We start from the raw sequence: 46,047 nt of genomic DNA on the forward strand, positions 1-46,047 counted from the left end.
CTGGACAATTACGATCTCGCCGGCCAAAAGACGGGGTTGTTCAGACCTTCCCTAATTGATTAATTTTGCACCAAGAATTGCAATTTTTGTGAACCTAATGATGTAATTTACACACTATTTTACATGCTTGCACTCGACATCTGGCTGTTCTCAGCAACTTATCTCGGTATTTTTTGGCGAAATGTGGTCTCGTAGTCACATCGTCTGCATAGCGCTTAGCGCACGCGATGCGCGTCGATCGAAAGTTGCATACAGCAAGCAAGCTCTTCAGTGGGTAAACGCTCAGTGTGCCCGCTCCCAGTTCGGCCCCACGCCGACCTCGGCCACCAGCGGCACCTTGAGCGCGGCCACGCTCGCCATCAGGCGCGGCAGCTCGACCTGCACCCAGTCGACCTCGCCGTCGGGCACCTCCAGCACCAGTTCGTCGTGCACCTGCAGGATCATGCGGCTGGCGCGCTGCTGGCCGTCGATGGCCTGCTGCACGGCAACCATGCTCTTCTTGATCAGGTCCGCCGCCGTGCCCTGCATCGGCGCGTTGATGGCGGCGCGCTCGGCACCGGCGCGGCGCGGCCCGTTGGGTGAGTTGATCTCGGGCAGGTACAGGCGGCGGCCGAACACGGTCTCGACGTAGCCCTGCTTGCGCGCCAGCTCGCGCGTTTCGTCCATGTAGCGCTTGACGCCGGGATAGCGCTCGAAATAACGCTGGATGTAGTTCTTCGCCGCCGTGCCGTCGATGCCCAGGTTGCGCGCCAGGCCGTAGCTGCTCATGCCGTAGATGAGGCCGAAGTTGATCACCTTGGCGTAGCGCCGCTGCTCGCTGCTGACCTGATCCGGCGCCACGCCGAACACTTCGCTGGCGGTGGCGCGGTGCACGTCCATGCCGTCGTGGAAGGCCTTCAGCAGCGCCGCGTCGTCCGACAGGTGGGCCATGATGCGCAGCTCGATCTGGCTGTAGTCGCAGCTGACGACGACGTGGCCGGGCGGCGCGATGAAGGCCTCGCGGATGCGCCGCCCCTCGGGCGTGCGCACCGGGATGTTCTGCAGGTTCGGGTCGTTGCTGGCCAGCCGGCCGGTGACGGCCACGGCCTGGGCGAAGTGGGTATGCACGCGGCCCTGCGCGTCGACCAGCTGCGGCAGCTTGTCGGTGTAGGTGCCCTTGAGCTTGGACAGGCCCCGGTGCTCGAGGATGCGCGCCGGCAGCGGATAGTCCTCGGCCAGCTTCTCCAGCACCTCCTCGTCGGTGCTGGGCCGGCCGGTGGCGGTCTTCTTGACCACCGGCAGGCCCAGCTTGTCGAAGAAGATCTCGCCGATCTGCTTGGGCGAGCCCAGGTTGAAGGGCTGGCCCGCCAGCTCGTGCGCCTCGTGCTCCAGGGCCACGATGCGCTGGCCCAGCTCCTCGCTCTGGCGGCGCAACAGGGCGGTGTCGAGCAGCACGCCATGGCGCTCGATGCGATACAGCACCTCGCTGCAGGCGATCTCCAGCTCGTAGATGCCGCGCAGGCGCTCGTTGGCCTGCAGCTTCGGCCAGAGCACGCGGTGCACGGCCAGCGTCTGGTCCGAATCCTCGCAGGAATAGCGCGCCGCCTGCTCCACCGGCACCTGGGAGAACGGAATCTGGTGCGCGCCCTTGCCGCACAGATCCTCGTACTGGATGCCGCCGCGGCCCAGGTGCCGCTCGGCCAGGCTCGCCAGGTTGTGCGGCCGGTGCACCTCGAGCACGTAGCTCTGCAGCATGGTGTCGTGCACGTAGCCGGCGACCTCGACGCCATGGTTGGCCAGCACGTGGCGGTCGTACTTGATGTGCTGGCCGAGCTTCCGGCACGCCGGGTTCCCGAACCAGGGCTTCAGGCGCGCCAGCACCTCGTCCAGTGGCAGCTGGTGCGGCGCGTCGGGGCCGTCGTGCGCCAGCGGAATATAGGCGGCCTCCAGCGGTTCCACGCTGAATGACAGGCCGACGATGCGCGCCTCGGCCTGGTCGATCGAGGTGGTCTCGGTGTCGAAGGCCGTCAGCTCCGCCGCCTCGATGCGCGCCAGCCAGCGCTCGAACGCGCGCCAGTCCTGGATCACCTCGTAGCGCACGGCGCCCGCGTCGCCGTCGCCCGCCGCGTCCTCGCCCGCCGGATCACCCGCGTCGGTGGCCCGCGCCGCGCGCAGCGCCCGCGCCAGCGTGCGGAAGCCATAGCGCTCGTAGAAGGCCGCGAGCTCCCCCGCCTGCTCGGGCTGGACCGCCACCGCATCCAGTGCCGGCAAGCCATCGACGTACCCGGCGAGGTCGCAATCGGTGCGAATCTGCAGCAGCTTGCGCCCGGTGGGCAGCCAGTCGAGCGCGGCGCGCAGGTTCTGGCCAGCGGCGCCCTTGATCGCGTCGGCATGCGCCACGATGGCATCCAGCGACCCGTATTCGGCCAGCCATTTGGCGGCGGTCTTCGGGCCCACCTTGTCCACCCCCGGCACGTTGTCGATGGCGTCGCCGACCAGGGTCTGGTAGTCCAGCATCTGCGCCGCCGCGACACCGAACTCGGCCTGCACGCCGGCCAGATCGCGGCGCTTGCCACTCATGGTGTCGATGATGTGGATGCGGTCGGTGACGAGCTGGGCGAGGTCCTTGTCGCCGCTGGAGATGACGACCTCCAGTCCCTGGTCCGCCGCCGCCTGCGCCAGCGTGCCGATGACGTCATCGGCCTCGATGCCGGGCACGGCCAGCACCTTCCAGCCCAGCAGGCCAACCACTTCGTGGATCGGCCCGATCTGACTGCGCAGGTCATCGGGCATCGGGGCACGGCTCGCCTTGTAGTCCGGGTAGATCTCGTCCCGGAAGGTCGGCCCCGGCGCATCGAACACACAGACCGCGTAGGGCGCGTCCGGGTACTCCTTGCGCAGCGCGTTCAGCATGTTGACCATGCCGCGGATCGCGCCCGTGGGCTGGCTGTTGCGGTCGGCCGGATCGGCGCGCAGGTCCGGCATGGCATGAAACGCCCGGTACAGGTAGCTGGAGCCGTCGACCAGCAGCAGGCGCGGCGCATCGGCACGAGAGGCATCGCTCATGCCGGCATTGTGCACGGGCGACCCGCCGCGGCGCCAGCCGTGCCCTGCGCCCGAAGCCGTCGGGCGCGCACCGGGCCGCCTACAATCGGGCGCATGCACACCCTTTGCCGGATGCTTCCCGTCCTGTTGCTCGCTGCGGCCACCGGCACGCAGGCCCAGACCGCTCCGGTGGCAGCCGACGCGCCGGTCGCGCACGATCGGCAGAACCAGCGCATCGAGCGCATCCAGGTGGAAGACAGCGGCAGCCGCATCGATGAATTGCGCGCTGGCGGCCAGACCCAGCGCATCACGGTGCAGCCCAAGACGGCAGTGCCGGCGTACGATGTGCAGCCGGTGGGAGCGGCGCGCCCGTCACCGAACGAAGCGGGGCCGGGCAGCGCCGGCCCGCGCACCTGGAAGATCCTGCAGTTCTGATTCCCGCATGGCGGTCTACACGGAAGTCTCCGCGGATGAGGCCGGGGCCTTGCTGCGAGCCCTCGGCCTGGGCGAACTGACCAGGCTGCGCGGCATCGAGGGCGGCATCGAAAACACCAACTACTTCGCCAGCACGACCGAAGGCGAATGGGTGCTGACGCTGTTCGAGCGCCTGACGCACGCCCAGCTGCCGTTCTACCTGCACCTCATGAAGCATCTGGCCGAACACGGCGTGCCGGTGCCCGACCCGCAGGCCAAGCCCGAGGGCATGCCCGTGGGTCCGCAGGAGGACGACCTGCTGCACACCCTGCATGGCAAGCCCGCCACCGTGGTGAACCGCCTGCGCGGCAAGAGCGAGCTGAATCCCGGTCCGGCGCACTGCGCCGCCGTCGGCGAGATGCTGGCACGCGCCCACCTGGCGGCGCGCGACTACGAACGCCGCCAGCCCAACCTGCGCGGCCTGGCCTGGTGGAACGAGGTGGCCCCGGTGGTGCTGCCGCACCTGGACGAGGCGCAGGCCACGCTGCTGCGCAGCGAGCTGGCCTACCAGAACCACGTCGCCGCCAGCAGCACCTACGCCGCCCTGCCACGCAGCGCCGTGCACGCCGACCTGTTTCGCGACAACGTGATGTTCGAGGGCACGGCCGAGCAGCCGGTGCTGACCGGGTTCTTCGATTTCTACTTCGCCGGCGTCGACACCTGGCTGTTCGACCTGGCCGTGGCGCTGAACGACTGGGCCATCGACCTGGCGAGCGGCGCCATGCATGCCGCGCGCACGCAGGCCCTGCTGGATGCCTACCAGGCCGTGCGCCCGCTCACCGGCGCCGAGCGCCGCCTGCTGCCGGCCATGCTGCGTGCCGGGGCGCTGCGCTTCTGGATCTCGCGCCTGTGGGACTACCACCTGCCGCGCACCGCCCACCTGCTGACCCCGCACGACCCGCGCCACTTCGAGCGCGTGCTGCGCCGGCGCGTGGACCAACCCCTGACGGCATGAAGCTGAACATCGTCCCCGCCAGCACCGGCGCCCAGTGGGTGCTGGCCAGCGTGCGCACCTTCTTCAAGCGGCCGGTGGCACTGATCGGACTGTTCCTGATGTTCGTCGCGACGCTGTCGCTGGTCGCCATCATTCCACTGGTGGGCATGTTCATCGCGCTGGCGCTGGTGCCGGCCTTCACGGTCGGCCTGATGGCGGGCACGCGCGAGGCCGAGGCCGGACGCTTCCCGTTCCCCAACACCTTGTTCGTCGCCCTGCGCCAGGGGCGGGACGAGACACGGGCCATGCTGCTGCTGGGCGCGCTGTACGCACTGGCCGTGCTGGCCGTGCTGGGCATCACCGCCCTGATCGACGGCGGCAGCCTGGCCCAGATCTACCTGGGCCAGATCAGCCTGTCGCAGGAACTGGCGGACGACCCGCGCCTGCGCACCGCGCTGTGGGTCAGCACCCTGCTCTACCTGCCGATCTCGCTTGCCTTCTGGCACGCGCCGGCACTGGTGCACTGGCACGCCGTGCCGCCGGTCAAGAGCCTTTTCTTCAGCTTCGTGGCGGTGCTGCGCAACGCGCGCGCCTTCCTGCTGTATGGCGCGCTGTGGCTGATGCTGTCGTTCGGCGCCGGCATGGCGCTGCTGCTGTTCATGCTGCTGAACAGTTCCAGCGCCGGCGCCACGGTGGTCGCCACCGCCATGTTCCCGCTGTCGCTGGTGCTGGCGGCGATCTTCTTCACCTCGCTCTGGTTCACCTTCCGCGATTCCTTTGCGGAGGGTGACGACACCCCGCCGCCCGCCGGCCCGCAGGCATGACCACACCCTGGGTGGCCGAGGCCGTGCGGCGCATCGAGCGCGACTTCCAGCGCTCGGCCGACACGCACCTGTTCCCGATCGAGCTGCCGGCGCTGGCGGGCGTGCAGATCTACCTGAAGGACGAATCGACGCATCCCACCGGCAGCCTCAAGCACCGGCTGGCGCGCTCGCTGTTCCTGTACGGCCTGTGCAACGGCTGGATCCGCGAGGGCACGACGGTGATCGAGTCGTCATCCGGCAGCACGGCGGTGTCGGAGGCCTATTTCGCCCGCCTGCTGGGCCTGCCCTTCGTCGCCGTGATGCCGCGCAGCACCTCGGCCGCCAAGGTGGCGCAGATCGCCTTCTACGGCGGGCGCAGCCACTTCGTCGAGCGCGGCGACCAGGTCTACGGCGAAGCGGCGCGGCTGGCGCGCGAATGCGGCGGCCACTACATGGACCAGTTCACGCACGCCGAGCGCGCCACCGACTGGCGCGGCAACAACAACATCGCCGAATCGATCTTCACCCAGATGCGCGCCGAGCCGCATCCGGTGCCGCGCTGGATCGTGGTCGGTGCCGGCACCGGCGGCACCTCGGCCACCATCGGGCGCTACCTGCGCTACCAGGGCCACGCCAGCGAGCTCTGCGTGGTCGATCCCGAGCACTCGGTCTTCTTCGACTACTGGAACGACCGCACGCGGCCCGAGGTGACGACCGACCGGCCCTCGCGCATCGAGGGCATCGGCCGCCCGCGCGTCGAGCCGTCCTTCGTCCCGGGCGTGATCGACCGCATGCTGCGCGTGCCCGACGCCGCCAGCTTTGCCGCCCTGCGCGTGCTCGAGCAGCGCCTCGGGCGGCGCTTCGGCGGCTCCACCGGCACCGACTTCTGCGGCGCGCTGCAGCTCGCCAGCGAGATGCGTGCACGCGGCGAGGCTGGCTCCATCGTCACCCTGGCCTGCGACGGTGGCGAGCGCTACCTCGACACCTGCTACGACGATGCCTGGCTGCGCGCCCAGGGGCACGACATCGCGCCCTGGGTGCGGCGCCTGGAAGCCGCCTGCGACAGCGGCGCCTGGGCGCCGGGTTGATTCATCTCAGTCATCCATGGCGCTGCGCGCCACCCGCATCGCAGGAGACAACTCGGTTCCAATGGCCGCGGAGCAGGCCAGTCGCGGGCACCCGTGGCCGGGGTCCCCCTGGACACCGGGTGCGTCCCCCTGGGGGAAGAAGCGCAGCGACATAGGGGGGTCATCTTTCACTCGACCACCGTCAGCTTCGCCACCGCCAGCGCCAGCCACTTGGTGCCGTGGCGACGGAACTGCACCTGGGCGCGAGCCTCGTCGCCGCTGCCCTCGACCCCCAGCACCTGGCCCTCGCCGAACTTGTTGTGGAACACCGTCAAGCCCTTGCGGATGACGGCGCCGGACGAAACCGGGGCTTCTTCGTGCGACACGCTGCGCACCGCGTCCAGCCAGCTCGTGCGTGGCGTCGCCGGCACCGGCGCGATCGAGGCAAAGCCGCCGCGCTGCGGCGTGATCCACTTCAGCACCTCCTCGGGCAGTTCGTCCAGGAAGCGGCTGCGCAGGTTGTAGCGCGTCTGGCCGTGCAGCAGGCGGGTCTGCGCGTGACTCAGGTACAGGCGCCGGCGCGCACGCGTGATGGCGACATACATCAGGCGCCGCTCCTCCTCCAGCCCGCCCTGGTCGCTGAGCGCATTCTCGTGCGGGAACAGGCCCTCCTCCAGCCCGGTGATGAAGACGGCGTCGAACTCCAGCCCCTTGCTGGCGTGCACCGTCATCAGCTGCACCGCGTCCTCGCCAGCCTGGGCCTGGTTGTCGCCGGCCTCCAGCGCGGCGTGGGTCAGGAAGGCAGCCAAGGGCGACAGAGTTTCGCCGGTGTCGGTATGTACTATTGGTTGCTCAATCCATTGAGTGTTGATTTGAGGCCGGATTGCCGCAACCGCAGCGCGAGAACGCCTTTCCGCTGCTTTCCTGCCCCGTAGCCCAACACGTCGCTTTTCCAGAAATTCATTCCTAATCAGCGCAGCCAAACCCGCAACGTCGTTCTTGAGAAGCTCCACTTTCTCTTTGGACAGCTTCTCTTCCGATTCATATCTTGCGCTGTAAGCTTCGGGAAAGGTCCTTGCAAAGCACGCGGAGCCAAATCGCAGTACTCGATCACCAGTCTCCACGATATGCACTTTGCTATGAACATAGCGGGTGCATTCAGGACATTCGCACTTCACCTTGTCGCTTTTCTCTACGCTCACAATCGCCAAAAGCGGCGATGTTCCAAGCTCCGCTGTCAATTCGCGATCTAAAGCCTCATCAGAATCTTCTATCTCGTCATCCGATGACGATGGCAGTTGAATCAGCCCCTGGCTGGCCGGACTCTGCGTCAGCGGCTGGCCCAGTTCGTCCACCGGCAGCGCCACCGCGTCGCGACCAAAGCCCTCCTGCGTGACGAAGCTCTCGGCGGCGTTGACCAGCTCGCCCAGGTTCTCGACCCGGTCCTGGCCCTCCTTCTCGTGCCGGTAATGCTCCACCAGGCCGCTGCCCTGCAGCACCAGCTCGATGATCTCGCGCAGCGTCTTCCCCGCGGTCTGCTCGCGCATCACATCCACCAGCGCGACGAAGGCGCCCAGGTTGGCCCCGGCGCGTCCGCTCAGGGAGCTGACGGCGTCGTGCAGCGAGCAGCCGGCCGCGCGCGCCGCATCCTGCAACTGTTCGACGCTGCGCGCACCGATGCCGCGCGGCGGGAAGTTGGCGACGCGCAGGAAGCTGGTGTCGTCGTGCGGGTTCTCCAGCAGGCGCAGGTAGGCCAGCGCGTGCTTGACCTCGGCGCGCTCGAAGAAGCGCAGCCCGCCGTAGACGCGGTACGGCACGCCGGCGTTGAACAGCTGCGTCTCCAGCACCCGGCTTTGCGCGTTGCTGCGATACAGCACGGCGATCTCGCGCCTCTCGTACCCCTCCTGCGCGACGAGCTGGCTCAGCTCCTCGACCACCCACTCGGCCTCGGCAAAGTCGGTCGGCGCCTCGACCACGCGGACCGGCTCGCCGGCGCCCTGGTCGGTGCGCAGGTTCTTGCCCAGCCGCTGCTGGTTGTGGCGGATCAGCGCGTTGGCGGCATCCAGGATGTTGCTGTGGCTGCGGTAGTTCTGCTCCAGCTTGATCTGGTGCCGCACCCCGAACTCGCGCACGAAATCGGCCATGTTGCCCACGCGCGCGCCGCGAAACGCATAGATGCTCTGGTCGTCGTCGCCCACGGCCAGGATGGCGCCGCCCCCGCCCTCCTCCGGCAGGCCGGCGATGAGCTTGATCCAGGCGTACTGCAGGCGGTTCGTGTCCTGGAACTCGTCGATCAGGATGTGGCGAAAGCGCCGCCGGTAGTGCGCACGCACGGCGTCGTGGTCGCGCAGCAGCTCGTAGCTGCGCAGCATCAGTTCGCCGAAATCGACCACGCCCTCGCGCTGGCACTGCGCGTCATAGAGCTGGTAGAGCTCGACCTTGCGCCGCGTCTCGCTGTCGCGCGCCTCCACGTCACGCGGACGCAGGCCGTCCTCCTTGCAGCCGGCGATGAACCACTGCAACTGGCGCGGCGGGTAGCGGTCGGCGTCGACATCAAACTCCTTGCACAGGCGCTTGATCGCCGACAGCTGGTCCTGCGTGTCCAGGATCTGGAACGCCTGCGGCAGCCCGACGAGTTGGTGGTGCGCGCGCAGGAAGCGGTTGGCCAGGCCGTGGAAGGTGCCGATCCACATGCCGCGCACGCTCAAGGGCAGCATGGCCGACAGGCGCGTCAGCATCTCCCTGGCCGCCTTGTTGGTGAAGGTGACGGCCAGCAGGCCGCCCGGCGAGACCTGCCCGGTCTGCAGCAGCCAGGCGATGCGCGTGGTCAGCACCCGCGTCTTGCCGGATCCGGCACCGGCCAGGATCAGCGCGTGCTCGGGCGGCAGGGTGACGGCGGCCTTCTGTTCGGGGTTGAGGCCGGCCAGCAGGGGCAGGTCGAGGGCTGGCGCGGCCGGGTCGGAAGTCATCCGGCAATTGTAGGAAGCCGCGCCCCGGTCGCGCCTCCTGGTCGGCCTATCCGCGCAGGAGGTGCTTCTGGATCTTGCCGCTGGGGGTGTGCGGCAAGGCATCGCGGAACTCGTAGATGCGCGGGATCTTGTAGCGCGCCAGGCGCGGTTCGAGGAAGGCCCTGAGCGCCGCATCATCCAGCGAGCTGCCGGGCCTGGCGACGACGAACGCGGTCACGGTCTCGCCCCAGTCCGGGTGCGGGCGGCCGATGACGGCAACCTGCATCACGTCCGGATGACCCGACAGCGCGTCCTCGACTTCCTTGGAATACACGTTCTCGCCGCCGGTGACGATCATGTCCTTGCTGCGGTCGGCGATGTACATGTAGCCGTCTTCGTCGATGCGCGCCAGGTCGCCGCTGCGGTACCAGCCGTCGGGCGTGAACGCCTGCTCGGTGGCCTCGGGGTTGTCCAGGTAGCCCTGCATCATGGCGGCGGTGCGCAGGTGGATCTCGCCGACCTCGCCCGGGCCGCACAGGCTGCCGTCGTCGCGCCGCAGTTCGAGCAGCACGCCGGCGGTGCCGCAGCGGCCGATCGAGCCCGCCTTGTCGATCGCCTCCTCGGGGTAGAGCACGGTGCCCATGGGGCCGGACTCGGTCATGCCGTAGACCTGCATGATGCGGTCGGTCCGGTAGCCGGCCACCAGCCGGCGCGTGTTCTCGGCGCTCAGCGGCCCGCCGCCGCAGGTCCACAGGCGCATCGCACTCAGGTCATGACGCGCCAGGTCGGGCACCGCCTGCAACGGTGCCAGGAATGCGATTGGCGCGCCGAAGGTGAAGGTGATGCGATCCTGCGCCAGCGTCTCGATGAAGGCCTGCGGGGCGTATTCGCGCAGCAGCACGTTGGCGCCCCCCATCAGCAGCGTGCTCAGGAACCAGTTGTTGAGCGGCGACGAATGCCAGATCGGCATCGCCGTCAGGTTGCGGTCGGCGGGCGTCATCGAGACCGCGGCGGCGCAGCAGATGGCGGTGTGGAAGAGGTTGGCGTGGCTGTGCAGGCAACCCTTGGGCCGGCCGGTGGTGCCCGAGGTGTAGAGTACCTCGGCCAGCGTTGCGCCATCCGGCACCTCGCCGCCGGCGTCGTGCGGCGTCGCGCGTGCGAGCAGCTCATCGAACGATTCCATGCCGTCGGCGCTGCCCGCGGTGGCGAGCCAGCGCGTGTCACCCGCCACGCGCCGTGCCACCGGGGCCAGCGCGGCGTCCAGCACGCACAGCCGGGCGCCGCTGTGGCCCAGGATGTACTCCACTTCGGGCGCCTGCAGCTTGTGGTTGACCGGCACCACCGCGGCCTTCAGCCGCCAGGCGCCAAACAGCGCGAACACGAAGCCGGGCGTGTTGTAGTTGAACAGTGCCACGCGGTCGCCGGCGCCGACGCCGCAGTCGCGCAGCACGCTGGCGGCGTGGCGCGTGGCGTCGGCCAGCTCGGCGTAGTTCCAGTCGCGCCCCTCGGCGCGCAGTGCCAGCCGGTCGGCACGCGTGCGCGCCTGCTGATCCAGCACGGATACGAAATCGATCATGGCATGTCTCCTCGTGTCGGCGACCAGGCGCCAGGCCGCTGCGCCTGCAAAGCGCTCCGGACCGGCAGTCAATCGGCCCACACGCCCTGCAGCAGGGCAGCCGGATCCTCGGTGCCGCAATCGGCGCCCAGCACCGCACCCCAGTCCGGGCCGAAGCGGCTGGCAATGAAGGCGCCCGCGGCCTGGCTGCTGGCGTGGCGCAGCATCAGGCAACCCTGCACCGTCAGCACCAGGCGCTGGGCAAAGCGCCGCGCCTGCGGCTCGAGCGCCTCGGGCCGTCCCAGTGCCGCGCGCAGCCAGTCGACCTGGGCCGCCAGCAGCGGCTCCTGCGACGCCGTCTCCTGCAAGTTCTCCAGCAGCCGGGCGGCGTCCTCGGGCTGGCGCGAGACGGCGCGCAGCACGTCCAGGCACATCACGTTGCCCGAGCCTTCCCAGATCGAGTTGACCGGCGCCTGGCGAAACAGCCGCCCCATCGGCCCGGTCTCGACGTAGCCGTTGCCGCCGAACACCTCCATCGCCTCGCCGGTGAAGGCGACCGAGCGCTTGCAGTTCCAGAACTTGGCGGCCGGCGTGACGATGCGCCGCCAGGCAGTGTCGAGTGCGTCGTCCAGGCCGTAGCGTCCGGCCAGGTCCAGCGCCAGCAGCAGCGCCGCCTCGACCTCGAGCGCCATGTCGGCCAGCAGCGCCGTCATCGCCGGCTGCTCGGCCAGCACCTTGCCGAAGGCGTGGCGACCGCGCGCGTAGTGCAGCGCCTGCACCAGCGCCTGGCGCATGATGCCGGCGCCGGCCAGGGCGCAATCCAGCCGCGTGTGGCTCGCCATCTCGATGGTGGTGGCGATGCCGCGCCCGAGTTCGCCCACGCGCACGCCCCAGGCGTCGTGGAACTCGACCTCGCTGCTGCTGTTGGAGCGGTCGCCCACCTTGTCCTTCAGGCGCAGGATGTTCACGCCATTCTTGCTGCCATCCGGGCGCCAGCGCGGCACGAAGAAGCAGGTCTGGCCGCCCTCCTCGGCGCGCGCCAGCACCAGGTGGCCGTCGCACATCGGCGCCGAGAAGAACCACTTGTGGCCGTTGATGCGGTACTCATCGCCCCAGGCGCCGTGGCCGGCCGGCTCGGCGGTCGTGGTGTTGGTGCGCAGGTCGCTGCCGCCCTGCTTCTCGGTCATGCCCATGCCGACGCTGATCGAGCGTTTGCCCGCCAGCGGCACGTCGCGTGCGTCGTAGTCGGTCGAGGCCAGCAGCGGCTCGAGCACGCCCCACAACTCCGGGTTGCGGCGCAGCAGCGGGATGCTGGCCTTGGTCATGGTGCTCGGGCAGGTCGAGCCGGCCTCGACCTGGCAGTGCATGTAGATGGTCGCGCCGTAGGCCACCCAGGCCGAGGGGCGCGCATCGAACTGCGGCAGGTTGCAGATGCCGTTGCGCCGCGCCAGCGCCATCATCTGGTGCCAGGCGGGATGGAAGCGCACTTCGTCGATACGCTCGCCCTGGGCCGAATAGGCATTCAGCTCGGGCGCGTGGCGGTTTGCCTCCTCGCCCGCGCGCAGCGTGTCCGCCGCGCCGTATTCGGCGCCCTGGCGCGCCAGCTCGGCGTCGCGCCACCGGGCGCCGCCGCGTTCGACCGCGCGGCGCAGCACCGGATCGCTGGTGTAGAGGTTGTAGTCCTCGAGCGTGGGGACCTGGTTGTTCGGATGGATGCCGATCATGATGCACTCCTGCTGTGGCCCGCCGGATGGCGGGCGCGGGGGATTTCCCGGCCGACCCCGGCGCGCGTCCTGCGTCGCACAATCGAGAGGTCAGCCCGTCCGAAAATTCTAGGCAGCCCAGGCTGCAGGCGTGTTCGGATTCGACCTGCCATGAAACCATTGCCCCGGCCCACTCGCACCAGCGCCCGCAAGCGCCCGCCTCCCGGGCCGCCGGGGCCGCGCCGGCGTCCGCAGCAGGCCCGCGCGCGGCACACGGCGCGGGCGCTGCGCGAGGCCTTTGTTCGCGTTCTGGTGGAGCGCGGCTACGCCGGAGTGACCGTGCGCGAGGTCACCCTGGTGGCCGGCACCGCGCTTGGCAGCTTCTACGACTACTACGCCAGCATGGATGACCTGGCGCGCGTCAGCCTGCACCTGCGCAGCAAGGCGCTGCTGCTGGCCCTGCGCGGCGCGGCTGGGCGCCACGCCGGCATGCCGCTGGCGCAGATCGTGGTGGCGGTGGTCGACGCGATGCTGGCGCGCCACCGCGAGCGGCCGCGCGAATGGGCCGCGCACTACCTGCTGGAACGTCATTTCTCCAGCCTGGAAGCCTATCTGGAGATGTACGAACGCTTCGTCGACGCCTGGGCCGAGGCGATCGGCGCCGCCACCGACTGGCCGGCACACCAGCCACCGCGCGAGGCGGCACGCGTGGCCCAGGCCATCCTGTACGGCCTGTTCGCGAACCAGCACCTGACGCACCCCGACGGACCCGACAACGCGGCGCTGCGGCGCATGGCAAGCGAGGCCATCGGCGCCTACCTGCACGCAGCGCGCCGCTGAGCCGGCGTGCGCCGGCCGGACCGCAAACCCCCTACAATCGGGCACCGGGCCCAAGATTTCTTGGCCCGGTTTTTTGTGCCCGCACGACGCGGCGCGCGAGGACCGGCGGCCAGGCCAAGCGCCCTCTCTCCCACTGCCTGATTGGAGCTTGGAACGCCATGCAAATCTTCGACTACGACCAGATCCTGCTGCTGCCGCGCAAGTGCCGCGTGAAAAGCCGCAGCGAATGCGACACCAGCGTCGAATTCGGCCCGCGCCGCTTCAAGCTGCCGGTGGTGCCTGCCAACATGAAGACCGTGGTCGACGAGCCGCTGTGCGCCTGGCTGGCACAGAACGGCTACTTCTACGTGATGCACCGCTTCGACCTGGACAACCTCCAGTTCGTGCGCGACATGCGGGCGCGCGGCCTCTATGCCAGCATCTCGCTGGGCGTGCAGCCGGCCGACTACGCCACCGTCGACCAGCTCGCTGCCGAAGGCCTGGTGCCCGAGTACATCACGCTCGACATCGCGCACGGCCACGCCGACTCGGTGCGCGACATGATCGGCCACATCAAGGGCAAGCTGCCGGCCAGCTTCGTCATCGCCGGCAACGTCGCCACGCCCGAAGCCGTGATCGACCTGGAGAACTGGGGCGCCGACGCCACCAAGGTCGGCGTCGGGCCGGGCAAGGTCTGCATCACCAAGCTCAAGACCGGCTTTGGCACCGGCGGCTGGCAGCTCTCGGCGCTCAAGTGGTGCGCGCGCGTGGCCACCAGGCCGATCGTCGCCGACGGCGGCATCCGCAGCCATGGCGACATCGCCAAGAGCGTGCGCTTCGGCGCCTCGATGGTGATGATCGGCTCGCTGTTCGCCGGCCACGTCGAATCGCCCGGGCGCACCGTGGAGGTCGACGGCGAACTCTACAAGGAGTATTACGGATCCGCCAGCGACTTCAACAAGGGCGAGTACCGCCACGTCGAGGGCAAGCGCATCCTCGAGCCGATCAAGGGCAAGCTGGCCGACACCCTGATCGAGATGGAGCAGGACGTCCAAAGCTCGATCAGCTACGCGGGCGGGCGCACGCTGATGGACGTGCGCAAGGTCAACTACGTGATCCTGGGCGGCGAGAACTCGGGCGAGCACCTGCTGATGTAGGGCTGCGGCACGGCAGCCCTTCAGCGCATCAGCTCGCGTGCCAGTCGGTTCAGCCGGCGGCCCGGCCTGGCCAGCGCGTCGAGAATGCTGAAGTAATTGAGACCCGGCAGCGCGGCCGCCAGCGGCACGCGCTCGCGGCCCCAGGCCTGGCGGATCAGCTGGTTCTGGCGCAGGTACTCGCCGCTCTCGTCGCCGCCCACCACGGCAAGCAGCCGGCCGTGCGCGGGCGCCGGCAGACGTGCCGGGCTGGCCTCCTGCACCTGGCGCGGCGTCAGGCGCAGCGCCTCCTGCAGGCTCGGCGTGTGCATCAGCGGCTCCAGGTCGTACAGCCCCGAGATGCCCAGCGCGCCGCCCACCACGCGCGGCGGCAAGGCCGGGTCGAAGACGTTCCACGCGCAGGCCAGCATCATCGCTGCGAGTTGCCCGCCGGCGGAATGGCCGATCACCACGATGCGACGCGCATCGCCACCATAGCGCCGCGCGTGGCGCCAGCTCCAGGCCACGGCGCTCGCCATCTGCAGGGTGATGCCCGGAATGCTCGCCTTCGGCGCCAGCGCGTGGTTGGGCAGCACCACCATCGCCCCCGAATCGCGCAGCGCGGGCACCAGAAAACTGTGCTGCGACTTGTCCATGGCCTTCCAATGGCCGCCATGGATGAACACCACCACCGGTGCGCCCGGCTGCGGCGCCGCGAACACGTCCAGCGTCTCGTCCGGCCCGCCGCCGTAAGGCACGTCGATCTCGCACGGCAGCGCCGCGCGCACGCGCGCCGATTCGGCAGCCCAGCGCTCGAGGTAGTCCGCATGATCGGGCACGCGCAGGCGGTTGTTGTACATGCGCTCGAGCCACTGGACGTCGGGCTCCTCCTGGCGGTGGTGCGAGCGGGCGAACAAGGCGGGGTCGGGCATGATGGGCGCCATTGTCGCAAACCGGCGGCGTCCCGGCGCGCGCCGACCGCAGGCAGAATCGGACCCTCGGCGCGCGCACCGCGCCCCGCGGCGGCGCGCCGCGCCACCGGGTCGGATCGGCGTGCGCGCCGGACCCGACCACCGCTCAGGAGCACACCATGAGACTCACCGTCCTCGGCACCGGCCACATGGGTTTCCCGATGGCACGCCGCCTGCTGGATGCCGGCCACGACGTGCACGTGTGGAACCGCACGCAGGCCAAGGCAGCGCCACTGGCGCAGCACGGCGCCACCGTGCACCCCGCAGTCGCTGCTGCCGCCGCCGCGGGCGAGCTCGTCATCAGCCTGCTGGAAAACGGCCCCGTGGTGGCCGACGTGCTGTTCGAACAGGGCGCCGCGGCCGCCATGCGGCCCGGCACGCTGTTCGTCGACATGGCCTCGATCAAGCCGGCCGAAGCGCGCGCGCATGCCGAGCGCCTGGCAGACCAGAACGTCAGTCACCTCGACGCGCCGGTCTCGGGCGGCACGGTGGGCGCCGAGGCCGGCACGCTCGCCATCATGGCGGGCGGCGACGCCGCCGACTTCGAGCGCGCGCGGCCCGTGTTCCAGGTGCTCGGCCGCGCCACCCACGTCGGCCCGCACGGTGCCGGGCAACTGGCCAAGCTGGCCAACCAGATGATCGTCGGCATCACCATCGGCGCGGTCGCCGAGGCGCTGCTGCTGTGCCAGCGCGGCGGCGCCGACCCGGCGAAGGTGCGCGAGGCGATCGGCGGCGGTTTTGCCGAAAGCCGCATCCTGCAGCTGCACGGCGAGCGCATGCTGCAACGCGATTTCGCCCCACGCGGCAGCATGACGGTACAGCTCAAGGACCTGCGCAATGCGCTCGAAACCGCCCGCGCCATGGACTTCGATGCCCCCATCACGGAGGCGCTGGAGCGCCTCTACGCCGATGGCGTGGCGCACGGCGACGCCGGCCTCGATCAATCGGGCCTGTTCGTCGAACTGGCGCGGCGCAACGGCATGCGCTGAGCGCCCCGCGCGCGACGCATGCTCATGCGAACCCGCTTTCGAATGACAAATGACGGATGACTTCGCCGCGCCTCAACGACGGAGCGGCCATGCATCATGACGGCATGAGCCGCTGTCACGGGTCATGGGTTTGACCCGTGAGCTGTGGTCGACCGCGTGTGACCGTCTCGAAATCCGCAGGAGCACCGACTTCGTCCACGTCGATCCCGGTCACCGGTTCGGTGAGCGCGTCATGCAGCCGCCAGCACTGCCCCGACCTCTCGGGACGGGAATGCCCCTCGCATTCCTTGCGCACCGGAGTGCGCAACGCCTTCACGCCGTGCCCGGCACGCGCATCACGGCACTGGCGAGCGCAAGCAACGGCACCCGGGTGCCTGCGAAGCCGCCTCAGTACACGACCACCTTGTCGCCCACCTTGACCTGCTCGTACAGCCACTTGGCGACCTGGTAGTCGCGCAGCTGGCTGCAGCCGTGCGATCCGCCAGCGTAGCCCCGGTCCGCGAAGTCCTGCGAGAAGTGCACCGCCACGTTGCCCTGGTAGAAGAAGGCATAGGGCATGGGAAAGCGCTCGCCGAAGATGCGCGAGACGGTGTCGCTGTTGCGGTACCAGACGCGGAACTCGCCCTCCGGGCTGTCCCAGCCCGGCATGGCAAAGCGCGCCTCGCGCGTGAAGCGCACCTGGCCATCGACCACGTAGGACATGCGGCGCTGCTGCTTGGAAATGCACACCACCTTGCCGGTGGTGCAACGCGGGTCCAGCTCCTGCGCCAGCGTGCTGCTGGGCGGCGCGTCGAACAGGTCGGCGTAGCGCGGGTTGTGCGTGCGCCGGATCAGCCGCTGCCAGCTGCGCTCGTCCATCACCTCGCTGGCCGGCAAGCCGCCGCGCGCGCGCCAGGCCACGATGGCCGCGCGCGTGGCGGCGTTCAGCTCGCCATCCAGCGCGCCCTGGTAGAGCCGCAGCTGCCGCAGCCGGTGCTGCAGCTCCTTGACATAGCCTGGCTGGTTCGGCGCCGTGAACCAGGGGCCGATGTCGGTGTTCGCCAGTTCGGCCTCGGTCGGGTCGTGCGAGCGCAGACGCAGCGCATCCCAGGTCGTCTGGTCCACCACTCCGGTGGCCGCCAGTCCCAGGCTGCGCTGGAACTTCCGCACCGCGTCCCGCGTCGGTGCGTCGAACCGGTCGCGCACGTCGTACTCGGCCAGGAACTTCGCCTGCCGCAACCGCACCTGCAACTCACGCACCACGGGCGCCTGCAGACCCGGGCGCAACGGCCGAGCCAGCGGCGCCGGCGTGCTGAAGGGGCGCGCCACGCCATCTGCGGATCGCGCGGCGGCGGTCGCTGACCCTGCTGGCGCCGCGGTCGTGTTTGCCAGTGCGACCGTCAGCGGCGCCGCCTCGGCCAGCGGGCCCGCACCCAGAGCCGCCAGCAGCGCCGCCCCGAGGCCGGAACGCAGGCAAATCATCAAAGGTCGCGTCATGATGGAAAAAATTATCCGGCAATTCGAGCCGCGGTTCGACCCGGCGGCGAGCACGCCGTCGTGATAAAAGCTACAGGCTCCACAAGAACCACCAAACCACCCGATGAGCCTCCATCAGCAATTGCAACAGCGCGCCGCCACCGGCCGCCCCATCCGCGTCGGCCTGATCGGCGCCGGCAAGTTCGGCGCCATGTACCTGGCCCAGGTGCCCCGCACGCCCGGCGTGCACCTGGCCGCCATCGCCGACCTGTCTCCGGACAACGCACGCGCCAGCCTGGCGCGCGTCGGCTGGCCGGCCGAGCGCGCCAGCGCCGCCTCGATCGATGCCGCGCTGCGCGCCGGCACGACCCATGTCGGCGACGACTGGCAGGCCCTGGTGCGGCATCCGGCGATCGACGTCGTGGTCGAATGCACCGGTCACCCCATCGCCGCCGTCGACCACTGCCTGGCGGCCTTCGAGCAGCGCAAGCACGTCGTCAACGTCACAGTCGAGGCCGACGCCTTCTGCGGCCCGTTGCTGGCGCGCCGCGCGGCTGCGGCCGGCGTCGTCTATTCGCTCGCCTTCGGCGACCAGCCGGCCCTGATCTGCGACCTCGTCGACTGGGCGCGCACCTGCGGCTTCCCGGTGGTGGCGGCCGGCCGCGGCCACAAGTGGCTGCCGCACTTCTGCGAGTCCACGCCCGAGACCGTCTGGGGTTACTACGGCCTGACGCCCGAGCAGGCGCAGCGCGGCGGCCTGAACCCGAAGATGTTCAACAGCTTCCTCGACGGCAGCAAGCCCGCGATCGAGAGCACCGCCGTGGCCAACGCCACCGGCCTGGCCGTGCCCGCCGCGGGCCTGCAGTATCCGCCCGGGAGCATCGCCGACATCCCCAACCTGACGCGCCCGCGCAGCCAGGGCGGCGTGCTCGAGCACAGCGGCATGGTCGAGGTGATCTCCTGCCTGCGCCCCGACGGCACGCCGATCGACTACGACATCCGCATGGGCGTGTGGGTCACGGTCGAGGCCGAGACCGACTACATCAAGCACTGCTTCGAGGAATACAACGTCCACACCGACGACTCGGGCCGTTACTTCACGCTCTACAAGCGCTGGCACCTGATCGGCCTGGAAGTGGGCTTCAGCGTCGCCAGCGTCGTGCTGCGCGGCGAGGCCACCGGCGCGGCGCAGGGCTGGCACGCCGACGTCGTCGCCACCGCCAAGCGCGACCTGCGGCCCGGCGAACTGCTCGACGGCGAAGGCGGCTACACCGTCTGGGGCAAGCTGCAACCCGCCGCCCGCTCGCTCGCCCAAGGCGGCCTGCCGCTCGGCCTGGCGCACGACGTGCGGGTCGTGCGCCCGGTCGCCAGGGGCCAGATGCTGTGCTGGGACGACGTCGCCATCGATGCCGGCACGCGCGCCTTCCAGGTCCGCAAGGCGCTCGAAACCCAGCTCGCCCCGGCTGGCTGATTTCGCGTTAAAATACCACGCTTGCGTTGGGGGGGTAGCTCAGCTGGGAGAGCGCCGCGTTCGCAATGCGGAGGTCGGGAGTTCGATCCTCCTCCTCTCCACCACGAATTCAACGCCCAACCGGAAACGGTTGGGCGTTTTTGTTCGTGCGCGCGTTTCCGGGGCGCCGGATGCATGTGGAAGAATCCAAGGGCCGAAGCGGAATCGAAAGACTGGCCTCCCTTGTTGTCACTTGACCACGCCTCCCTCGCAACGCTGCGTGACCGTCACCCGGCCTGGCGGCTGCTGGCGTCACCGCATGCCCCGTTGATAGCGAGCTTCCTGCAACGGACGTTCGTGGCGACGAACGTGCGGCTGATGAGCGAAGCCGATCTCGCAGAGGCACTGGAGGATGAGCTGTTCGTCCTGCGTGAGCAGATGGGGCCGGACGCCTATCCCAGGAGCGCGCAAGAGTATCTCAACGACTGGGCCGCACCCGACAGGGGCTGGCTGCGCAAGTTCTACAAGCCGGGCACGGACGAGGCGCAGTTCGACCTGACACCGGCCACCGAGAAGGCTATCGCCTGGCTGGCCTCGCTCACCGAACGGCCGTTCGTCGGCACCGAGTCGCGCCTGCTCACGCTGTTCGCGTTGTTGGAGCAGATCAGCGCCGGCACCGAGGCCGACCCGATCAAGCGAGTCGCCGACCTGCGCAAGAAGCGCGGCGAGCTGGACGCCGAAATCGCCCGCGTGCTGGCGGGCGACGTGCCGCTGTTGGATGACACGGCGGTCAAGGACCGGTTCCAGCAATTTCAGCAACTGGCGCGCGAGCTGCTGGCCGACTTCCGCGAGGTGGAGCAGAACTTCCGCCTGCTTGACCGCAAGGTGCGCGAGAAGATCGCGCTGTGGCAAGGCGCCAAGGGCGCGCTGCTCGACGAGATCATGGGTGAGCGCGATGCCATCGGGGACTCCGACCAGGGCCGCAGCTTCCGCGCCTTCTGGGACTTCCTCATGTCCAGTCGGCGTCAGGAGGAACTCTCCCAGCGGTTGGGCCAGGTGTTGACACTGCCCGCCGTCGCTCAGCTTTCGCCCGACCCGCGCACGCGCCGCGTGCACCATGACTGGCTGGAAGCCGGCGAACACACGCAGCGCACCGTGGCGCAGCTGTCGCAGCAGTTGCGCCGCTTCCTCGATGACCGGGCCTTTCTGGAGAATCGCCGGATCCTGGACCTGCTGCGCGGCATCGAAGGTAACGCGCTCGGCATTCGCGACGCCACGCCCAGCGGCACGGTGATGCACATCGACGCCATGGGCGCGGATATCGAACTGCCTCTGGAGCGTCCCCTGTTCACGCCGAATGTGAAGCCACGCCTGACCGATCTGGCACTGGTGGCCGATGAGGACGACATCGACACCACGCGCTTGTTCGACCAGATCGTGGTGGACAAGGCGCGCCTGCGGTCGGCCGTTCAACGCGTACTGCGTCGCCAGCCGCAGATCACGCTGCGCGAATTGCTGGAAGCCGAGCCCCTGCGTCAGGGTCTGGCCGAGCTGGTCGCCTATCTGGAGTTGGCCCACGCAACAGACCGCAGCATCACGCTCGGGGACTTTCACGCCCTCATCGACGAAACCGCAGAAGAGCCGATCCGTTGGGAAGCCCGTAATGCAGCGGGCGATGCTGTGATGCGCAAGGCCCGCTTGCCTCGCGTGATCTTCACCCGCTGAAAGCTCGGGGCCCGGGAAGAGAAGAACATGAGCGATGCGCTGCACGAGAACGAGCCGCCCGAAGCCACGCCCAGCGCGCTGCCGGCCGTGCCCGAGCTGTCGCAGCTGATGGTGCACTTGCTCAAGGGCGTGGTTTATCGCGACGATGACGAGAGGCTGTGGGCCAGCCTGCTGCGCCTGCAGACGCGAGTCAGGGAACAGGCCGCCGTTCTGCTGCTCGACCTCGTGCTGGACGAGGCCGAGGGCCACGCCTTCCTCAAAAGCTTCCCGGATCCGGATGAGTCCGAAGGAACGCCCCGCCTGCCGCGGCTCGTTGTACGCCGGCCGCTTTCCTACCCGGTGAGCCTGATGCTGGCGCTGCTGCGCAAGCGCATGGCCGAATTCGACGCCGGTGGTGGCGACACACGGCTGGTGCTTTCCCGCGACGAGATCGCCGAGCTGATGCGCGTTTTTCTGCCCGATGGCACGAACGAGGCTCGGCTGATCGACCAGGTGGACGCGACCATCACCAAGGTGGTCGATCTGGGCTTTCTGCGCCGGCTCAAGCCCGCTGCCGGCAGTGCGTCGGACCAAGGGCACTACGAGGTGCGGCGCATCCTGAAGGCCTTCGTGGACGCACAGTGGCTGGCCGAGCTCGATGCGCGACTGGAGGTCTACCGCGCGGCGCTGGCGGGCGGTGCTGGCGAGGGAGGCTCGGATGCGTGAAGAGCCGATGGACTCGCCGACCCTGGGCCTTGACTTCGTTGCCGACGATAGCCGAGTTGGCTTTCGGCTGCAGCGGCTGGAGGTGCTGAACTGGGGCACCTTCGACAAGCGGGTCTGGCGCTACGAGCTCGCCGGGCGCAACGGCCTGCTCACGGGCGACATCGGTTCGGGCAAGTCCACGCTGGTCGATGCCATCACGACCTTGCTCGTGCCGGCGCATCGCGTGGCCTACAACAAGGCGGCCGGGGCGGATTCACGCGAGCGCTCCCTGCGCTCCTACGTGCTCGGCCACTACAAGAGCGAGCGCAACGAGGTCACGGGCAGCACCCGGCCTGTGGCGCTGCGCGATGCGTCGAGCTACTCGGTCATCCTCGGCGTCTTCCGCAACGAGGGCTACGACCAGGCCTTGACGCTGGCCCAGGTCTTCTGGCTGAAGGACCCGCAAGGCCAGCCGGCTCGCCTGTTCGTGGCCGCCGAGCGGGCGCTCGCCATCACCGACGACTTCAGCGGCTTCGGCAGCGATATCCCTGCGCTGCGCAAGAAGCTGCGCGGCGCGGGCTGCGAGTTGTTCGACCGCTTTCCGACCTACGGCGCCTGGTTCCGCCGTCGCTTCGGCATTGAGCACGAGCAAGCCCTGGAGCTCTTCCACCAGACCGTCTCGATGAAGTCGGTGGGTAACCTCACCGACTTTGTGCGCAGCCACATGCTGGAGCCCTTCGACGTGGGCAGCCGCATCGAGGCCCTGATCCGCCACTTCGACGACCTGGACCGCGCGCATCAGGCCGTGCTCAAGGCCAAGCGGCAGGTGGACTTGCTGACACCCCTGGTCGAGGACGGCCAGCGCCACCAGCTGCTTGCGGCCGAGATCCAGGGCTGGCGGGATGCGCGCGACCAGTTGCGGCCGTATTTCGCCCGGCTCAAGGGCGAGCTGCTGGCGCGGCGGCTGGCCTTGCTGGCCCAGGATGCTGCCCGGCTCGATGCGCAGATCGAGCGCCTGGATGCGCAGCGCGAGACCGAGCGCGTGGAAGTCGGCCGCCTGGAGCGGGCCCTGCGGGACAACGGCGGCGATCGCCTGGAGGAGCTGGCAGCGGAAATTCGCCGTCTGGAACAGGACAAGGATCAGCGCCAGAAGAAGTCGGACCGCTTCCAGGCGCTGCTGGCCCGCATCGAGGAGGCGGCGCCGACCGATGAAGTCGGCTTTCTCGCCCGACAGCAGAGCATTGCCCAGCGCGCGGAAGGCTTGCGCGAGCGCATTGCCGACCTGGACAACCGCGAGCGCGAGGAGGACTTTGCTTTCCGCAAGGGTCGTGAAGAGCACGCCACCCTGTCCGAGGAGATCGACAGTCTGCAGCGGCGCAGGAGCAACATCGACACCGCCCAGATCCGCATCCGCGATGCGCTGTGTTCGGCGCTGGCGATCGGTGAGGACGAACTGCCTTTCGCGGGCGAGCTCATCCAGGTGCGCGAGGACGAGCGCGATTGGGAAGGTGCCGCCGAGCGGCTGCTGCGCGGCTTCGGCCTTGCGCTCCTGGTCCCGGAGGCGCACTACAAGGCCGTGGTGGACTGGGTGGACCGACAGCATCTGGGCGCGCGGCTGGTGTACTTCCATGTGCGCCCACGGAAGGCAGCACATGGCGCCGCGCTGCATCCGCAGTCGCTGGTGAGCAAGCTCCTCATCAAGCCGGATTCGCCGCACTGCGAATGGCTGGGGCAGGAGCTTCGGAGCCGTTTCGACGTCGCCTGCTGCGACACCGGGGAGCAGTTTCGCCGCGAGGCCCGTGCCATCACGCGCGCCGGCCAGATCAAGGACCCGAGCGGGCGCCACGAGAAGGACGACCGCAGCCGCATCGATGACCGCGGACGCTACGTGCTCGGTTGGAGCAATGCCGACAAGCTACGGGTCCTGCGCGATCAGCGGGAGCGTCTGGAGGCAGGACTTGCGACGCTGGGGCAGCGCATCGGCGAAATCCAGCAGGCGCGCAACGAACTGCGGGGCCGGCTGGATGCGCTCGGCAAGCTGGAAGAGTTCACGTCCTTTGCGGACATCGACTGGATGAGCCTGGCTCGCCGCGTCGCTGCACTAGCGGAGGAGCGCGCTCGGCTGGAAGCCGCATCCGACACCCTGCAAGAGTTGGGGCGCCAGCTCAAAGCGGCGCAAGACCGGATCGCGGATACAGAACGCAAGCGCGACCAGGCCCGAGACAAACGTGCCGAGGTCGCAACCAAGCATGCGGATGCGCAGGGACTGCAGAGTCGGACGGTCGGCATCTGGGACGACGCGCCGCTGACCGAACCGCAGATCGAGCGCCTGGACGCCTGGCGCGCGCAGGCGCTGGGCGAGCATCAGCTGTCGGTCGAGTCCTGCGACAACCGCGAGCAGGAGCTGCGCCAATGGCTGCAGCAGCGCATCGACGCAGAGGACAAGCGTCTGGCCCGCCTGACCGAGCGCATCGTCAATGCCATGCGCGGCTTCAAGGAGGAGTTCAAGGCCGAGACGGTCGAGATGGACGTGAGCCTGGCGGCGCTGCCGGAGTACGAGCGGATGCTCGCCGGATTGAAGAGCGATGACCTGCCGCGATTCGAGGCGCGCTTCAAGGAGCTGCTGAATGTCAACACCATCAACGAGATCGCCAACTTCAACGCCCAGCTCGCCCGCGAGCGGGAGACGATCAGGGAGCGCGTCGACTTCATCAACCAGTCGCTCCAGGCCATCGACTACAACCCGGGCCGCTACATCAAGCTGGTGGCGCTGCCCAGCCCGGATGCGGAAATCCGCGACTTCCAGCAGGATCTGCGGGCGTGCACCGAAGGTGCGATGACGGGCTCGGCCGACGAACAGTATTCGGAGGCCAAGTTCCTGCAGGTCAAGACCATCATCGACCGCTTCCGCGGCCGCGAAGGACTGTCGGACGCCGACCGGCGCTGGACCGCCAAGGTCACCGACGTGCGCAACTGGTTCCTGTTCTCGGCCAGCGAGCGCTGGCGCGCCGATGGGGCCGAGCACGAGCACTACTCGGACTCGGGCGGGAAGTCGGGCGGTCAGAAGGAGAAGCTGGCCTACACCGTGCTGGCCGCGAGCCTGGCCTACCAGTTCGGGCTGGAGTGGGGCGCCGTGCGCTCGCGGTCGTTCCGCTTCGTCGTGATCGACGAGGCCTTCGGGCGCGGTTCGGACGAATCGGCGCAGTATGGGCTGCGCCTGTTCCAGCAGCTCAACCTGCAGTTGCTGATCGTCACGCCGCTGCAGAAGATCCACATCATCGAGCCCTTCGTGGCCAGCGTTGGCTACGTGCACAACGAGGGCGGTCGGGACTCGCGGTTGCGCTGCCTGTCGATCGAGGAGTACCGGACGCACAAGGCCGAAGGAGCGGCGGCAGGGCCGGCAGCGGGCGCAGCGGACGGGATGGCCGCCACAGGCGCGGCGGAAGGCGACGCGGCACCATGAGCTGGACCGCGCCGGAAGATCTCCGCGCTCAGGTCCAACGCCTGTGGGACCGGGGCGAGCTGCTGCGCGCGACGGTCACCGACGCCATCGCGTGGCCCCTGCGCCTGAGCTTGAAGACGCCCGGCGCTTCGGATCTGTCCGATCGCTTCGAGGCCGTGCGCAACTGGGTGAGGGCGATCACCGAAACCCCGCAGGTTCGGATCGAATGGCGGGAGTGGAACCACCGCGTCCAGGGGACGCAGCGTCTTCCTGACGCCGTCTGGCTCGACAGTCTGCAGGAGGCCCTGGCCTTCATCGGCAAGGCTCGTCAGGCGCAACGATTTGCAGACTTGTGGCGCCAGACGGCCGCTGCGCAACCCTCGTTGCTGGCGTGGCTGTCCCGGCGGCCGATCCGGGCGCTGGAGCTGGCCGACCGTTGGGAACGCCTGATGGCCGTCGTTGCCTGGCTGCAAGCACATCCGCGCCCAGGCGTTTACCTGCGCCAGGTGGACGCGCCCGGGGTGGACAGCAAGTTCATCGAAGCCCACCGAGGCGTCTTGGCCGAGTTGCTGGATCTGGGCCTGCCGCCTGAGGTCATCGAGAGGGGAGCGACCGGCGTTGCGCAATTCACTCGCCGATTCGGTTTCCGGGACAAGCCCTTGCGAATCCGGTTCCGTCTGCTCGATCCGTCGCTGCCCAGCCTACCAGGCTGCCAGGCCTTGCCGGGTGTGCTGGCCGACATCACGCTGGACGCCATCAGCTTCGCGGCGCTAGCCTTGGCCGTCGACCGGGTCTTCATCACCGAGAACGAGACCAACTTCCTGGCCTTCCCGGCCGTGGCCGAAGCCGTCGTCGTCTTCGGCGCTGGCTATGGTTGGGAGGCGCTGGCGCGTGCCGCGTGGCTGGATCGATGCCAGCTGCTCTACTGGGGCGACATCGACACTCACGGATTCGCCATCCTGAACCAACTGCGTGGTTACTTCCCGAGCGCAGTGTCCTTCCTCATGGACCGGGAGACGCTGCTTGCCCATCGCCCCCATTGGGGCGAGGAACCCGAACCCGCACGCCACCCCCTGTCCCGCCTGACGACCGAGGAGGCGGCTGTGTATGATGACCTCAGGTTTGATCTCCACCAGCCCAGGCTGCGACTGGAACAGGAGCGCATAGGCTTTGGCTGGCTCTGCGATCGACTGGCTCGCATCCCGTCGGGAACCCGCATAGTGCCGTCCCCTTCCTCGTAAGCTCGGGAGGCGCTTCTCTGCTGGGCGGATTGCCTCCCACCACCAATTTAACACGCAATCAGAAACGGTTGGCCGTTTCCTCTTGCGCTGGGCATGGCCCTCGCGCCCTCACGCAGCTTGCCGGCCTCAGGCCCGCTGCGCCGGCGTCGGATAAAACATCGCGCCCAGCAGGCTGCGGTCGAAGGGCTCCCAGGCACCCTCAGGCTGCGCCAGGCGGTCGGCGACGGCGTACAGGACCGCGGGATTGAAGCCCAGCCCCAGGTGGCTCGCCGCGACCTCGATGTTCTCGGTCTGCGGGCCTTCCCTTTCCAGGCTGGTTTGCCAGGCGACGACACCGTCGGTGCGGCTGTAGATCGAGGTGGTGGGCACCGGCGGCGTGCGGGCGACCAGCTCCCAGCGCTCGCTGTGCTCGGCTTTCAGGCCGCTGACGGCCTCGTAGACGCGCCACGCATTGGAGGCATGCGGATCACCCGAAATCGGGCTGCCCAGGGTGATCACGTCCCGCACCTCGTCCGACTGCGTGCTGGCCAGCATGCGCGCATAGGCGCCGCCCAGGCTCCAGCCGATGACGCTGACCTTGCGCCCGCTCTTGTCCGCCAGGCGCTTGAGCTGGTCCGACATGCGCTTCTCGACGCCGGCCCGCGGGCCCAGGTTGCGCCCCTGGCCCCAGCCGTGCACGTCGTAGCCGCGGTACTTGATGTAGCGGCGCAGCAGGCCGGTAGAGTCGTCGCCCGCCAGCAGGCCCGGCAGGACCAGCACCGCATGCCCGTCGCCACGCGGCACCAGGCGCAGCAAGGGCCACAGGGTGACGCTGGCCGCGGCTTCCCAGATCGCACGCCCCTCGGCCCACAGCAGGAGGCGAGAGGGGGGTGCAATGGGTTGGTCGTAGGTCACGGTGGTCATGGTGCTCCTTTCATGTGCGTGGGCGACGCTCGCCCGCAGCTTAGCTCAGATACTTGCTCCTGAGGTAATCGATGTAGGCCCTGGATTCCGCCGAAACATAGGGGGAAACCAGGGTCAGGGTGTAGAAGGCGGCCAGGCCCGGATCGGCCTCGCGCCCCTCGCGCCCGGGAATCAGGCGCTCGAACGACAGCCAGCAGGTGATGGTGAACACCATCTGCAGGGTCAGGATATGGCTCTGCTCGTCGCTGACCTCGAGCACGCCGGCCGCGGCCAGCCGCTGGACCAGGGCCTGCGTTGCCACCAGGTCGGCCGCCGTCAGCGCCTGCGCGCGCTGGCCCAGGCTGGGATATTCCCGCGCCAGGAAGGCCATGTCGCGATAGATGAAGCGGTACTCGGCGATGGTCTCGAAGCGCAGGTGCAGGGCGAGCCAGAAATCGTCGATCGCGGCGATGCCCGAGGCCGCGCCGTTCAGGGCCTCGAGCCGCTGCTCGAAGCGCCGGAACAGCCAGCCGACGATCTGTTCCTTCGTCTTGAAGTGGTAGTGCAGGTTGCCGGGGCTCATCTCGAGCTCGGCCGCGATCTTGTGCGTGGAGACGGCCGGCAGGCCGTCGGCGTTGAACAGCAGCAGGCAGGCCTGCAGGATGCGCTCGCGGGTGCTGCCAGCGGCCATGCGCGCGGGGCGATCGTGACCCACTCAACGTCCGGAGCGCCCACCACTGCGCGACGTGGACTTGGCCGGTGCCGACTTGCGCTGGGCGCGGCGCAGGGCCTCGAGTTCCGACCGCAGCTGCTGCACCTCGTCCAGCAGCGCCAGCACCGCCTCGGGCTCGGGCCAGCCCAGGTGGCGCAGCGCGCTCGCGACACGCTGGTCGAACACGTCCTCGAACTTGCGGAAGCCGAAGCTGTCGAGCGCGCCAAAACCCAGCCCCGGCATGCCGGCCTGCGGCGGGGAGGCGGGCGGCGGCACCAGGCCGAGGAGGTTTTCCAGCCGGAAGGCCTTCAGGCCGGCGTGCAACAGATCCTCGGGCCGGCGGGCGGAGGCCTGCACGTCCGCACCGCCCCGGGCGGTCTTGGCCCGACTGGCCGCGGCGGGCGCCGCCTTCCTGGCGGCCGCGCGCTTGCGGGCCGGCTGGGCAGGGGATGGAGGTTTACGTGCCATGCATCGCTCCAGCGAACCCGACCAATGATAACGGGGGCCTGAGCCCCCGTGCTGCGTGCAGTCGCCCAGGCGTCAGGCGGCCTTGCGCGAGCGGCGCACCGGGCGCGCGACCACGTCTTGGACTTTCGCCTCGCCCTCGGCCTGCTCTTCCACGCGCGCCTCGATGCGCTGCGCGCCAGCCAGCAGCTGGTCGGCGAGCTGCGCCGAGAACTGGGCCGCCGGCATGTGCAGGGCAATCACGCCGTCGACGAAGGAGCGCACGGCCTGCGAGTCGATCATCATCAGTTGCTGGGTCGCGGCATCGATGCCGCTGGTGGCGGCCACGGCCACGCGGTCCATCACCAGGATGGCGTTGTTGGTGTCCGACTCGATGCGCTGCAGCACCAGCTCGTTCCACTTCTGGCGCGCTTCCAGCATCTGCTCGCGGGCCTGCGCGCTCAGCAGCGACGGCTGCTCTTCGCGGCCGGCGCCCAGGCGCGACGCGGAGGTGGCCAGCGCACGCTCGACACCCTTGCGGTAGGCGGCGGCAACGGTCTTGCCGGCGGTGTTGTAGGCATTGACGGCCTGGGTCGCGACGGCGGCCAGGTTCTCGATGGCGGTCAGGGTTTGCTTGCTCATGTTCAGTGACTCCGTTGGATAGGACTGGGATTTCTTATTGCGATAAATTAATTATCTCGGGTAAACCCTAGGGTCTGCCAACCAAAAAATGGCGAAATCTAGGGCAAATGCCCTAAACCCGTGGGCCGCATTCACGGCCTGCGGCTTCTTTCCCAGTGCCGCCACAAATCGGCCGCCCGGCTCCTGCGCGCGCGGCACCTCTCCCCGCATGCACTCCGCGCCGGTCCCGGCCACAGGCATCATTCGTGCTTCGCCCGGGATCGGTGCCGCGCGCCACGAAGCCGCAAGCACCGGCACGGGCGTCCGGAGAGCGACCATGGTGACCGTCAACACCCAATGCGGAACGCTGCGCGGCAGCCAGGAGGGCGGCCTGAGCGTGTTTCGCGGCATCCCCTATGCGCGCCCGCCGGTCGGCCCGCTGCGCTTTCGGCCACCCCAGCCACCCGAACCCTGGGGCGGCGTGCGCGACGCGCTGCGCTTCGGGCCGGCAGCGCCGCAGGACGCGCAGGCCATGGGGTCGATGCTGGACCTGGGCATCGGTCGCACGGACGAGGACTGCCTGTACCTGAATGTCTGGACGCCGGCACCCGACGCGGGCGGACGCCCGGTGATGGTCTGGATTCACGGCGGCGCCTTCATCCTCGGCGCGGGTTCGCAACACCTGTATGACGGCGCCACGCTGGCGCGGCGCGGCGACGTGGTGGTGGTGACGATCAACTACCGGCTCGGCGCGCTCGGCTTCCTGCCGCTGCAGGACGCCCAGGGCCAGCCGCTGGCCAGCGGCAACGAGGGCCTGCTCGACCAGATCGCAGCCCTGCAATGGGTGCAGCGCGAGATCGCGGCCTTCGGCGGCGACCCCGACTGCGTGACGATCTTCGGCGAGTCGGCGGGTGCCATGAGCTGCGCCATGCTGCTGGGCGCGCCGCGGGCACGCGGGCTGTTCCAGCGCGCCATCCTGCAGAGCGGTTCGGCCAACTACCTCTCCTCGCCCGCGGCCGCTGCGGGCACCCGCGCGGGCGTGCTGCGCGAACTGGGACTGACGCCGCAGCAGGCCGAAGCGCTGATGGACCTGCACGCCGGCCGGATCCTTGGCGCGCAGCGGCGCTTCCTGATCGGCCTGCTGCTGCACCCGCGACAAGTGCTGGCCGGCAACTTCCTGGCGCCGCGCCGGCTGGGCGCCACGCTGCTGCTGGTTGCCATCACCGGCTGGCGCGTGCTGCGCCGGCTGCTGCAGTGGATGTCCGGTTCGCTGCACGACCTGGCACGCATGCGGCGGCGCGGACGCGGCCCCAGCCGCTGGCGCGCCTTGTGGGCGCCGCTGTTCACGCGCGCAGGCGATGCCGAGCTGCCGTTCGAGCCGGTGCTGGATGGTGCGCTGCTGCCGCGCCACCCGTTCGACGCCGTCGCCGACGGCCTGTGCGCGCCGGTGGCGCTGCTGATCGGCACCAACCTGGACGAGCAGAAGCTGTTTGCCTTCATGGACCCGCAGGCGCGCCGGCTCGACGAGAAGACGCTGCTGGCCCGTTGCACGCGAAAACTGGCGCACGCTGGTGTCCGTGCCGGCGAGCTGGCGCGGCGCGCGCTGCAGACCTACCGCGCGGCACGCACCGAGCGCGGCCAGAGCACCACGCCCAGCGAGCTCTGGTTCGCCTTCGAGAACGACCGCACCATGCGCTGGCCGGCGCTGCGGCTGGCCGAGCTGCAAAGCGCCCACCAGGCGCAGACCTACAGCTACCTGTTCAGCTGGCGCTCACCCATCCTGGGGGGTGCGCTGGGCGCCTGCCACGCGCTCGAACTGCCGTTCGTGTTCGGCACGCTGGATCATCCGGCACTGCGGGCATTCGCCGGCAGCCACCTGCCAGGTGCGCATGAACTCGCCGCGCGCATGCAGGACGCCTGGATCCAGTTCGCGCGCACCGGCAACCCCAGCCACCCCGGCCTGGGCACATGGCCGCCCTACGAGCCGGGACGACGCGCCACCATGATCCTCGATCGCGAGTGCCGGGTCGAATACGCCCCGCTGGAAGCCGAGCGCGCATTCTGGGAGCAGGTGCGCTGAACCGGGAAAAACCGGCGCGCAGCGAACCCGCGCGCGCCGCGCTGCGTCAGCCCACGCGCCACAGGTCCTGCAGCCGTGCCATGTTCTGCTGCAGGCGGTCCTGCAATACCTGCCACGCTCCGACGCGCGCCTGCACCTCCATGTCCGCGAGCTCGCGGAGATCCTCTAGTGCCTGGTCCAGGCTGCCCTTCCACAGCGCCATCGGCTGGCTCCAGGCCTCGAATCCGCCAGCGCCGGACACGCCCTCGCGCCAACGAAGCAGCCATTTGTCAAGCATCTCGCTGCGCCGCTCGAACAGGACCATGAGTCCTTCCCAGGCCTGGCGCTGGGCTTCCAGCAGTGCATCCCAGTCGTCGTGCTGCCACTCCAGCAGGGCGCTCGGATCGACCCCCGGCAGGCGGTACGGCTCGAACAATGCGGACAGGCCGCCACCCCAGGGCAGGTCGCCCAACGGGTTCGAGCCATTCCCCCATGCATCACCCCAATTCGAGCTGGCCACAGCATTCCTCCTTCGTGCTTGCGCCTCGGGCGTGGGCCCGTGCCGGCGCCGCCATCGCGCTGCGCACACGATAGCAGCGCAGTCGCGCCGGCGCCAGCCAGGCCGCGTCGCACAGGCGTCAGCGTGCCGGCGCAGCACCAAGTCCCCAGCGACGGGCGGGACACGCGCGGCCTGGCGCGCTCAGGACGCAGCGGCGTCGCCCTCTTCCGGCCAGTCGCGGATATAGGCCTTGAGCAGCTGGTTCTCCAGGTTCTGGCTGTCGACCACCGCGCGGGCAACGTCGTAGAAGCTGATCACGCCCATCAACTGGCGGTTGTCGATCACCGGCAGGTAGCGTGCGTGGTGCACCAGCATCATGCGACGCACCTCGTCGAGCTCGGTCTCCAGCGTGCAGATCATGGGGCCGGGGTCCATGCTGCGATAGACCGACAGGCCTTCGAACGAGCCACCGTTCCTGACGGCCGCCTGGATCACCTCGCGGAAGGTGAGGATGCCAACCACGCGTTCGCGCGCCATCACCACCAGCGAGCCGATGTCGTTCTCGGCCATCGCCGCAGCCGCCTCGCCCAGGCTGTGCTCGGGCGTGATGGTGTAGAGAGCCTGGCCCTTGAGGCGCAAGATGTCGCGGACTTTCATGATCGGAAGAATATAGCCCACAATCGGCAACGGCCCGACCCGCCCGGACCGCTCCAGGAGACCCCATGCCCGGCTACCCAGACCCCGGCTTCGACACGCTCGCATTGCACGCCGGCACGCAACCCGACCCGGCCACCGGCGCACGCGCGGTGCCGATCCACCTGTCCACCTCGTTCGTGTTCGAGTCGAGCGACCAGGCGGTGCAGCTGTTCAACATGGAGCGCGCCGGCCACGTCTACAGCCGCATCAGCAACCCCACCAACGCGGTGCTGGAGCAGCGCGTGGCGGCGCTCGAAGGTGGCGTCGGCGCCATCGCCACCGCCAGCGGCGAAGCGGCCCTGCACCTGGCGATCGCCACCCTGATGGGTGCCGGCGGCCACATCGTGGCCAGCTCGGCCATCTACGGGGGCAGCCAGAACCTGCTGTCCTACACGCTGCCACGCTTCGGCATCGAGACGACGTTCGTGAAGCCGGGCGACCTGGATGGCTGGCGCGCCGCCATCCGGCCCAACACGCGGCTGCTGTTCGGCGAATCGGTCGGCAACCCGGGCCTGGATGTGCTGGACATCACCGCCGTGAGCGCAATCGCACACGACGCCGGCCTGCCGCTGCTGGTCGACAACACCTTCACCACGCCCTACCTGTTGCGGCCCTTCGAGCACGGGGCCGACCTGGTCTACCACGCGGCCACCAAGTTCCTGGGCGGCCACGGCACGGTGATCGCCGGCGTGCTGGTCGACGGTGGCAGCTTCGACTGGGTGCAATCCGGGCGCTTCCCGGAACTGACCGAACCCTACGCCGGCTTTCATGACATGGTGTTCACGGACGAGAGCACGGTGGGAGCCTTCCTGCTGCGCGCACGGCGCGAGGGGCTGCGCGACTTTGGCGCCTGCATGAGCCCGCACACCGCCTGGCTGGTGCTGCAGGGCATCGAGACGCTGCCGCTGCGCATGGAGCGCCACCTCGCCAACACCGAGCAGGTGGTGCGCTTCCTGGCCGGCCATCCGTTCGTCGCGCGCGTCGGCCATCCGCTGCTCGAGTCGCACCCGAGCCATGCGCTGGCCGCGCGCCTGCTGAAGCACGGGGCGCTGGGCGCCGGCAGCGTGTTCAGCTTCGATCTGAAGGGCACGCGCGCGCAGGGCAAGGTGTTCATCGACAGCCTCAAGCTGTTCAGCCACCTGGCCAACGTGGGCGACGCCCGCAGCCTGGTGATCCATCCGGCCAGCACGACGCATTTCCGCCTCACGGACGCGGCGCTGGCGGCAGCCGGCATCGGACCCGGCACGATCCGCCTGTCGATCGGGCTGGAGGACCCGGCCGACCTGATCGACGACCTCAAGCGGGCGCTGCGCGCGGCCGAGAAAGCAGAGGCTTGAAGTGGATGGCCTGCGTGGCTGCACTCGCTGTGCGATGTTGCGCCCCCTCAAGCGGACGCGGCCTGTGGCCAGGGAAACCCTGACCATGGCTGCCACTGGCATGGCCTGCTCCGGGGCCCTTGGATTCTCGGACCCCAGGCGTCGCCGATGAAGCAACACACCGTGGAAAACCGACATGCAGATTGACGTCAACGGCCAGCCGCTCTACGCCTACACCGGCGGCCACGCCCACGATCCGGCCCGACCCACCGTGGTGTTCATCCACGGCGTGCTGAACGACCACAGCGTGTGGATCCTGCAGAGCCGTCATTTCGCCCACCATGGCTGGAACGTGCTGGCGATCGACCTGGCCGGGCAGGGGCGCAGCAAGGGGGCACCTCCCGAAAGCGTCGAGCAGGCGGCCGACACGGTGCTGGCGCTGCTCGACGCGCTGGGCATTGCGCGCGCGGCGCTGGTGGGCCACAGCTTCGGCTCGCTGATCGCGCTGGAAGCGGCAGCGCGCGCACCGACACGCATCAGCCAGCTGGTCCTGTGCGGCACGGCGTACCCGATGCAGGTCTCGCCCGCGCTGCTGGAAGCCTCGATCAGCGAACCCGAAAAAGCCATCCACATGGTCAACGTGTTCTCGCACAGCACGCTCTGCCCCCCGCCGTCGGCACTCGGCCCCGGCACCTGGCTGTACGGCGCCTCGCGCGCGCTGATGCGGCGCATGCTGGCCAGCAACCGCGAGGTCAACGTGTTCCATGCGGGCTTCCAGGCCTGCGACCGCTACGCCGGCGGTGAGCGGGCAATCGCCGCGGTGGCCTGCCCCACGCTGTTCATCATCGGCCGCCAGGACCAGATGACGCCGCCGCGTTCGGCGCGCGCGCTGGCGCGGCAGGCCGGCAACGCACGCATCGTCGAGGTCGATGCCGGCCATGCCATGATGACCGAGGCGCCCGGGCCGGTGCTGGACGCGCTGCGGGACTTCCTGAAGGGCTGACGACGCCGCGCGCCGACGCGCCTCAGGCCGTCGCGGTCGGATGCGCCAGCGCATCCGACAGTGTCAGCGCCGCGAGCGGCTTGTCGCGCCACGCGGGCACGGCCTCTGCGGCCGGCGCCAGCAGCAGGCGATCGACCAGCGGCGCCAGCGGAACCGCGGCGGGCTCGGCCAGCAGCACCAGGCGCGGCTCCTCGTTCTCGCGCCGCGTACCCAGCTCACCCACCCAGTCCAGCGCGTCCAGCGCATCCAGCAGCGGCGCGAGCTGCAGCACGTCGACCTGCAGGGCGTGCGCCAGCTCGGGACGCGTCAGGCCGCGCGCGGGTGCGCTGCGCGCCCGCGCCAGCGCGGCCAGCAGCTCGATCGCCAGCCGGAACTCCCAGCCCGGCCCATCGGGCCGCCGCATGGCGCCTGCCAGCAGGCTCGGCAGGTAGGCCGCGATGACGGCGCCCAGCAGCACGATCAGCCAGCTCAGGTAGATCCACAGCAGCAGGATCGGCAGCGTGGCGAAGGCCCCGTAGATCGCCGAATAGGTCGGAATGCGCGCCAGATACAGGCCCAGGGCGCCACGCGCCAGCCCCAGGCAGATGGTCACGAACACCGCACCGGCCAGCGCATGCGCCCAGCGCACGGGCGTGTTCGGCACGTAGCGGTAGAGCAGCGTGACGCCGCCGGTCAACAGCAGGAACTGCAGCGCGGCCAGCGCGAAATCGACGCCGCCCGGCAGGTCCGGCAGCCAGCCGCGCGAGACCGTGACCACGTACGAGGTGATCGCCAGACTGGCTCCCATCACCAGGGGACCCAGGGTGAGCGCGGCCCAGTACACCAGCACGCGCTGGCCGAGCGGCCGCTGGCGACTGGTGCGCCAGATCTGGTTGAGCGTCTTGTCGATGGTCAGCATGAGCGAAACGGCGGTCACGGTCAGCCCCGCCATGCCGATCAGGCCGAGCTGGCTGGCCTTGCTGGCAAACTGGGTCAGGTAGCCCATCACATGGCCGGCGATGCTGCCGGGGATCAGGCTCTCCACCAGCCATTGCTGCAGCGCGGCCTGCAACTGGCCGAAGGCCGGGAAGGCGGTGAAGACCGAAAGCACCACCGCGAAGAACGGCACCAGCGCCAGCACCGTGGTGTAGGTCAGCGAACTGGCGGTCAGGCTGAGCCGGTCCTGCTGGAAGCGCTGCCACAGGGTGAGCGCGGTCGCGCCGAGCGGAAACTCAGCCAGATCGGCAACGGCACGGCGCAGTCGCCCGCCAGGCACGGTGGGGTTCATGCTGGGTATGATGCCACCGCCCATGCCTGCCCCTGACGCTGCCCCTGACGCTGCCCCGGCCCCACCCTCGCCCGCCGCGCGCACCACGCGCGCCGCCGCCGTCGCGGGCGTGCTGGCGCTGGTCGCGCTGGGGCTGGCCTGGGAGCTCTGGCTGGCACCCCTGCGCCCGGGCGGTTCGTGGTGGGCGCTGAAGGTGCTGCCGCTGCTCGCGGCCCTGCCCGGGCTGCGACGCTACCGCCTGCACACCTGCCGCTGGCTGGCGCTGCTGGTGTGGCTGTACTTCACCGAGGGCGTGGTGCGCGCCTTCAGCGAGGCGGGGCTGTCCGCCCTCCTGGCCGCGCTCGAAGTGCTGCTGTCGCTCGCCCTGTTCGCTGCCTGCACGGCACACGTGCGGCTGCGCCTCAAGGCGGGGCGCGCGCGCACCACCGCGCTCGAGACCTCCTGACCCCCGGCCGCGCCCCGTGCTGGCCCTCCCAGCGGGTCGCCCCCTCCTGATAGCCTACGCAACATGACCACGAACCCGACCCTGCTCGATGCCCTGCGCCAGGCTGTTGGCGCCACCCATGTGCTGACCGAGGGCGACCTCACGGCCTACGAACGCGACTGGCGCGGCCGCGCGCACGGCCGCGCGCTGGCCGTCGTGCAGCCCGCCAGCACGGCCGAAGTGGCCGCCGTGGTGCGCGCCTGCGCGGCACACGGCACCTCCATCATCCCGCAGGGCGGCAACACCAGCCTGTCGGTCGGCGCGGTTCCGGACGAGAACGGCCGGCAGCTGGTGCTGAGCCTGAAGCGCATGGATCGCGTGCGCGCCATCGATGGCGCCAACCTGACGCTGACGGTGGAGGCCGGCTGCATCCTGCAGAACGTGCAGGCAGCGGCCGAAGGCGCCGGCTTCCTGTTTCCGCTGAGCCTGGCGGCCGAGGGCAGCTGCACCATCGGCGGCAACCTGGGGACGAATGCGGGCGGCACCCAGGTGGTGCGCTACGGCAACACGCGCGAGCTGTGCCTGGGCCTGGAGGTGGTGACCGCGCAGGGCGAGATCTGGGACGGCCTGACCGGCCTGCGCAAGGACAACACCGGCTACGACCTGCGCGACCTGTTCATCGGCAGCGAGGGCACGCTGGGCGTGATCACCGCCGCCACCATGAAGCTGTATCCGCGCCCGGCGGCGCAGCTCACGGCCTGGGCCGCCGTGCCTTCGATGCAGGCGGCGGTGGATCTGCTGGGCCTGGCGCACCAGCGCCTCGGGCCGGGACTGACGGGCTTCGAGGTCATGGGCCAGTTCGCCCTCGGGCTGGTGGACAAGCACTTCCCGCAGCTGCGCGTGCCGCTGTGGCGCGAGGCGCCGTACTGCGTTCTTCTGGAAAACTCCGACCACGAGGGCGAGGCGCATGCGCGTGCCCAGTTCGAGTCGCTGCTGGAGATGGCGCTGGAGGCCGGCTGCGTCAGCGACGCCGTCGTGGCCGAGAGCATCGCCCAGGCGCGTGGCCTGTGGCACATCCGCGAGAGCATCTCGCTGGCGCAGGCCGAGGAAGGCCTGAACATCAAGCACGACATCAGCGTGCCGATCGCGCGCATTCCCGCCTTCTGCGAAGAGACCGACGCCCTGCTGGCGCGCGAGATCGCCGGCGTGCGCCTGGTCAACTTCGGCCACCTGGGCGACGGCAACCTGCACTACAACGTGCAGGCACCCGAGGGCGTCGACCCCAGGGCCTTCCTGCGGGACGAGGAGAAGCGCATCAACACCCTGGTGTTCGACGCCGTGGCGCGCCACGGCGGCTCGATCAGCGCCGAGCACGGCATCGGCAGCCTCAAGGTGCACGAGCTGCCGCGCTACAAGTCGCCGGTGGCGCTGGACCTGATGCGAGCGATCAAGGGCGCGCTCGACCCGCAGGGCATCATGAACCCGGGGCGCGTGCTGGTCGACTGAGGCTGATCCCGGTTGATGAATGACTCCGGTTCACGCCGACATGGCGACTGATGGCCTTGTCATGGAAGCGCAGCGAGGTCATTCGTCATTCGTCAGTTGAAGGCGAATTTGCATGACAGGGCGCGCACGCGCCCTCAGCGTGCCGGGGTGTAGGCGCGTGCGCGTGCGCCGGAGCTGCGTGCAGCACGCGCCGGCGCGCCTCCAGCGCCTCGCTTCTGATGGCTGTGTGCACCACTTCCGTGCACGCGGTGCGCTGATTTCTTCTTGAAGTCAGCCTCCGGGCCGCGGCCCTTGCGCGCTTCGCCATGGCGCGGCGCGGCGCGGCCCGGGCGCCCGGCGCCGCCGCGGGTCGGCGCCGGCGCGCTGATCGGGGGGAAAAAGCGCGTCGGCTCCAGGCCTCCGATGACCAGCGCCTCGAACGGCTGGCGCGTGTGCGCCTCGATGTCGGCCAGGCGGCGGCGATCACGGAACTCGGCCAGCGTCACCGCCAGCCCGTCGCGCCCGGCGCGGCCGGTGCGGCCGATGCGGTGCGTGTAGTCCTCGGCCTTCATCGGCAGGCCGTGGTTGATGACGTGGGTGACGCTCGGCACGTCGATGCCGCGCGCCGCCACGTCGGTCGCCACCAGGATCTGCACGCGGCCGTCGCGCAGCGCGCCCAGGCGCCGGTTGCGCAGGCCCTGGCTGAGCGCGCCATGCAGCGACACGGCGGCAAAGCCGGCCTGCTGCAGTTCGACGGCCAGCTGGTCGCATTCGACCTGGGTGCAGGCAAACACGATCGCCTGGTCCAGCGATGGGTCGCGCAGCCAGTAGTCGAGCAGGCGACGCTTGTGCTCGGGGCCGTCGGCCCAGTAGAGCTGCTGGCGGATGTTGCCGTGGCGCTCCTCGGGCGCATCGACCTGCAGGCGCTGCACGTGGGCGCCGCCCTCGCGCATCACGCGCAGCGCCAGGCGCTGGATCGGCGCCGCCAGCGTGGCCGAGAACATCATGGTCTGGCGCCGGCCGGCGGTGAGCTGGTGAATCGCCTCCAGGTCGTCGGCAAAGCCCAGGTCCAGCATGCGGTCGGCCTCGTCCACCACCAGGAAGCGCACCTGGTCGAGCACGATCTGGCCGCTGCGTTGCAGATCGAGCAGGCGCCCCGGCGTGGCGACCACCAAGTCGGCATTCTGCAGGCGTGCAATCTGCTGGCCGTAGGGCATGCCGCCAACCACGCTGGCGATGCGCAGGCCACAGCCGTGGCGCACCAGGTCGACCGCATCGGCCGCCACCTGCTGCGCCAGCTCGCGCGTCGGGGCCAGCACCAGGGCACCCGGCGTGGCCGGCCGGAAGTGGCGCCGGTCGAGCGGGTTCCTGCGGCGCGGCTTCTTCGGCGGCGCCTCGCCGCGTGCCAGCGTCTCGGCCACGCGCGCGTCCCAGGCCGCCCGCTCGCGCGCCGCCGCCTCGGCCTTCAGGCCAATCAGGGTGTGCAGCACGGGCAGCAGGAAGGCCGCGGTCTTGCCGCTGCCGGTCTGGCTCGACACGAGCAGGTCGTTGCCGCCCCCGCCCTCCGCCAGCGCCAGCGGAATGGCACGGCGCTGCACCTCGGTCGGCTCCGCGAAGCCGAGCGCGGCCACGGCGGCCAGCAGTTGGGGCGCCAGGCCCAGGGTGGCAAAAGCATTTTCTCCGGCTTCGGATGCCGGTGTCCGGGGCGCGGGCCCGGTCTGGGCCAACGCGCGCTGGTCCTCGTCAGAGGTCATCTCAACTTCTCTTTCCCGCAGGCGTGCAGGCAGCGGCACGCGCATCGGAGGGTGGCGCGCGACAGGCGCACCGGGTTCATGCAACGACACCCACCATCCGACGACACGCGGGCTGGTCCGAGGCACGGGCCAGGCTCCGGAACCAGCCACCGACCCGCGCAGGGCCGCGGCGGCTGAACTGAGGAACCGCCTGCGGCCAGGCGATCCAGAGACGAGCGGGAGATGTTCGAAGAAACGCGCCGCAGCAGCACGGCCGCATGCACGAAGCCTTTCATTATCGCACGTCGCGCCGATCCGTGTCGAGGTCGACGCGCGGTGCAGGTTCCCGCGCAGGGCGCAGCGCGCTACCATCCCGCGATGTCCAGCCCGCCGGCCATCCACCCTGTCCCGCCATGCGCCCTTTCCACGCCCGGCCCGAGATCGACAGCCGCACCATCAAGCTGATCATCGGCGTCATCGCGCTCGGCCTGGCGCCGCTGACCAGCGCCCTGTCGCCCACGGTGATCGACTCCATCAGTGCCGCGTACTACGAGGGCGGTTGGGCGCAAAGCATCTTCATCGGTTTCCTGTTCGCGATCGCAGCCTTCCTGCTGGCCTACAACGGGCGCTCGCGCCGGGAACTGGTGCTGAGCAAGCTGGCGGCGGTCGCCGCCCTCGGCGTGGCACTGTTCCCCTGTGCCTGCGGCACGCACGCTCCCGCCATCCCCTGGGCGCACGCGCTGGCGGCGGCCTTGATGTTCGCGCTGCTGGCCGCGTTCTGCCGCGTCTTCTACCGGCGCGCGCGCGACAAGGGCCACGCCTAGGCACGCTGGCGCGCCGGAGTCTATGCCGCCTGCGGCGCGACCATCCTGCTGGTGATGGCCGTGCTGGCGCTGGACTGGCTGCGTGGCCACGCGCTGGCGCACGCCGTCCCGCGCCTGGTGTTCTACGGCGAAGCCACGGCCCTGACCGCATTCGGCATCTCGTGGCTGACCGCGAGCCACACGCTGCCGTGGATCAACCGCGAAAGCGAGCGCTTCGCGCCCTGGCGCGCCAGCAATCCGCCATAGCCCGGCGCCCCCGGGCTTGCCGGCGCGTGCGCGATGCCTGGCCGCGATCGCACCAGCCCTGGAGACGCCCCCGATATCCCACCCTGAACGAAACCCACGACCCGGCGCTGCCCAGCGGGATTGCGTCGGCCAACGATGGCCGCACCGACTTTCCGATCCGGAACCTGCCGTTCGCGATCTTCCGGCGCAAGGGCAGCAGCGAGGCCTGGCGCGGCGGCGTGGCGATCGGCGACCAGATCGTCGACCCGGCAGCGACCGCGCAGACCGGTGCATTCAGCGGCGACGCGCCGGCGCCGGCGGCAGTCGAATCCACGCTCGACCAGCTGATGGGCATGGAGCCACAAGCCGCGTCCGCGCTGCGCAAGGCACTCTCGAAAGCACTGCAAGCCGGCTCCTGGCAGCAGGTGGCCCGGCAGCCCTGCCGGGTGGCGCAGGCAGCGGCCGGATACACCCTGCCCTGCCGCATCGACGACCACACCGGCTGGATACCGACACGCCATCCGGCCCCACGCTGGACCAGGCCTGTGCACTGATCGAACTGATCACCGGGGGCAAGGACCCGATCGCGCTGCCGAACGCCGAGAGCCGCAGCTGGCTGGAAGACGGCCACACCGTCACCCTGCGCGGCTGGGGCGAGAAGCCGGGCACGGTGCGCATCGGCTCTGGCGAGTGCGCGGGCACGGTGCTGCTGCCATGCAGCGCCCGACGTCCCACGCTTGTGCCGGTCCACGCCCGGCGCGGGGACACGGGCGCGGCCTACACTCGGGCCGTGACCCCGCTGCGCCGCATCGCCCACCTCGACATGGACGCGTTCTACGCGTCGGTCGAGTGGCTGCGCTACCCGCAGCTCAAGGACCTGCCGATGGTGGTGGGCGCCGGCCACGGACTGCTGGAGGCGCGGCTGGAGCGCCTGCGCGCCGAGCAGCCGGGTCGCGCCTGGGACGCGGCGGACCGCGCACAGATCCCGCTGGCAGCCTTTCCGCGCCTCTCGGACTACGTCGGGCGCGGCGTCATCACGACGGCAAGCTACGCCGCGCGCAAGTTCGGCATCGGCTCGGCCATGGGCCTGATGAAGGCCGCGCGCCTGTGCCCGCAGGCGATCCTGCTGCCGGTGGACTTCACCGAATACCGCAAGTACTCGCGCGCCTTCAAGCGCGTCATCCTGCAGCACGCCCCGCTGATGGAGGACCGCGGCATCGACGAGGTCTACATCGACTTCACCGAGGCACCGGACGGCCAGGCCGAGGGCGGACGCGTGCTGGCCGAGCGGCTGCAGCGCGGCATCCTCGAGGCCACGGGCCTGAGCTGCTCGATCGGCGTCGCGCCCAACAAGCTGCTGGCCAAGATGGCGAGCGAATTCAACAAGCCGGGCGGCATCAGCATCGTGCACGAGCAGGACCTGCAGGCGCTGATCTGGCCCCTGCCCTGCCGCAAGATCAACGGCGTCGGCCCGAAGACCGATGCCCGGCTGCAGCAGCACGGCATCCGCACGATCGGCGAGCTGGCCGCCTGCGACCCGGCCTGGCTGGTGCAACGCTTCGGCCCCAGCCACGGCGGCTGGCTGCACGATGCGGCCTGGGGCCACGACGAGCGCCCCGTGGTGACCGAAAGCGAGCCTGTCAGCATGAGCCGCGAGACCACGTTCGAGCGCGACCTGCACGCCGTGCACGACCGTGCCGAGCTCGGCGCCATCTTCACCGAGCTGGCCGAGGAAGTGGCGGACGACCTGCAGCGCGCCGGCTACGTCGGCCGCACGATCGGCGTCAAGCTGCGGTTTGCCGACTTCAGGATCGTCACGCGCGACCAGACCGTGGCCGCCTACACCAGCGACGCGCGGCGCATCCGCCAGGTGGCGGGCCAGTGCCTGAAGCGCGTCGACCTGACGCAGCGCCTGCGCCTGCTGGGCGTGCGCGTCGGCTCGCTGATGCGCGAAGCCGACGCGCCAGCGGACCTGCCCGCCCGCAAGGCCGAACCCGACCTGCCCCTGTTCGAACCCCTCACGCCAACGACCACGCCATGAACCCGACCGCCCTGACCTGCTTCAAGCTGACGCTGGACGCCCACGTCGCCCATCTTGTCCTCGACCGGCCCGACGCCCTGAACACCATGGGCCCGGTGTTCTGGCGCGAGCTGGACCAGGTGCTGGACCAGTTGCACGACGGGAGCGAAGCTCGCGCGCTGGTCATCTCCAGCACCGGCAGGCACTTCTCCGCCGGCATGGCGCTGGAGGTGTTCGGCAGCGCGATCCAGATGGACGACGCCAGCGCCGAAGGGCGCGCCGCCATCTTCGACCTGCTGCAGCGCCTGCAGGCCACCTTCAGCAAGCTGGAGTCGCTGCGCATCCCGGTCATCGCCGCCATCCAGGGTGGCTGCGTGGGCGGCGCGGTCGACCTGGTGACGGCCGCCTGCGTGCGCTACGCGACGCAAGACGCCTTCTTCTGCATCCAGGAAATCAACATCGGCATGGTGGCCGACGTCGGCACCCTGCAGCGCCTGCCCAAACTGGTGCCGCTGGGCGTGGTCAAGGAGCTGGCCTACACCGGCCGGCGCATGCCGGCCGCGCGGGCCCGCGAGGTCGGCCTGGTCAACGAGGTCTTCGACAGCCCCGAAGCCTGCCTGGAGGCCGCGCTGGCCTGTGCGCGCGAGATCGCGGCCAAGCCGCCCGTCGCCATCTGGGGCACCAAGCAGGTGATCCGCTATGCGCGTGACCACGCGGTGGACGACGCGCTGCGCCAGATGGGCTGGGTGCAGGGCGCGATCTGGAGCAACGCGCACGTGCGCGAGGCCGTGACGGCGATGCAGGAGAAGCGCGACGGCGTCTTCCCGCCGCTGGCGCGGCTGCGTGCGTTCGGCGACTGAGCGCCGCAAGCCGCAGCCAGCACGGCAGCGCCGTTCAGCGGCCCGTTTCCTGTGCGCGCATGGCGCGCCACACCGCGAGCGCCTGCACCGTCTCGCGCACGTCGTGCACGCGCACGATGCGGGCGCCGCGCTCGACCGCCAGCAGGGCGGCGGCGACGCTGCCGCTCACGCGCTCGCGTGGCACCGGCGGCGCCGGCGCGTCGCCCTGCAGGGCGGTGCCGATGGAGGACTTGCGCGACCAGCCGGCCAGCAGCGGATGGCCGATGGCGAGCAGCTCGCGCTGGCGCGCCAGCAGCGCATAGTTCTGCGCCACCGTCTTGCCGAAGCCGATGCCCGGGTCCAGCACGATGCGCTCGCGCGCCACCCCCAGCGCCGTGATGGCGTCCGCCCGCTGCCGCAGGAAGGCCAGCACCTGCGGCACGGCGTCGCCCGCCATCGGCGCGGCCTGCATGGTGCGTGGGTCGCGGTGCATGTGCATCAGGCAGACGCCGCAACTCGGATGGCCCGCCACCACTTCGGCCGCGCCCGGCTGGCGCAGCGCCCAGATGTCGTTCACGATGTCGGCGCCCAGCTCGAGCGCGGCCTGCATCACCTCGGGCTTGTAGGTGTCGATCGACACCGGCACTCCGAGTCGCACCGCACCCTGCAATACCGGCAGGACGCGCGCCAGCTCGTCTGCCAGCGGCAGCGGCGGGCTGCCCGGGCGCGTGGACTCGCCGCCGATGTCGAGAATGTGCGCGCCTTCGTGCAGCAGCCGCTCGCAGTGGCGCAGCGCCGACGCGGCGTCGGCGTTTTCGCCGCCATCGGCAAACGAGTCGGGCGTGGCGTTGACGATGCCCATCACGCGCGGCTCGGCCAGGTCGAGCCGGAAGCGCGTGGTCTGCCAGATGGCGTCGTGGCGGGGCGCGGCGCTAGTGTAGTGTTTCACGCTATCAGGCACTTATAACGAGTCGCCAAGGGGCCAGCTGCGCGGCGCGTGGCCGCAGGCATGGTGGGTCCATGTCAAGGCCACGCAACAAAGCAGATGGCCCCTTGGCGGCTCGCCCTGCGGGAAGCCAGAAAAAGGCTCGCGGCGGCGTTGCGATTCTTGCCAAGGCCGCCAGCATTGGCTGCGAACCGCGCCTTGCCGCAAGCCTTTTTCTGGCTTTTATAAGTGCCTGATAGCATGAAACACTACACTGCGTCGGGCGGCATGGCGGACAGCTCGTTGCGTGCGCTCAGGCCTGGGCGGCGGCGTCCAGCCCCATCTGCCAGAAGTCGATCTCCAGCCGCGTCGCCTCCTCGAAGATGCGCGACAGCTCGTCCATGCGCGCCGGGGTGGCGCCGGCGAGCTGCCGGTTCACCCAGTCGCGCTCGGCCTGCGCGGCGGCCTGGAACTCGTCGCTCACGTACATGGCGATCCAGGCCTCGTAGGGATTGGCCTCGCCGCGCACGGTGAAGTCCTGCGCCGCCAGCCAGCGCGCCAGGTCCGCGTAGCCGATCAGGCAGGGCGCCAGCGCCACGTGCAGGTCGACCAGGTCGCCGCGCAGCCCGGCGTCGAGCACGTAGCGCGTGTAGGCCATGGTCTGGCGCGCCTCGGGCAGCCGCGCCAGCTCGTCCTCGCTGATGCCCCACTGGGCGCAGTACTCGATGTGCAGCCCCATCTCCAGGTCGACGATGGCCTTCAGGCTGTCCAGGCCCTGGCGCAGCTCGCCGATGGTGCGGCTCTTGTAGACCGCCAGGCCCCAGGCGCGCGCGAAGTGCACCAGGAACAGGTAGTCCTGGCGCAGGTAGTAGCGAAACGCCTCGGCCGGCAGCGTGCCGGCGCCCAGCCCGCGCACGAAGGCATGCTGGCAGTAGGCGCGCCAGGTGTCGGCGTTGCGCTCGATCAGCGCGTCGATCGGGGTCGGCTGGCGGGAATCGGTCATCGTGGGGACTCCGGTTCAGGGCGTGGCGCGTCGACGGCGCTCATGTCGCAACTCCAACGGCGTTGGTGGCACACGCGAGACATGGAGTGCCAAGGAAAACGGGGCCTGCGGCCCCGTTACGAAACCCCGACGGGTTCAGGCCACGGTCGGTGCCGGATCGGTCGGCTTGGCCTCGGCAGGCGTGCCGCCGGTGGGACCGCTGGAGGGCGGCGTGCGCGGCGTCCAGTCCTTGGGCGGACGCGGATCGCGCCCGGCCATGATGTCGTCGAGCTGCTCGGTGTCGATGGTCTCCCAGTCGAGCAGGGCCTTGGCCATGGCATGCATCTTGTCGCTGTTGTCCTCGATCAGCTTGCGCGCCAGCGCGTACTGCTCGTCGATGATGCGGCGTACCTCGGCGTCGACCTTGCGCATGGTCTCCTCCGAGATGTTGGTGGTCTTGGTGACGCTGCGCCCGAGGAACACCTCGCCCTCGTTCTCGGCGTACACCATCGGCCCGAGGGCCTCGCTCATGCCGTACTTCATCACCATGTCGCGCGCCAGGTTGGTGGCCCGCTCGAAGTCGTTCGAGGCGCCGGTGGTCATGTGGCCCATGAACACCTCCTCGGCGATGCGGCCGCCGAACAGCATGGCGATCTGGTTGAGCATGTACTCCT

At 69.8% G+C, this 46,047-nt stretch carries 38 protein-coding genes, 1 tRNA gene and 1 pseudogene; 23 read left to right on the plus strand and 17 right to left on the minus strand.

The features are described from left to right. Positions 1 to 282: 282 nt before the first annotated feature. Positions 283 to 3,045, minus strand: a complete 2,763-nt coding sequence (gene polA, locus PKA16_RS09120; protein ID WP_324402514.1) for a DNA polymerase I — start codon at positions 3,043 to 3,045, stop codon at positions 283 to 285. Positions 3,046 to 3,156: 111 nt separating this feature from the next. Between polA and PKA16_RS09125 the strand changes: the two genes are divergently transcribed. From PKA16_RS09125 to PKA16_RS09140, 4 genes are read left to right on the plus strand one after another with little or no spacing between them, the layout of a single operon-like run. After that, positions 3,157 to 3,459 (plus strand): hypothetical protein, encoded by a 303-nt coding sequence (locus tag PKA16_RS09125; RefSeq protein WP_324402516.1) that lies wholly within the window; start codon positions 3,157 to 3,159, stop codon positions 3,457 to 3,459. 7 nt (positions 3,460 to 3,466) lie between these two features. Continuing rightward, positions 3,467 to 4,453, plus strand: coding sequence for a homoserine kinase (locus PKA16_RS09130; protein WP_324402518.1), 987 nt, complete (start codon positions 3,467 to 3,469; stop codon positions 4,451 to 4,453). After that, the gene (locus PKA16_RS09135; protein WP_324402520.1) at positions 4,450 to 5,256 is read left to right on the plus strand and encodes a BPSS1780 family membrane protein; all 807 of its coding nucleotides are present in this window, start codon (positions 4,450 to 4,452) and stop codon (positions 5,254 to 5,256) included. Before PKA16_RS09130 ends, PKA16_RS09135 begins: the two co-directional genes overlap by 4 nt. Then, a complete protein-coding gene (locus PKA16_RS09140; protein ID WP_324402522.1) occupies positions 5,253 to 6,323 on the plus strand; it encodes a PLP-dependent cysteine synthase family protein in 1,071 nt (356 codons plus the stop codon). The genes PKA16_RS09135 and PKA16_RS09140 overlap by 4 nt, the downstream gene beginning before the upstream one ends. A 167-nt stretch (positions 6,324 to 6,490) precedes the next feature. Here PKA16_RS09140 and PKA16_RS09145 read toward each other — a convergent pair whose 3' ends face one another. The 3 genes from PKA16_RS09145 to PKA16_RS09155 form a co-directional block, all read right to left on the minus strand. Beyond that, positions 6,491 to 9,271 carry a UvrD-helicase domain-containing protein gene (locus PKA16_RS09145; protein WP_324402524.1) on the minus strand — a complete coding sequence of 927 codons (2,781 nt, stop codon included), beginning with the start codon at positions 9,269 to 9,271 and terminating at the stop codon, positions 6,491 to 6,493. A 46-nt stretch (positions 9,272 to 9,317) separates the two neighbouring features. After that, positions 9,318 to 10,826: an AMP-binding protein gene (locus PKA16_RS09150; protein ID WP_324402525.1), complete on the minus strand. Its 1,509-nt coding sequence runs from the start codon at positions 10,824 to 10,826 to the stop codon at positions 9,318 to 9,320. Between the two features lie 68 nt (positions 10,827 to 10,894). After that, positions 10,895 to 12,529 (minus strand): acyl-CoA dehydrogenase family protein, encoded by a 1,635-nt coding sequence (locus PKA16_RS09155; RefSeq protein ID WP_324402527.1) that lies wholly within the window; start codon positions 12,527 to 12,529, stop codon positions 10,895 to 10,897. A gap of 150 nt (positions 12,530 to 12,679) precedes the next feature. On the opposite strand from PKA16_RS09155, the gene PKA16_RS09160 reads away from it, so the two are divergent. Both PKA16_RS09160 and PKA16_RS09165 read left to right on the plus strand, forming a co-directional pair. Continuing rightward, the gene (locus PKA16_RS09160; RefSeq protein ID WP_324402530.1) at positions 12,680 to 13,348 is read left to right on the plus strand and encodes a helix-turn-helix domain-containing protein; all 669 of its coding nucleotides are present in this window, start codon (positions 12,680 to 12,682) and stop codon (positions 13,346 to 13,348) included. Positions 13,349 to 13,506: 158 nt separating this feature from the next. Beyond that, positions 13,507 to 14,484 (plus strand): GMP reductase, encoded by a 978-nt coding sequence (locus tag PKA16_RS09165; RefSeq protein WP_324402532.1) that lies wholly within the window; start codon positions 13,507 to 13,509, stop codon positions 14,482 to 14,484. A gap of 20 nt (positions 14,485 to 14,504) precedes the next feature. On the opposite strand, the gene PKA16_RS09170 is transcribed toward PKA16_RS09165, so the two are convergent. Beyond that, positions 14,505 to 15,392, minus strand: a complete 888-nt coding sequence (locus PKA16_RS09170) for an alpha/beta hydrolase (protein ID WP_324402534.1) — start codon at positions 15,390 to 15,392, stop codon at positions 14,505 to 14,507. Between the two features lie 158 nt (positions 15,393 to 15,550). On the opposite strand from PKA16_RS09170, the gene PKA16_RS09175 reads away from it, so the two are divergent. Continuing rightward, positions 15,551 to 16,420 (plus strand): NAD(P)-dependent oxidoreductase, encoded by an 870-nt coding sequence (locus PKA16_RS09175; protein ID WP_324402536.1) that lies wholly within the window; start codon positions 15,551 to 15,553, stop codon positions 16,418 to 16,420. A gap of 387 nt (positions 16,421 to 16,807) precedes the next feature. On the opposite strand, the gene PKA16_RS09180 is transcribed toward PKA16_RS09175, so the two are convergent. Continuing rightward, on the minus strand, positions 16,808 to 17,896 hold the full coding sequence (locus tag PKA16_RS09180) for a peptidoglycan-binding protein (RefSeq protein WP_324402538.1): 1,089 nt from the start codon (positions 17,894 to 17,896) through the stop codon (positions 16,808 to 16,810). Positions 17,897 to 17,999: 103 nt separating this feature from the next. On the opposite strand from PKA16_RS09180, the gene PKA16_RS09185 reads away from it, so the two are divergent. From PKA16_RS09185 to PKA16_RS09210, 6 genes are all read left to right on the plus strand, one after another. Further along, complete coding sequence (locus tag PKA16_RS09185; RefSeq protein ID WP_324402540.1) at positions 18,000 to 19,346, plus strand: Gfo/Idh/MocA family oxidoreductase; 1,347 nt, start codon at positions 18,000 to 18,002, stop codon at positions 19,344 to 19,346. Positions 19,347 to 19,374: 28 nt separating this feature from the next. Continuing rightward, a tRNA-Ala gene (locus PKA16_RS09190) sits at positions 19,375 to 19,450 on the plus strand. A gap of 70 nt (positions 19,451 to 19,520) precedes the next feature. After that, entirely contained in the window at positions 19,521 to 21,050 is a 1,530-nt protein-coding gene (locus PKA16_RS09195) for a DUF3375 domain-containing protein (RefSeq protein WP_324402542.1), read from the plus strand. A gap of 27 nt (positions 21,051 to 21,077) precedes the next feature. Then, on the plus strand, positions 21,078 to 21,755 hold the full coding sequence (locus tag PKA16_RS09200) for a DUF4194 domain-containing protein (protein ID WP_324402544.1): 678 nt from the start codon (positions 21,078 to 21,080) through the stop codon (positions 21,753 to 21,755). Between the two features lie 7 nt (positions 21,756 to 21,762). Next, on the plus strand, positions 21,763 to 25,197 hold the full coding sequence (locus PKA16_RS09205) for an ATP-binding protein (RefSeq protein ID WP_324402582.1): 3,435 nt from the start codon (positions 21,763 to 21,765) through the stop codon (positions 25,195 to 25,197). After that, positions 25,194 to 26,417: a DUF3322 domain-containing protein gene (locus PKA16_RS09210; RefSeq protein WP_324402546.1), complete on the plus strand. Its 1,224-nt coding sequence runs from the start codon at positions 25,194 to 25,196 to the stop codon at positions 26,415 to 26,417. The genes PKA16_RS09205 and PKA16_RS09210 overlap by 4 nt, the downstream gene beginning before the upstream one ends. Before the next feature lie 126 nt (positions 26,418 to 26,543). On the opposite strand, the gene PKA16_RS09215 is transcribed toward PKA16_RS09210, so the two are convergent. The 4 genes from PKA16_RS09215 to PKA16_RS09230 all read right to left on the minus strand — a co-directional run bounded on the left by PKA16_RS09215 (position 26,544) and on the right by PKA16_RS09230 (position 29,097). Then, a complete protein-coding gene (locus PKA16_RS09215; protein WP_324402548.1) occupies positions 26,544 to 27,320 on the minus strand; it encodes an alpha/beta fold hydrolase in 777 nt (258 codons plus the stop codon). A 40-nt stretch (positions 27,321 to 27,360) separates the two neighbouring features. Next, complete coding sequence (locus PKA16_RS09220; RefSeq protein WP_324402550.1) at positions 27,361 to 27,990, minus strand: TetR/AcrR family transcriptional regulator; 630 nt, start codon at positions 27,988 to 27,990, stop codon at positions 27,361 to 27,363. Between the two features lie 24 nt (positions 27,991 to 28,014). Continuing rightward, positions 28,015 to 28,479 (minus strand): poly granule associated family protein, encoded by a 465-nt coding sequence (locus PKA16_RS09225; protein ID WP_324402552.1) that lies wholly within the window; start codon positions 28,477 to 28,479, stop codon positions 28,015 to 28,017. Between the two features lie 72 nt (positions 28,480 to 28,551). After that, positions 28,552 to 29,097 (minus strand): hypothetical protein, encoded by a 546-nt coding sequence (locus PKA16_RS09230; protein ID WP_324402554.1) that lies wholly within the window; start codon positions 29,095 to 29,097, stop codon positions 28,552 to 28,554. Positions 29,098 to 29,413: 316 nt separating this feature from the next. On the opposite strand from PKA16_RS09230, the gene PKA16_RS09235 reads away from it, so the two are divergent. Then, positions 29,414 to 31,156 (plus strand): carboxylesterase/lipase family protein, encoded by a 1,743-nt coding sequence (locus PKA16_RS09235; protein WP_324402556.1) that lies wholly within the window; start codon positions 29,414 to 29,416, stop codon positions 31,154 to 31,156. A gap of 46 nt (positions 31,157 to 31,202) precedes the next feature. On the opposite strand, the gene PKA16_RS09240 is transcribed toward PKA16_RS09235, so the two are convergent. Then, on the minus strand, positions 31,203 to 31,655 hold the full coding sequence (locus PKA16_RS09240; protein WP_324402558.1) for a hypothetical protein: 453 nt from the start codon (positions 31,653 to 31,655) through the stop codon (positions 31,203 to 31,205). Positions 31,656 to 31,835: 180 nt separating this feature from the next. Beyond that, positions 31,836 to 32,291: a CBS domain-containing protein gene (locus tag PKA16_RS09245; protein WP_324402560.1), complete on the minus strand. Its 456-nt coding sequence runs from the start codon at positions 32,289 to 32,291 to the stop codon at positions 31,836 to 31,838. A gap of 65 nt (positions 32,292 to 32,356) precedes the next feature. Between PKA16_RS09245 and PKA16_RS09250 the strand changes: the two genes are divergently transcribed. Beyond that, the gene (locus tag PKA16_RS09250) at positions 32,357 to 33,667 is read left to right on the plus strand and encodes an O-acetylhomoserine aminocarboxypropyltransferase (RefSeq protein ID WP_324402562.1); all 1,311 of its coding nucleotides are present in this window, start codon (positions 32,357 to 32,359) and stop codon (positions 33,665 to 33,667) included. Between the two features lie 175 nt (positions 33,668 to 33,842). Continuing rightward, positions 33,843 to 34,649 (plus strand): alpha/beta hydrolase, encoded by an 807-nt coding sequence (locus tag PKA16_RS09255; RefSeq protein ID WP_324402564.1) that lies wholly within the window; start codon positions 33,843 to 33,845, stop codon positions 34,647 to 34,649. A 22-nt stretch (positions 34,650 to 34,671) separates the two neighbouring features. Here PKA16_RS09255 and PKA16_RS09260 read toward each other — a convergent pair whose 3' ends face one another. Further along, a complete protein-coding gene (locus tag PKA16_RS09260; RefSeq protein ID WP_324402566.1) occupies positions 34,672 to 35,916 on the minus strand; it encodes a YihY family inner membrane protein in 1,245 nt (414 codons plus the stop codon). Positions 35,917 to 35,938: 22 nt separating this feature from the next. Between PKA16_RS09260 and PKA16_RS09265 the strand changes: the two genes are divergently transcribed. Then, the gene (locus PKA16_RS09265) at positions 35,939 to 36,361 is read left to right on the plus strand and encodes a DUF2069 domain-containing protein (RefSeq protein WP_324402568.1); all 423 of its coding nucleotides are present in this window, start codon (positions 35,939 to 35,941) and stop codon (positions 36,359 to 36,361) included. Between the two features lie 63 nt (positions 36,362 to 36,424). Beyond that, complete coding sequence (locus PKA16_RS09270) at positions 36,425 to 37,846, plus strand: FAD-binding oxidoreductase (protein ID WP_324402570.1); 1,422 nt, start codon at positions 36,425 to 36,427, stop codon at positions 37,844 to 37,846. Positions 37,847 to 37,980: 134 nt separating this feature from the next. Here the strand turns inward: PKA16_RS09270 and PKA16_RS09275 are convergent, their stop codons facing one another. After that, positions 37,981 to 39,579, minus strand: coding sequence for a DEAD/DEAH box helicase (locus PKA16_RS09275; protein WP_324402572.1), 1,599 nt, complete (start codon positions 39,577 to 39,579; stop codon positions 37,981 to 37,983). Between the two features lie 392 nt (positions 39,580 to 39,971). On the opposite strand from PKA16_RS09275, the gene PKA16_RS09280 reads away from it, so the two are divergent. From PKA16_RS09280 to PKA16_RS09300, 5 genes are all read left to right on the plus strand, one after another. Next, positions 39,972 to 40,382, plus strand: coding sequence for a hypothetical protein (locus PKA16_RS09280; protein WP_324402574.1), 411 nt, complete (start codon positions 39,972 to 39,974; stop codon positions 40,380 to 40,382). Positions 40,383 to 40,433: 51 nt separating this feature from the next. Further along, complete coding sequence (locus PKA16_RS09285; RefSeq protein ID WP_324402576.1) at positions 40,434 to 40,628, plus strand: hypothetical protein; 195 nt, start codon at positions 40,434 to 40,436, stop codon at positions 40,626 to 40,628. 26 nt (positions 40,629 to 40,654) lie between these two features. Further along, positions 40,655 to 41,161: a hypothetical protein gene (locus tag PKA16_RS09290; protein WP_324402577.1), complete on the plus strand. Its 507-nt coding sequence runs from the start codon at positions 40,655 to 40,657 to the stop codon at positions 41,159 to 41,161. A 269-nt stretch (positions 41,162 to 41,430) separates the two neighbouring features. Further along, positions 41,431 to 42,648: a DNA polymerase IV gene (gene dinB / locus PKA16_RS09295; protein ID WP_324402584.1), complete on the plus strand. Its 1,218-nt coding sequence runs from the start codon at positions 41,431 to 41,433 to the stop codon at positions 42,646 to 42,648. Continuing rightward, positions 42,645 to 43,487: an enoyl-CoA hydratase-related protein gene (locus tag PKA16_RS09300; RefSeq protein WP_324402579.1), complete on the plus strand. Its 843-nt coding sequence runs from the start codon at positions 42,645 to 42,647 to the stop codon at positions 43,485 to 43,487. The genes dinB and PKA16_RS09300 overlap by 4 nt, the downstream gene beginning before the upstream one ends. A 34-nt stretch (positions 43,488 to 43,521) precedes the next feature. On the opposite strand, the gene folP is transcribed toward PKA16_RS09300, so the two are convergent. The 3 genes and pseudogenes from folP to PKA16_RS09315 form a co-directional block, all read right to left on the minus strand. Then, on the minus strand, positions 43,522 to 44,328 hold the full coding sequence (gene folP, locus PKA16_RS09305; protein WP_324402586.1) for a dihydropteroate synthase: 807 nt from the start codon (positions 44,326 to 44,328) through the stop codon (positions 43,522 to 43,524). Between the two features lie 376 nt (positions 44,329 to 44,704). Next, positions 44,705 to 45,394, minus strand: coding sequence for a thiaminase II (gene tenA / locus PKA16_RS09310; protein ID WP_324402580.1), 690 nt, complete (start codon positions 45,392 to 45,394; stop codon positions 44,705 to 44,707). A 135-nt stretch (positions 45,395 to 45,529) separates the two neighbouring features. Beyond that, positions 45,530 to 46,047, minus strand: a pseudogene (locus PKA16_RS09315) (cell division protein FtsH); the annotation flags it as partial.

It is taken from the genome of Ottowia sp., assembly GCF_035325765.1.
GTDB lineage: Bacteria > Pseudomonadota > Gammaproteobacteria > Burkholderiales > Burkholderiaceae_C > Ottowia.

What these genes read in the sequence shown, in the direction of transcription:
- polA (WP_324402514.1), bottom strand. Translation starts at nt 3,045, where the DNA reads ATGAGCGATGCCTCTCGTGCCGATGCGCCGCGCCTGCTGCTGGTCGAC.
- PKA16_RS09125 (WP_324402516.1), top strand. Translation starts at nt 3,157, where the DNA reads ATGCTTCCCGTCCTGTTGCTCGCTGCGGCCACCGGCACGCAGGCCCAG.
- PKA16_RS09130 (WP_324402518.1), top strand. Translation starts at nt 3,467, where the DNA reads ATGGCGGTCTACACGGAAGTCTCCGCGGATGAGGCCGGGGCCTTGCTG.
- PKA16_RS09135 (WP_324402520.1), top strand. Translation starts at nt 4,450, where the DNA reads ATGAAGCTGAACATCGTCCCCGCCAGCACCGGCGCCCAGTGGGTGCTG.
- PKA16_RS09140 (WP_324402522.1), top strand. Translation starts at nt 5,253, where the DNA reads ATGACCACACCCTGGGTGGCCGAGGCCGTGCGGCGCATCGAGCGCGAC.
- PKA16_RS09145 (WP_324402524.1), bottom strand. Translation starts at nt 9,271, where the DNA reads ATGACTTCCGACCCGGCCGCGCCAGCCCTCGACCTGCCCCTGCTGGCC.
- PKA16_RS09150 (WP_324402525.1), bottom strand. Translation starts at nt 10,826, where the DNA reads ATGATCGATTTCGTATCCGTGCTGGATCAGCAGGCGCGCACGCGTGCC.
- PKA16_RS09155 (WP_324402527.1), bottom strand. Translation starts at nt 12,529, where the DNA reads ATGATCGGCATCCATCCGAACAACCAGGTCCCCACGCTCGAGGACTAC.
- PKA16_RS09160 (WP_324402530.1), top strand. Translation starts at nt 12,680, where the DNA reads ATGAAACCATTGCCCCGGCCCACTCGCACCAGCGCCCGCAAGCGCCCG.
- PKA16_RS09165 (WP_324402532.1), top strand. Translation starts at nt 13,507, where the DNA reads ATGCAAATCTTCGACTACGACCAGATCCTGCTGCTGCCGCGCAAGTGC.
- PKA16_RS09170 (WP_324402534.1), bottom strand. Translation starts at nt 15,392, where the DNA reads ATGCCCGACCCCGCCTTGTTCGCCCGCTCGCACCACCGCCAGGAGGAG.
- PKA16_RS09175 (WP_324402536.1), top strand. Translation starts at nt 15,551, where the DNA reads ATGAGACTCACCGTCCTCGGCACCGGCCACATGGGTTTCCCGATGGCA.
- PKA16_RS09180 (WP_324402538.1), bottom strand. Translation starts at nt 17,896, where the DNA reads ATGACGCGACCTTTGATGATTTGCCTGCGTTCCGGCCTCGGGGCGGCG.
- PKA16_RS09185 (WP_324402540.1), top strand. Translation starts at nt 18,000, where the DNA reads ATGAGCCTCCATCAGCAATTGCAACAGCGCGCCGCCACCGGCCGCCCC.
- PKA16_RS09195 (WP_324402542.1), top strand. Translation starts at nt 19,521, where the DNA reads ATGTGGAAGAATCCAAGGGCCGAAGCGGAATCGAAAGACTGGCCTCCC.
- PKA16_RS09200 (WP_324402544.1), top strand. Translation starts at nt 21,078, where the DNA reads ATGAGCGATGCGCTGCACGAGAACGAGCCGCCCGAAGCCACGCCCAGC.
- PKA16_RS09205 (WP_324402582.1), top strand. Translation starts at nt 21,763, where the DNA reads ATGGACTCGCCGACCCTGGGCCTTGACTTCGTTGCCGACGATAGCCGA.
- PKA16_RS09210 (WP_324402546.1), top strand. Translation starts at nt 25,194, where the DNA reads ATGAGCTGGACCGCGCCGGAAGATCTCCGCGCTCAGGTCCAACGCCTG.
- PKA16_RS09215 (WP_324402548.1), bottom strand. Translation starts at nt 27,320, where the DNA reads ATGACCACCGTGACCTACGACCAACCCATTGCACCCCCCTCTCGCCTC.
- PKA16_RS09220 (WP_324402550.1), bottom strand. Translation starts at nt 27,990, where the DNA reads ATGGCCGCTGGCAGCACCCGCGAGCGCATCCTGCAGGCCTGCCTGCTG.
- PKA16_RS09225 (WP_324402552.1), bottom strand. Translation starts at nt 28,479, where the DNA reads ATGGCACGTAAACCTCCATCCCCTGCCCAGCCGGCCCGCAAGCGCGCG.
- PKA16_RS09230 (WP_324402554.1), bottom strand. Translation starts at nt 29,097, where the DNA reads ATGAGCAAGCAAACCCTGACCGCCATCGAGAACCTGGCCGCCGTCGCG.
- PKA16_RS09235 (WP_324402556.1), top strand. Translation starts at nt 29,414, where the DNA reads ATGGTGACCGTCAACACCCAATGCGGAACGCTGCGCGGCAGCCAGGAG.
- PKA16_RS09245 (WP_324402560.1), bottom strand. Translation starts at nt 32,291, where the DNA reads ATGAAAGTCCGCGACATCTTGCGCCTCAAGGGCCAGGCTCTCTACACC.
- PKA16_RS09250 (WP_324402562.1), top strand. Translation starts at nt 32,357, where the DNA reads ATGCCCGGCTACCCAGACCCCGGCTTCGACACGCTCGCATTGCACGCC.
- PKA16_RS09255 (WP_324402564.1), top strand. Translation starts at nt 33,843, where the DNA reads ATGCAGATTGACGTCAACGGCCAGCCGCTCTACGCCTACACCGGCGGC.
- PKA16_RS09260 (WP_324402566.1), bottom strand. Translation starts at nt 35,916, where the DNA reads ATGAACCCCACCGTGCCTGGCGGGCGACTGCGCCGTGCCGTTGCCGAT.
- PKA16_RS09265 (WP_324402568.1), top strand. Translation starts at nt 35,939, where the DNA reads ATGCCTGCCCCTGACGCTGCCCCTGACGCTGCCCCGGCCCCACCCTCG.
- PKA16_RS09270 (WP_324402570.1), top strand. Translation starts at nt 36,425, where the DNA reads ATGACCACGAACCCGACCCTGCTCGATGCCCTGCGCCAGGCTGTTGGC.
- PKA16_RS09275 (WP_324402572.1), bottom strand. Translation starts at nt 39,579, where the DNA reads ATGACCTCTGACGAGGACCAGCGCGCGTTGGCCCAGACCGGGCCCGCG.
- PKA16_RS09280 (WP_324402574.1), top strand. Translation starts at nt 39,972, where the DNA reads ATGCGCCCTTTCCACGCCCGGCCCGAGATCGACAGCCGCACCATCAAG.
- dinB (WP_324402584.1), top strand. Translation starts at nt 41,431, where the DNA reads ATGGACGCGTTCTACGCGTCGGTCGAGTGGCTGCGCTACCCGCAGCTC.
- PKA16_RS09300 (WP_324402579.1), top strand. Translation starts at nt 42,645, where the DNA reads ATGAACCCGACCGCCCTGACCTGCTTCAAGCTGACGCTGGACGCCCAC.
- folP (WP_324402586.1), bottom strand. Translation starts at nt 44,328, where the DNA reads ATGGGCATCGTCAACGCCACGCCCGACTCGTTTGCCGATGGCGGCGAA.
- tenA (WP_324402580.1), bottom strand. Translation starts at nt 45,394, where the DNA reads ATGACCGATTCCCGCCAGCCGACCCCGATCGACGCGCTGATCGAGCGC.